Genomic DNA, 53713 nt, shown 5'->3' on the forward strand with positions numbered 1-53713 from the left:
AGTGCTGGCCCGCCTCGTTGTCGACCGGGCCGAGGAACGTCTTCATGAGGCCCGAGAAGAGCTGCGGCTCGGTCCACTTGCCGGTCGTGCCGCAATCGGGGCACGTGATGTCGGCCATCGACTCGGGCTTCCGGCCCTTCTTCGCCTCGAACGCCTCCTCGAGGTGATCCTGGCGGTGGCGCTTGTGGCACTGCAGGCACTCGACGAGAGGGTCGGTGAAGGTCGCGACGTGACCGGATGCGTTCCAGACGGCGGAGGGGAGGATGATCGACGAGTCGAGGCCGACCATGTCGTCGCGGCCCTGCACGAACGTCTTCCACCACTGGCGCTTGATGTTCTCCTTGAGCGCGACGCCGAGGGGACCGTAGTCCCACGCCGAGCGCGAGCCTCCGTAGATCTCGCCCGCCTGGAACACGAAGCCACGGCGCTTCGCGAGGCTGATGACGGCGTCGAGACGGTTCTGGACCACGGATGCTCCTCGGGGATGCGGCTGCGCGCGCCCGCTGGATCGCGGCGCGACACGTGAACCTCGATTCTACCGAGCGCGGCGGGTGCCGCCGCCCGCGCCCGGGGTCGGCTGTGCAGGGTGTCGCCATGCCTCGCTGGGATAGTGTCTTCTCTCGGGGCGCGGGCGCCCCGTCGTGTGCGAGGAGGTCGGATGCAGAGCGAGGAAGGTCGCGAGCTCTACGGCGCCTGGGCGGAGCGATGGCCGTCCGACGCGGCAGAGCTGCTCGACGGCTACTCCGGCTCCTGGTGGATCGGCGGCAGCTGGGCCATCGGCGCCGCGACCGGCATCGATCGACCGCGCACCGACATCGACATCGTCATCCCCCGCAGCGAGCTGAGCCTCCTGCGCGGCTGGCTCGGTGGCCGCTGGCAGCTGTGGTCGGCCTTCCAGGGCGCGCTCAAGCCGCTGCGCCCGCACGACTCCGACGTGCTGCCGATCGGCACCACGAGCATCTGGCTGCGCCGCAGCGCCTACGGCCAGTGGGAGTACGAGATCCTGCTCGATCCGAGCGACAGCGAGTCGTGGCGCTTCCGCCGCGACACCGCCGTCACGATGCCGCTCGAGGAGGCCCTCTTCGAGAAGGACGGCATCCGCTACGCGAAGCCGCAGATCGTGCTCGCCTACGCGGCAGCTGAGCGGGCCGACGTCTCGTGGCTCGAGGATGCGCTGCCCGCGCTCGACGAGGACGCGCGCGCATGGGTCGTCGAGCGCCTCGCCGACGACCACCCGTGGCGCGAGCGACTCAGCGCGTCGACGGACGTCGTGCCGTCGCCTATCCCCTGACCGCGTCGAGCTCGGTCACGCGAGCGATCGCGTCGAAGTCCGCATCGGCGTGCAGCACCGGTTCGCCCGCGCGCATCGCCATCGCGGCGATGAGGCAATCCACGAGCTTGCGGATCGTTACGCCCTGTCGCCGCCCCGTCCGGTAGATGCGGGCCGCGTCGTCCCAATCGCTCGGGACGGTGCGCACGAGCTGGCACCGGGCGAGCAGTCCGCGCAGCTCGGCGACGTGCTGCTCGGCGCGCGATGTGCGCGCTCGATCCGGTCACGCGGAGGAACTCGATCCCCGCCGACGTGTCGACGAGCACGGTCACGCCCTCGAGGCGCGGAGCTCGTCCAGATCCGCGTCCCATCCGGAGCCCTCCAGGGCGAGAGCGCGCGCGACGTCGAGCGGCTCGGATGCCAGAGCGCGGAGCGCGTAGTTCACAGCCTCACGCTTCGTGGTGAAGGCGAAGCGACGCATGACCGCTTGTACTGCCGACTCATCGAGATCGATGTTGGTACGTGCCATGCACCGTGGATACCGTATCCAGGGCCGTTCGTCGAGCAGGGTGGAGGGCCGCTTCAAGAGGCGCGCGCCGATCTCGGTACGCGGCCTTCCGCCGCTACTCGATCATCGGGGCGGGGCTCGTCGAGCGTCGGTCCGCCCGGGGCGTCTTGTCGTCATCCGACGAGGTCGTGAGTTCGCCGATGGGGCCTTAGTGATTGGAACCAGGCACGCTTGAGCGGGATCGCTTCGGCGTCCTGCGGCGCGCCATCACGCAGCAGGTCGGTGACGGCGGTGGGCAAACCGAGAATCGAGATGAGCTCGCTTAAGGTCTCATCGGAGCATGTCTCTTCCGCCAGCGCCCGAAGTGCCGCCGCATCGTCGCTGCTCCGACCTAGCTCTGCGAGCACGCCGTCAATCGGATCGACAAGGTCGGGCAGCATGCCGCCCAGCTCATCGCGTAGCGCCATCAGTTCCTCGACAGCCGTGACAGCGTCACCGAACCGCACGACCCGCCACCAATAGAGGCCGAGATCGGGCAGGCCCGCTACGAAAGGGTCCTGCCGTGCTTTGACGTAACCGCTCGGCACCGCCACGCCCAAGACGTAGCCGTGCGCGTATGCGGTCACTTCCACGACGGGTCGAACTCGCTTGGCCCACTTCCAGCTTCCGCGCTCGTCGCTACACAGCACGCTCCGACCCTCCACCACGACGTGAGCGGCGCGGCTGGGTGTGCGCGCGAAGACCGATCTCCGCGGGAGCCACCGATCCACGTCCAGCTCCTCCAGCGACTCCGGCAGCACGTAGATCGACCGAGTCTCCGCCGCCGGGCCGCCACGCTCGCGCCCGGGTGCTGCTTCGATGTACCCGCTGTCGGGGCCCGCAGCGATCGGCCCCCACTCCACCTGCGCACCCGTTCGTCGTGCGACTGTGACGGCGAGCTCTTCAGCGGTTGACCCTGTCCCGACCACGCGTCCGTCCAGCACGGCAACGGCGACCGCAGTGCCCTCGATCGGCTTCCAAGACGCCAGTCCGGTGGCACCGAGATCGCTGAACACAGCCGCGGCAACTGCGGGCGTGATCGGCGAGCTATCCCATCCCTCATCGAGCGCGAACCACTCGACTGTGCTGGCGCCGGCCGTCATGAACCGGACGTTAGCAGCGTCGCCGCTTTCTGATGCCGCCGGGAGACCGGCGCTAGCGTAGCTACATGGGCGCCCGGCCGCGATTGAGGCGTTGGCTGGCGGCCGGCTCCGAGGTATGCGAGGCGTGCGGCCACCCATGGTCCGAGCACGGCGCGACCAATGACTATGCCTTCGATCACTGTGGCGAGTGCCAATACGAACTCGAGCATGGCTACATATCGGCGGATGCGCCCCTGTGTCGCTTGCAGCCGCCTGCGTCGTCGTAGACGGGCCTAATCACTACGAGACCCGCCTCGCCTGCATCGCGGCGCTCTACGGTGCTTTGCGCGCCGCATTGAGGATCGGCGCCGCAGGCGTCCGTCTAGTGTCGCGCCATGCAGGAGCTTCCGGTGGCAAGGCAGACGCTGGGCGCCCAGTGGGCTGCCTCGCCTCGTACCGGATCGCGGTGGCGAAGCTCTATCCGCCGCTCTACGGCGGCCAGCGCGCCCGCGAGCCGGTACCTGGACTGGACAGTCGATGGCGAAGCGATCGGCGACTGGTTCGCGGACGAGAGGAACCCGTGGTACGGGGTGACGTGGCTCGTGCAGGGCGACAACGACCCAGACATGATCGAGGCGAGTTTGCTGGCGCTACTAGGTGAGCGCGATCCCAGACTGGACGCTGAAGTGCGCTTCGCCGATGGACGCGTCGCGATCCTCTTCTGCCCGCTGTGCGGCGATCTCGCCTGGGGCGCGATCAGCGCAGATTTGCACTTCACGGACGACGCCGTCGAATGGCGGGCGCTGAACTCTCAGGATGGCCTGACTCGCGAGGTTCGGACTGATCCACCGCAGCGCAGCGTCTCCTTCGACCGACATCAGTACGAGGCGGCGAACGGCGAGCTGCTGCGCGACTGGGTCAAGAGGACCTGAAGGCGGACGGCGGTTCGCTCGCCTCTTCGAGCGGCCGTGTCCATCCCGGGTTCCAGTGGGCACGGGGAGCCGTATTCGGACATGTCCGACGGATCTCGATGCGCGGCCTACGGCCGCTACTCGATCAACGGGACGAGGCGGGCTGCTGCTCGATCGACGGGGAGGATGCGGGTTGCGGCCGCTACTCGATCAACGGGGTCGCGACGGGGCGTCGACCGCCGCGCCGAAGCGGCGGTCGCGGCCCGTGTACTGGTCGAGCGCGTGCCACAGGTCCTCGCGCGTGAAGTCGGGCCACAGCCGGTCGAGGAAGACCATCTCGGCGTACGCGCCCTGCAGCGTCAGGAAGTTCGAGATGCGCTGCTCGCCCGAGGAGCGGATGTAGAGGTCGACGTCCGGGATGTCAGGGTTGTACATGCGCCGGCGCACGAGCCTGTCGTCGACGCTCGACGGCTTGAGGCGCCCGGCCGCGACGTCCTCGGCGATCGAGCGCACCGCATCCGCGATCTCGTGCGTGCCCCCGTAGTTCACGCACATCTGGAGCGTCATCGTGCGGTTGCCGGCGGTGCGGCGCTCGGCCTCCTCGAGCTCGCGGATCACGCTCGGCCACAGCCGCGGGCGCCGGCCGGCCCAGCGCACCCGGACGCCCCACGCATCCAGCTGGTCGCGCTGGCGCCGCAGCACGTCCTTGTTGAAGCCCATGAGGAAGCGCACCTCGTCGGGGCTGCGCTTCCAGTTCTCGGTCGAGAAGGCGTAGACCGACAGGTGCTGGATGCCGACCTGCAGCGCCCCCGCGACGACGTCGAGCAGCCGCTCCTCCCCCGCCGCGTGGCCCTGCGTGCGCGTGAGGCCGCGCTGGTTGGCCCAGCGGCCGTTGCCGTCCATGATGATCGCGACGTGCGCGGGCAGGCTGCCCGCCGGGTACTGCGGCGGCTGCTGGCCGGTCCAGTCGATCGGCTTGACCTCGCTCACCGCGCTCCTCGGTCGACGTGCTCGAGCGAGCGCAGCCCGCGCTCGAGGTGCCACTGCACGTAGGCGGCCACCGCGCCCGAGGCGCGCGATCGCACACCAGCGGGCGAGGCCTCGGCGAGCTGCCACTCGCCCGTCAGGAGCGCCCCGAGCAGCTCGAGCGTCGCGGGGTCGATGCGGAGCGCGCCCGGCGGGGCCGCGTGGTCGGCGACCATGCCGCCGAGCTGCGGCACGAACGCGCGGTGCGGGCCCGGCTCGCCGGTGACGGCGCAATCGCCGAACGACGGCGCCCAGCCCGCGATCGAGAGCGCCCGCAGGAGGTAGGAGTCGAGCGTGAGCGAGGGGTCGTGCTCGGCGCGCGCGAGCGAGCGCAGCGCCCCGACGAGGAGCAGGTACTGCTGCCGGGAGCCGTCCTCGTCGGTCAGCCGGTCGGCGGTCTCGACCATCGCCGCCGCCGCGGTGTAGGCGCGGTAGTCGGCCACGATGACCGGCGCGTACGCCCCGAGCGTCACCGCTTGCGTGATGATGTCGAGGCTGCGCCCGACCGCGAGCTGCAGGTCGGCGACCATGAACGGCTCGAGCCTCGCCCCGAACCGCGACGACGTGCGCCGCACGCCCCGCGCGACGGCGCGCACCTTGCCGTGCTCGCGCGTCAGGAGCGTGACGATGCGGTCGGCCTCCCCCAGCTGGTGGGTGCGGAGGACGACGCCTTCGTCGCGGTAGGTGGGCACGGCTCAGCCGACCGGCTGCACCCTGCGCTCGTGGATGCGCAGCCCCCGGTTGACGCCGGAGACGATCGCCTTGAGCGCCGCGGAGGTCGAGCTCGGGTCGAGGCCGACGCCCCAGACCGCGTTGCCCGCGACGTCGAGCTCGATGTAGCACGCGGCGGTCGCGTCGGAGCCGGCGCTCATCGTGTGCTCGACGTAGTCGGTGAGGGTGACGTCGACGCCCTCCGAGCGCAGCAGCTGCAGCATCGCATCGATCGGGCCGTTGCCGCTCGCGGCGACGTCGCGCACGCACTCGCCATCGCGCAGCCGCGCGTGCAGCTGCGCCGAGCCCTCGTGCGACGAGGTCGTCTCGAAGGTGACGAGCTCGAAGCGACCCCACTGCTCCGCGCCCGTCACGGGGTCGCTCGGCAGGTACTCGTCGCCGAAGATCGACCAGATCTCGTCGCTCGAGACCTCGCCACCCTCGCTGTCGGTGCGGGCCTGCACGACGTTCGAGAACTCGATCTGCAGCCGGCGCGGGAGGTCGAGGCCGTGGTCGGTCTTCAGCAGGTAGGCGACGCCGCCCTTGCCCGACTGCGAGTTCACGCGGATGACGGCCTCGTAGGTGCGGCCGACGTCCTTGGGATCGATCGGCAGGTACGGCACCGCCCACGGCATGTCGTCGACGTGCTTGCCGGCGGCGGCGGCGTCCTCCGCCATCCGCTCGAAACCCTTCTTGATCGCATCCTGGTGCGAGCCGGAGAACGCGGTGTAGACGAGATCGCCCGCCCAGGGGCTGCGCTCGTGCACGCGCAGCTGGTTGCAGTGCTCCGCGACGCGGCGGATGCCGTCGAGGTCGGAGAAGTCGATCTCGGGATCGATGCCCTGCGTCAGCAGGTTGAGGCCGAGCGCGACGAGGTCGACGTTGCCGGTGCGCTCGCCGTTGCCGAACAGGCAGCCCTCGATGCGGTCGGCGCCGGCCATGTAGCCGAGCTCGGCGGCGGCGACGCCCGTGCCACGGTCGTTGTGCGGGTGCAGCGAGAGGATGACCGACTCGCGGCGCGCGAGGTGGCGGTGCATCCACTCGATCGAGTCGGCGTACACGTTGGGCGTCGCCATCTCGACCGTCGCGGGCAGGTTGATGATGACCGGCCGCTCGGGGCGCGCGTCGAGCGTCTCGATGATCGCGTTGCAGACCTCGAGCGCGTAGTCGAGCTCGGTGCCCGTGTACGACTCGGGGCTGTACTCGTAGAAGACCTCCGTCTCGCCGAGCATCCCCTCGAGCTCGAGGCACAGCTTCGCGCCGTCGATCGCGATCTGCTTGACGCCCTCGCGGTCGGAGCGGAAGACGACGTCGCGCTGCAGCACGCTGGTCGAGTTGTAGATGTGCACGATCGCCTGCTTCGCGCCGTCGATCGCCTCGAAGGTGCGGCGGATGAGGTGGTCGCGGCACTGCGTGAGCACCTGGATCGTGACGTCGTCGGGGATGAGGTCCTCGTCGATGAGCTTCCGCACGAAGTCGAAGTCGAGCTGGCTCGCCGACGGGAACCCGACCTCGATCTCCTTGTAGCCCATCCGCACGAGCAGCTGGAACATCTGCAGCTTGCGGTCGGGCGTCATCGGGTCGATGAGCGCCTGGTTGCCGTCGCGCAGGTCGACGGCGCACCAGCGGGGCGCGCGCTCGATGCGCTTCGAGGGCCACGTGCGGTCGGGCAGCTCGACCCGGATCTGCTCGTGGTACGGGGTGTAGCGGTGCGCCGGCATCCCGGACGGCTGCTGCATGTTCTTCATCGATCGCTCCTGTCGCTTGCTCCTGAGGTCCGGGCAGGACAGCCTCCGCGACGAGGGAGCCCGGGGTTCAGGCCTCGCCGCGGCGACGAAGGAGCAGCACGCTCTGCATGCGATCAGACTACACCCGGCGCGCGAGCGGCGCCGGGTGCGTCACTCGGCGGCGACGGCGGCGAGCGGTGCGATGCGCGCCGCGCGCCGGCCGGCGGGCACGCTCGTCGCCACGGCGACGGCGAGGCCGACGGCCGCGAGCGCGAGCGGCAGCTGCCACGGCAGCGACGGCGCGGTCGAGACGACGCCCTGCACCGACGAGAGCATCGCGTGCGCGCCGATCCAGCCGTAGAGCGTGCCGATCGCGAAGCCGGTCGAGACCGCGACGATCGTGATCGCGCCCGCCTCGGCCAGCAGCATCGAGCGCGTCTGGCCGCGGCGGAGGCCGAGCGTGCGCAGCAGCCCGATCTCGCGGGTGCGGCGGCGCACCGACAGCAGCATCGAGGCGACGAAGCCGAGCACGCCGAGCAGCGCCGAGAAGCCGACGATGCCGGCGAGCACGCTCGTGACGCCCATGAGCACGTCGCGCAGCTGCTGCTGGAAGAAGGGGTCACGCTCGATCGTGTGGGCGGCCGTCGTGAGCGACGAGCCGGCCGCGATCATCATCGTGACGACCGCCGTCCCCGCGAAGAGCGAGAGCACGAGGGCCGACGTGCGGCCCGGATGCGTCGCGAGCGTGCCCGCCGCGGCTCGCGCGGGCACGCTCCGGCCGAGCGCCCGCGACGCGAGCGCGACGAGCGGCGGGGCGATCGCCGGCGCGAGGGCGACGATCCCCGCCGTGCTCACGACGCCGCCGGCGAAGCCGATGAGCACGGCGAAGGGCGAGACGGGGCCGAGCAGCACCGCCGCGGCGAGCAGCACCGCGCCGGAGACGAGCGTGACGATGTCGCCGGTGCGGCGGCGCTCGACCGTCGTCTCGACATCGACGGCCGAGCTGCGGAGCGCCTCGAGCGGCGAGACGGCGAGCACCGAGCGGGTCGCGAGCATCGCGGCCAGCACGGCGGCGGCCGCGACGATCGCGGCGGGCACCGCGGCCCACGGCTCGACGGCCGGCAGGCCGCGCAGGTCGAGCCCCTCGGGCAGCGCCGCGAAGGCCTCGCTCGCGAGGACGGCGCCACCGACGCCGAGGGCCCACCCGGCGGCCGCGCCGCCGACGCCGACGAGCGCGAATCCGCCGAGCAGGCGTCGGCGCTCGGCGCGGGAGGAGGCGCCCAGCAGCCGGCGCAGCGCGATCTCGGCGCGCCGGTCCTCCACCGCGCCGGTGAGCGCCTGGCGGGTGACGATCGCGCCGACGACGATCGAGACGCCGATGAGCAGCGATTGGGCGAGCGCGAGCAGCAGCCGTCCGGTCTCGCTCCCGCCGATGAGCGCCTCGCCGTAGAGCTGCAGGGCGGCGTGCTCGATGACGGTCGAGAGCGCGGTGCCGAAGCCCGCGGCGAGCGCGGAGACGGCGAAGGTGAGCCAGAGGCCGGACCGCGAGGCCCGGCGGTCGGTGCCGCTCATCGGGCGGCCTCGAGCATGCGCTGGGCGACGGTCGCGGCGTCGGTCGCGGGCAGCTCCTCCTCGATGCGGCCGTCGCGGAGCAGCACGATCCGCTCGGCGCGCGCGGCGACCGCGGGGTCGTGCGTGACCACGACGATCGCCTGGCCGGCCGCGGCGCTCGCGACGAGGATGTCCTGCACCTCGCGCGACGTCGCCGAGTCGAGCGCGCCGGTCGGCTCATCGGCGAGCACGATCGCGGGCCGCTGCGCGAGCGCGCGGGCGATCGCGAAGCGCTGCTGCTGGCCGCCGGAGAGCTCGTGCGGGCGACGCTCGGCGAGCGCGGCGACGTCGAGGTCGTCGAGCAGCGCGGCGATGCGCTCGTGGTCGGGCGCGCGCCCCGCGAGCCGCGCGGGCAGCTTGACGTTCTCGAGCGCGGTGAGGCTCGGCACGAGGTTGAACGACTGGAAGACCACGCCCACCTCGTCGCGGCGCAGCGCCGTCAGCGCGTCGTCGTCGAGCCCGACGACCGAGCGGCCGCCGATGACGACGTCGCCCGAGCTCGGCGCGTCGAGGCCCGCCGCGAGGTGCAGGAGCGTCGACTTGCCCGAGCCCGACGGACCCATGACCGCGGTGATCGAGCCCGGCTCGATCGCGAGGTCGATGCCGTCGAGCGCCGTGACGGCGGCCGCGCCGGATCCATAGCGCTTCGTGACGCCGCGGAGCAGGAGCGCGTGCGAGTGGAGGGATGCGGTGCTGTGCATGCTCCCAGTCAACGGCGCGGGCTCGCGCCCGTCGTCAGCCCCGGGCCGGAACCGGCGTCATCCCCCGGGATGATCCCCGCGGATGATCCGCGCATCCGGCCGTCACGGATGCAGCCGCGCGAGCCGCTTGTCGAGCAGCGCCGCCATGCGCTGCGGGCGCTCGAGCGGCAGCCCGTGGCCCGCGCCCGGGACGATGCGCAGCTCGCTGCCGGGGTGCGCGTCGTGCAGCAGCCGGGCCGAGTCGCGCATGACCCGGCGCTCGGCGCCGCCGACGACCACGAGCGCGCTGCCGCCCTCGCCCCACCCGTCGGGCACCGAGAAGCGCAGGTTCTCCCCCACGCTCGCGACGAGCGTCGCGCGCGTGATCGCGGCGCTGCCCGCGAGGTACTCGGGCAGCAGCTCGTGCGGCACGAGCAGCTCGCGCGCCTGCAGCCGAGCGAACCACGGCATGCGCGCGAGCGGCGCGGTCAGCGCGAGCAGCCCGAGCGTCGCGCCCGCGAGCGGCAGCGGCGCCGCTTGCGCGCTCACCACGACCGCGTCGGCGACGAGCTCCGGCCGGCGGGCGGCGAGCAGCACCGCGAGCTGCGCGCCGAGCGAGAAGCCCGCGACCACCGCGCCGCCCGGCGCGCGCTCCTCGAGCAGCGCCTCGAGCGCGGCGAGCGTCTCGGCGTGCGAGCGGTAGGGGTCGGATGCGCTGCGCCCGTGCCCGGGGAGGTCCGGCACGAGGGCGCGCACGGGGTGCCGCAGCGCGCCGAGCGTCGGCCGCCACATCCAGCCGCCCACGCCGCCGCCGTGCAGGAGCAGGAGCGGAGGGGCGCCGTCGGGCCCGGTCTCGTCGACGTGCATGCGGCCCGGCGCTTCAGCGCGACTCGCCCGCGAGCCCGTGCTCGTAGGCGAAGACGACGAGCTGCACGCGATCGCGCAGGCCGAGCTTGCCGAGGATGCGCGAGATGTGGGTCTTGACGGTCGCCTCCGAGACGAACTCGCTGCGGGCGATCTCGGTGTTCGACAGGCCCTTCGCGGCGAGCGCGAAGATCTGCCGCTCCCGCTCGGTGAGCTCGGCGAACGCGGCGGGCGCCGATTGCCGCTGGCGGCCGAAGGCCTTGAACAGCTCGCGCGTCGCGCTCGCCGCGACGACCTCGTTGCCCGCGTGCACGGTGCGGATCGCGGCGAGCACGAGCTCGGGCTCGGCGTCCTTGAGCACGAAGCCGGATGCCCCGGCGCGGATGGCTCGCGCGGCGGCCTCGTCGAGGTCGAAGGTCGTGAGCACGACGACCCGCACGTCGGGGCGCGCCCGCACGATGCGGTCGGTCGCCGAGATGCCGTCGAGCACGGGCATCCGCACGTCCATGAGCACGACGTCGGGCTGCTGCTCCTCGGCGAGCCGCACCGCTTGCGCGCCGTCGGCCGCCTCGCCGACGCACTGCAGGTCGGGCTGCGACTCGATGAGCATGCGGATGCCGCTGCGGAACAGGGCCTGGTCGTCGACGATGAGGACGCGGATCATGCGATCCCCGCCGGGAACGCGGCGCGCACGCGGAACCACTCGTGCTCGATGCCCGTCCAGACATCGCCGCCCGCGAGCCGCGCCCGCTCGTGCATCCCGCGGACGCCGTGGCCGGCAGGTCCGGGCGCGGCGGCGAGTCGGTTGTGCACGTCGATCACGATGCCAGGTCCGACCGTCATGAGCCGCACGTGCACCGGCTGGTCGCGATCGCCGTGCCGGAGCGCGTTCGTGAGCGCCTCCTGCAGCATGCGGTAGGCGGCGATGTCGGCCGTGCGCGGCAGCGGGGGCCGCCCGCCCACCCGCTCGAGCCGCACGTCGAGGCCGCTGCCGCGCATCCGCTCGACGAGGGCGTCGACGTCGTCGAGCGAGGCGACGGGGTCGGGCGCCTCGCTGTGGCGCAGCTGCGCGAGCAGCAGCCGCACGTCACCGAGCGCTTGCTTCGCGGTGCCCGCGATCGTCTCGAGCGTCGCGTCCTTGACGGCAGGATCGGGCGTGTAGCGCGCGCCGTTCGCCTGCGCGATGACGACGGCGAGCGAGTGGGCGACGACGTCGTGCATGTCGCGGGCGAGGGCGGCGCGCTCCTCCTGCTCGGTCGCGCGGCGGCTCGAGACCTGCGCGACCTCGACGGCGGCCTCCGAGCGGGCGACGGAGGAGACGCCCCAGCCGATGAGGATCGTCATCGAGAAGAGCAGCATCGGCGGCACCCAGATGAACACCGCGAACCGCAGCACCTCGTCGATGGGCACGAGCTGGCCGGGCGAGTAGCCCGCGAGGCCGCCGGTCGTCGTGATCCAGTAGGCCGCGAGCAGGGAGGCGACGAGCGAGAGCCCGGCGGCCGCGAGCCGGCCGGGCCAGCGGCAGAAGCGGCCGGCGGAGTAGAGCGGCACGAGCACCGCGAACCAGATCGGGAAGAGCGGCGCCGCGAGGGCGACGTGCACGGCGGCGAGCGCGACGAGCCCGGCGAGGGCGAGCACGGGCCAGCGGCGGCGCACGAGGATCGACGCGCCGATCGCCGCCGTCTCGATCGCGCACAGCAGCCAGTGCCAGCCCCAGTCGAAGAACAGCGCGCCGATGAGCAGCGTCGGCACGGCGAGCATGCCGAGCGTGACGGCCGCGATCACGCCGTCGACGCGGAGCGCGTCGCGGTCGAGCGCGGCGCGCGCGGGCGCCGGCTCGGCGGGCTGCGCGTCGGTCGCGATGGGGTCGGCGGTCACGCCTGCCAGCGTATGGCGGCGGGCGGATGCGTCGGCGTGCGCGGGCGCGGAATCATCCGGGAGGGGGACAACGGCGCCGCTCCTCCCCCGCTCGTCGAGTAGCGGCCGCAGGCCGCGTATCGAGACGGAGCAGCCGGGTCTCGATACGCCGCTGCGCGGGCTGCTCGACCAGCGGAAGGCGGGCCCTCGAGACGCGCGCGGCCGAGCCGCGCGCTCCTCGGGCTTGAGTCCTCCGCGCTCAACGCGGCGTTGCCGCATTGAGCGCTGCGGACTCAAAACCCGAAGCGGCCCAGCTGCTTCGGGTCGCCCTGCCACTCCTTCGCGACCTTCACGCGCAGGTCGAGGTGCACCTGGGTGCCGACGATGCGCTCGATCTCGCGCCGCGCATCCGCCCCCACCTGCCGCAGCCGCGAGCCGCCCTTGCCGATGATGATGCCCTTCTGGCTGTCGCGCTCGACCCAGAGGTTCGCGTAGACGTCGGTGAGCTCGCGGTCCTCGCGGCGCACGATGTCGTCGAGCGTCACCATGATCGAGTGCGGCAGCTCGTCGCGCACGCCCTCGAGCGCGGCCTCGCGGATGAGCTCGGCGATGCGCACCGAGAGCGGCTCCTCCGTCGTCGTCTCGGCCTCGTAGAGCGGCGGCCCCTCGGGCAGCAGCTCGACGAGCGCGTCGACGAGCACGTCGAGCTGGTGGCCCGCGACCGACGACAGCGGCACGATCGCGTCCCACTCCCGCAGCTCGCTCACCGCGAGCAGCTGCTGCGCGACGCGCTCCTTCGAGGCGGCGTCGGTCTTCGTCACGACGGCGACCTTCTTCGCGCGCGGGAAGCCCTCGAGCTGCTGGTCGATGTAGCGGTCGCCGGGCCCGAGCGGCTCGTCGGCCGGCACACACAGGCAGATGACGTCGACGTCGCCGAGCGTCGTCTGCACGACGGCGTTGAGCCGCTTGCCGAGCAGCGTACGCGGCTTGTGCATGCCCGGGGTGTCGACGATGACGAGCTGCGCGTCGTCGCGGTGCACGACGCCGCGGATCGCGTGGCGCGTCGTCTGCGGCTTCGACGACGTGATCGCGATCTTCTCGCCCACGAGCGCGTTCATGAGCGTCGACTTGCCCGCGTTGGGCCTCCCGACGAAGGTGACGAATCCGCTCCGGTGCTCGCTCATGCCTCGGCCTCCGCCGTCGTCTCGGCCTCGACGATGCGCGAGACCTCCATCTCGCCCGCGAGCCGGCCGCGGCCGTCGAGCGAGCGCACCTCGATGCGCAGCCCCGCGACGTGCACGACGTCGCCGACCTCGGCGATGCGCCCGAGCTCCTTCTGCACGAGCCCGCCGACGGTGTCGACCTCCTCGTCGTCGAGCGAGAGGTCGAAGAGGTCGCCGAGCTCGTCGATCTGCAGCCGCGCCGAGACGCGCCACGAGCCGTCGCCGACCTCGACGACCTCGCTGCGGCCCCGGTCGTGCTCGTCGTGGATCTCGCCCACGAGCTCCTCGACGAGGTCCTCGAGCGTCACGAGCCCGGCGATGCCCCCGTACTCGTCGACGACCATCGCGACGTGCACGCGATCGGCCTGCATGAGCGCGAGCGTGTCGTCGGCCTTCTTCGACTCCGGCACGAGCAGCGCGGGGCGCGCGAGCTCCTCGGCGGTCTCGGATGCGTCGGGCCGCCACGTGCGGGAGCGCACGACGTCGCGCAAGTACAGGATGCCGAGGATCTCGTCGGTCGACTCCCCCACGACCGGCATGCGCGAGAGGCCGTTGTCGAGGAACTGCCGAAGCGCATCCTGCGCCGTGACGTCGCGCTCGACGACGATCATGTCGGGGCGCGGCACCATCACCTCGCGCACGAGCGTCTCGTTGAACTCGAAGATCGAGTGGATGAGCTCGCGGTCCTCGTCCTCGAGCACGTCGCTCTCAGCGGCGGCGTCGACCATCGACAGCAGCTGCGCCTCGGTCGTGAACGCGGTCTCGCGCTGCCGGCCGGGCGTCACCTTCTCGCCCACGGTCGCGACGAGCATCGCGATGGGTCCCATGAGCACGCGCCAGAAGCGCAGGAAGCCGGCGGATGCGCGCAGGAGCGCGACGGCGTGCTGACGGCCGACGGCGCGCGGGCTCGTGCCGACGAGCACGAAGGAGACGACGATCATGACGCCCCCGGCGACGAGCAGCGTGATCCACCACTCGGTGACGAGCGAGTCGACCGCGAGGGCGACGAGCACCGCGGCGATCGTCTCGCACATGATGCGGCCGAACTGGAGCGTCATGACGTGGCCGCGCAGGTCGTCGGCGATCGCGAGCATCTTCCTGCCGCGGCGGGCGGCGACCGCCGCCTCCTGCAGCTCGGCGCGCGAGACGACGCCGAGCGCCGCATCGCACGCGGCGAGCCAGGCGCCGAAGACGATCAGCAGCCCTGCGACGACGAAGAGGACGACCTCGAACATCAGCGGACGCGGCCGGGCGTGCCGCTGTCGGCCGCCTCGAACGCCGCGAGCAGCGTGTCCTGCAGCTCGAACATCTCGTCGCGCTCCGCCGGCTCGGCGTGGTCGAAGCCGAGCAGGTGGAGGAGTCCGTGCGTCGTGAGGAGCCGCAGCTCGGTCATGAGCGAGTGGTTCGCCTCGAGCGCCTGCTGCTGCGCCACCTCGGGGCACAGCACGATGTCGCCGAGCAGGCCGGCGGGCGCCGGCCGGTCGTGGCTGCCGGGCCGCAGCTCGTCCATCGGGAAGGAGAGCACGTCGGTCGGGCCGGGCTCGTCCATCCACTGGACGTGCAGCTGCTCCATCGCCGCGACGTCGACGAGCGCGATCGAGACGTCGGCGTCGGGGTGCACGAAGAGCTTCTCGAGGTGGTGCGCGACGAGCCGCACGAGCTGCGCCTCGTCGACCGACGCATCCGTCTCGTTCAGGAGGTCGATCGACATCAGTGCCGCCCCCGCCGCGAGTGGTGCGACTGCTGGCCCTGGCGGGCCTGCCGCGCCATGACCCGCTGGTCGTGCGCCGTGTAGGCGTCGACGATCTCGCCCACGAGCGTGTGGCGCACGACGTCGGCGCTCGTGAGCATCGCGAAGCGGATGTCGTCGATCTTGCCGAGCACCTGCTGCGCGACCTGCAGCCCCGAGGTGCCGGCGGGCAGGTCGACCTGGGTCGCGTCGCCCGTGACGACCATCTTCGAGCCGAAGCCGAGTCGCGTGAGGAACATCTTCATCTGCTCGGGGGTCGTGTTCTGCGCCTCGTCGAGCACGATGAACGAGTCGTTGAGCGTGCGGCCGCGCATGTAGGCGAGCGGGGCGACCTCGACGACCCCGGTCGCGAGCAGCTTCGGCACGAGCTCGGGATCCATCATCTCGTTGAGCGCGTCGTAGAGCGGCCGCAGGTAGGGGTCGATCTTGTCGGTGAGCGTGCCGGGGAGGAAGCCGAGCCGCTCGCCCGCCTCGACCGCGGGGCGCGTGAGGATGATGCGGTTGACCTCCTTGCGGTGCAGCGCCTGCACGGCCTTGGCCATCGCGAGGTAGGTCTTGCCGGTGCCGGCGGGGCCGATGCCGAAGACGATCGTGTGGGCGTCGATCGACTCGACGTAGGCGCGCTGGCCCTCGGTCTTCGCACGGATCGACTTGCCCTTGCTCGTCAGGATCACCTCGCCGATCGCGTCGGCGAGGCTGCGCGACGTGTCCTGCCGCAGGATGCGGCTGCCCTCGGCGACCTCGGTCTGGCTGAGGGCCGTGCCCTGGCGCACGAGGTCGACGAGCTCCTGCACGAGGCGGCCCGCGACCTCGACGTCGTGCTCGGGGCCCCCGAGCGTGACGAGGTTGCCGCGCACCGCGACCCGCACGTCGGGGTGCTCGCGCTCGAGGCGCGTGAGGAGCCGGTCCTGCGGCCCGAGCAGCCGCACCATCTCGATGCCGTCGATCTCGATCGAACGGGTTGCGTCAGGCAAGCGATCCCTCTCTGAGTGCGCCGGCGAGCACGTGCGCGTGCACGTGGAAGACGGTCTGACCGGCGAGCTCACCGGTGTTGAAGACGAGCCGGAAGTCGCCCTCGGCCCGCTCCCGGGCGATCGCCTGCGCGGCCTGCACCATCTCGGCCATGAGGTGGGGGTCGCCGGCGGCGAGCTCGACGACATCGCGGTACTGCGACGTCTTGGGCGTCACGACGACGTGCATGGGCGCTTGCGGCGCGATGTCGGTGAACGCGATGATGCGGTCGGTCTCGAGCACGATCTCCGCCGGGATCTCCCGCGCGACGATCCGCTCGAACACGGTGGGCTCAGCCATGGCAGTCAGCCTACCCGCGCCCCGCTCACCATCGCCCGAAGCGCAGCGAGAGGGCCGCGAGCCCGGCGAGACCGGCCGTCGAGGTGCGCAGCACGTGGTCCCCCATCCGCGCCCGCACCGCGCCGGCCGCGTCGAGCGCCTCGAGCTCGCCCGTGTCGATGCCGCCCTCCGGCCCGACGACGAGCAGCGCATCGCCCTCGAGCGGCACCTCGGCGATCGAGTCGGGTGCGGTCGGGTCGAGCACGACGAGCTGCCACTGCCCGGCGAGGCCCGCGAGCCCCGCGGTGTCGACGACGCCCGTCACCTCCGGCAGCCGCGCGCGGATGGCCTGCTTGCCCGCCTCCCGCACGATCCGACGCCAGCGCTCGAGCGCCTTGTCGCCGCGGTCGCCCTTCCACTGCACGACGCTGCGCCGCGCCTGCCACGGCACGATGACGTCGACGCCGAGCTCGGTGGATGCCTGCACGGCGAGCTCGGCGCGATCGCCCTTCGCGAGCGCCTGAGCGAGCGCGATGCGCGGGCTCGGCTGCGGCACCGCCTCGACGCGCTGGAGCACCACGTCGACGCCGTCGCGCTCGACGCGGTCGACGATCCCCTCGGCGAGCGTCCCGGCGCCGTCGCTCACGAGCACGCGCTCGCCGCGGCGCATGCGCGAGACGACGGCGGCGTGGTGCGCCTCCTCGCCCTCGAGCGTCACGATCGCGCCCGGCTCGGCGCCCGCGAGCGCGTCGTGCCAGTAGCAGTGCGCCATCAGAGGCGCAGGCGGTCGCGCATCTTCGCGAACAGCCCCTGCTTGAAGTGCGCGAGCTGCGGTGCGGGCGCCTTCGTGCGGTCGCGGAGCTCGCGCAGCAGCTCCTCCGTGCGACGGTCGACGCGCTGCGGCGTGACCACCTGCACGCCGAGCCTGAGGTCGCCGCGACCGGCGCCGCGGAGGCGCGTGACGCCGCGCTCCCCGACCGTGATGACGTCGCCCGACTGGGTGCCGGGGCGCACCTCGACCTCGACGGGCCCGTCGATGCCCTCGATGGTGCTGCGCGCGCCGAGCACCGCGTCGGGGAACGACACCTCGAGGGTGCCGAGCAGGTCGTCGCCGTCGCGGGAGAAGACGTCGTGGTGGCGCACGTTGATCTCGAGGTAGAGCGTGCCCGCGGGCCCGCCTGCCTCGCCGACCTCGCCCTGGCCGGGCAGCTGGATGCGCAGTCCGGTGTCGACGCCCGCGGGGATGTCGACGGGGATCGTGCGCTCGGCGCGCACGCGGCCGTGGCCCGCGCACGTCGGGCACGGCTCGGGGATGATGCTGCCGTAGCCCTGGCACGCCGCGCACGGCTGCGACGTGACGACGTTGCCGAGCAGCGACCGCACCTGCCGCTGCACGTGGCCGGAGCCGCCGCACATCGTGCAGCGCTGCAGGCTCGAGCCCGGCGCGGTGCACGCGCCGTCGCACGTCTCGCACAGCACGGCCGTCTGCACGCGGAGCTCGCGGTGCACCCCGAAGACGACGTCGGCGAGGTCGAGGTCGACGCGCAGCAGGCTGTCCTGCCCCGGCTGGCGCCGCGAGCGCGGACCGGCCGAGCGGCCGCCGCCGAAGAACTGCTCGAAGATGTCGCCGAAGCCGAAGCCCCCGGCACCGCCGAGCGACGGCCCGCGGTCGTACTCCGCGCGCGACTGCGGGTCGCCGAGCACGTCGTAGGCGTGCGTGACGTCTTTGAAGCGCTCGGCCGCGTCCTCGCTCGGGTTGACGTCGGGGTGCAGCTCGCGCGCGAGCCGACGGTACGCCTTCTTGATCTCGTCCTGCGTGGCGTCGCGCTCGACGCCGAGGGTCTCGTAGTGGTCGCTCACTCAGTCCTCGCTCAGCAGCCGCGTGAGGTAGCGCGCCACTGCGCGCACCGCGGCCATGTTCCCTGCGTAGTCCATCCGGGTCGGGCCCAGGACGCCCACGTGCCCCTCGCTGCCGTCGGCCGTGTAGGTCGACGCGACGACGGCCGCCTCGCCGAGCGGCCCCGACAGCTCGCGCCCGATGCGGGTCGCGACCTCTCCCTCGGAGCCCATCTCGTCGAAGAGGCGCAGGAGCGTCACCTGCTCCTCGATCGCGTCGAGCACGGGCGTCACGGTGCCCTGGAAGTCTCGCTCCTCGCGCACGAGGTTCGCGGCGCCCGCCATCACGATGCGGTCACCGCCGGCGCCCTGCAGCATCTCGGTGAGCGCCTGCGCGACCGCGCCGGTCGCGGCGGCGATGGAGGCGGGGGCGGATGCGGCTGTCGACGAGAGGCGCTGGACGGCCTCCGCGGGAGCGAGCTCGGCGATCGTCTCGGTGAACGCTCGACCGAGCACCGATGCCTGGTCGGGCTCGATGCGCTGGCCGACGTCGAGCAGGCGCTGCTCGACGCGCCCGGAGTCGAGGATGAGCACGGCGAGCACCTTCGACTCGGTGACCGCGACGAGCTCGACGCGGCGCACGGCGCCGGGCCGCCGCAGCGGCACCTGCACGAGCGCGACCTGGTTCGTGAGGCTCGAGAGCAGGCGCGCGGTGCGGGCGAGCACGTCGTCGCGGTCGACCGACTCGTCGAGGAAGCGCGCGATCGCCTGGCGCTGCGCGGGGGTGAGCGGCTGCATGCGCTGCAGCCGGTCGACGAAGACGCGGTAGCCCTTGTCGGTCGGCACCCGCCCCGAGGACGTGTGCGGCGCGACGATGAGCTCCTCCTCCTCGAGGAGCGCCATGTCGTTGCGGATCGTCGCGGCGGAGACCCCGAAGGCGTGCCGCTCGACGATCGACTTCGACCCCACCGGCTCCCGCAGGGCGACGTAGTCCTCGACGATCGCCCGGAGGACCTCGAGACCGCGATCCGAGACCATCCCGCGCTCCTTCCCCCTGCTGGCACTCTCCGATGCTGACTGCCAATCCTACCGCGCTCCGGCGCGTCGCGCCCGATCGCTCACCCGTTCCCCAGGCGCCCGGGCGCACAATGGCCGTGCGGAACGTCCGCAGAGCTCGCGGACCATTCACGAAAGGCACTCCCCATGTCCGACCCCAACGTGCCCCGCCGAGACGACCAGCACGACCCGGCCGACCCCTCCGTCGAGGGCTTCTCGGTCACCGACGAGCAGCACGCAGCCCCCAGCGCGCCCGCCGCTCCCGCTCTCGGCCAGCCGGCCGAGCCGTTCTCCGCCCCCGCGGCCGGCAGCGCGCCGGGCGCCCCTGGCCAGCCGGCGTTCAGCGCGGGCGGCGACGCCGGCCGCGACTGGAGCCGACCGCACCCCGGCCAGCACGGCAGCGCCCCCTTCGACCAGCCCGCCAGCGGGCAGCCCGGGTACGGCCAGGGCGGCTACGGCCAGCCCGGCGGTCCGCAGCACGGCGCCCCCCAGTACGGGTCGCCGCAGCACGGCGCCCCCCAGTACGGGTCCCCGCAGTACGGATCGCCCCAGTACGGCGCCCCCGGTCAGCCGCAGTACGCGGCGGGCGCGCCCATGTCGCCCGTCGACGAGAAGAACGCCGGCATGTGGGGCCACCTCTCGGGCCTCTCGACGATCGTCACCGGCGGCTTCGGCGGCTGGATCGGCCCGCTCATCGTCTACCTCATCTACAAGGACCGCAGCGCCTTCGCCAGGCAGGAGTCGAAGGAGGCGCTGAACTTCGGCATCTTCATGACCATCCTGGTCGTGGGCATCTGGGTGCTCGCGGTCCTCCTGGGCATCCTCACGTTCGGCATCGGCTCGATCCTCGGCGCCTTCTACTGGGTGCCGCCGCTGCTGCAGGTGATCTTCTCGATCATCGGAGGCGTGCGCGTCAACGCCGGAGGCTCCTACCGCTACCCGTTCAACTGGCGGCTCGTGAAGTAGGCCTCACGGCAGCAGGCGCCGCACGACGGCGTCGGCGAGCAGCCGCCCTCGCAGCGTCGGGACCACCCGGCCCGCGAGGGCGGCTCTGCCGTCGACGAGGCCCTCGGCCACGAGGCCCGCGACCGCGCGGCGCCCCTCGGCGTCGAGCACGTCGATCGCGAGCCCCTCGGCGATCCGCGACTCGAGCAGCACGCGCTCGACCCGGCGCGTCTCGGCGTCGAGCACCTCGCGCGCGAGCGCGGGCGAGCTGCCCGCGGCGAGGCGATCGCGGTAGGCGGCCGGGTGCTTGACGTTCCACCAGCGCACGCCGCCCACGTGGCTGTGCGCGCCGGGCCCGAAGCCCCACCAGTCGTGCCCGCGCCAGTAGGCGAGGTTGTGCCGGGCGACCCTGTCGCCCCGCGCCCAGTTGGAGATCTCGTACCAGGAGTAGCCCGCCTGGCCGAGGGACGCATCCGCCGCCTCGTACATCGCGGCCTGCAGGTCGTCGTCGGGCGCCTCGAGCTCGCCCCGGCGGATGCGCCGCGCGAGGGCGGTGCCCTCCTCGACGATGAGCGCGTAGGCCGAGACGTGGTCGGGCGCCATCGCGACGGCCGCGTCGAGCGAGCGCTGCCAATCGGCGAGCGACTCCCCCGGCGCGCCGTAGATGAGGTCGAGGCTCACCTCGAGCCCCGCCTCTCGCGCCCACTCGACGACGAGCGGCACGCGCTCGGGGTCGTGCGTGCGGTCGAGCGCCGCGAGCACGTGCGGCACCGCCGACTGCATGCCGATCGAGACGCGCGTCACGCCGCCCGCCCTCAGTTGCGCGAGACCGGCACGGTCGATGGAGTCGGGGTTCGCCTCGACCGAGACCTCCGCGCCGTCGGCGAGCCCGAACGCATCCGCCACGCCCTGGAGCATCGCGACGAGGTCGCCCGAGGGCAGGAGCGTGGGCGTGCCGCCGCCGAAGAAGACGGTCTGCATTGGCCGGAGCGGACCGAGCTCGCCGAGCACCTCGCGCGCGAGGCGGATCTCGGCGGCGACGTCGCCCGGGTAGCCCGCGCGCGTCGCGCCGCGCAGCTCGTCGGCCGTGTAGGTGTTGAAGTCGCAGTAGCCGCACCGCACCGAGCAGAACGGCACGTGGATGTAGGCGCCGAACGGCGCATCGGCCGCGGTGCCCTCGGGCAGCCGGCCGTCGGCGGGCGCCGCCTCGCCGTCGGGCAGGCGTCCCACGTCAGCGCACGTCGATCGAGCGCAGCACGTCCATGTAGCGGTCGTGGTACTTCGAGCGCAGCGCCTTCGAGATGGGCGCGCCGAGCTTCGCGTACCACGCCGCGTTGCGGACGATCGCGCGGAAGTGGAGGAAGACCGTCTCGTCCTCGGCGATCTCGATCGTGAAGCGCTCCTCGCCGGCCTCGGGGTGCCCCTCGAGCGAGCCGAGGATCACGCCGTGGCTGTCGGGCTCCTCCTCGACCGCGATGACGCGCATCGGGCCGTGGAACTGCATGCCGAGGAAGCGGATGCGCTGGTCGATCGAGTCGCCCGGCTGGAGGAACGGCTCGCCGTCGGGGCCGAAGTCCTGCTGCGGCTCGACGCTCGCGGCGCGCGTGGCCTCGCCGTCCTGGAAGCCGACCGGGCGGTAGACCGTGCCCTCCTCGGTGCCCACGACGTCGACCTCGATGCCTGCGAGCCGCTGCACCTTCCAGGTGCGCAGCGCCGCGACGGCGGCGTCGAAGCGCGGCCGGCCGTGGCCGATGCGCGCGCGCCGCTGCACGACCTCGAAGCCCTTCGGGGGGAAGCGCGTGAAGTCGAAGTGCGCCGTCGCGCCCACGGCGCCGTAGTTGGTCGAGCGCTCGCGGATGGGCTTCACTTCGCGTCCTTCTTCGACTCGCCGCTCGAGAGGGCGGCGATGAACGCCTCTTGAGGCACCTCGACGCGGCCGACCATCTTCATGCGCTTCTTGCCCTCCTTCTGCTTCTCGAGCAGCTTGCGCTTGCGGGAGATGTCGCCGCCGTAGCACTTCGCGAGCACGTCCTTGCGGATCGCGCGGATCGTCTCGCGCGCGATGATGCGCGCTCCGACGGCGGCCTGGATCGGCACCTCGAACTGCTGCCTCGGGATGAGGTCCTTGAGCTTGCCGGCCATGAGCACGCCGTAGGCGTAGGCCTTGTCGCGGTGCACGATCGCGCTGAACGCATCCACCTGCTCGCCCTGGAGCAGGATGTCGACCTTGACGAGGTCGCCCTCCTCCTCGCCGTCGAGCTCGTAGTCGAGCGAGGCGTAGCCCTGCGTCTTCGACTTCAGCTGGTCGAAGAAGTCGAAGACGATCTCGCCGAGCGGCAGGCGGTAGCGCAGCTCGACGCGGTCCTCCGAGAGGTACTCCATGCCGCCGAGCGTGCCGCGGCGCGACTGGCACAGCTCCATGATCGCGCCGACGTAGTCCTTCGGCGCGAGGATCGTCGCGCGCACCATCGGCTCGACGATCGAGTGGATCTTGCCCTCGGGGAACTCGCTCGGGTTCGTCACGGTGTGCACGACGCGGTCCTCGGTCTGCACCTCGTAGACGACGCTCGGGGCTGTCGCGATGAGGTCGAGGTTGAACTCGCGCTCGAGCCGCTCGGTGATGATCTCGAGGTGCAGGAGGCCCAGGAAGCCGCAGCGGAAGCCGAAGCCGAGCGCGACGGAGGTCTCCGGCTCGTAGACGAGCGCCGCATCCGACAGCTTGAGCTTGTCGAGCGCCTCGCGCAGCACCGGGTAGTCGCTGCCGTCGATCGGGTAGAGACCCGAGAAGACCATCGGCTTCGGGTCGGCGTAGCCCTTGAGGGGCTCGGTCGCCGGGGCGCGGAAGGTCGTGACGGTGTCGCCGACCTTCGACTGGCGCACGTCCTTCACGCCCGTGATGAGGTAGCCGACCTCGCCCGCGGCGAGCCCCTTCGCGGGCACGGGCTCGGGGCTCGAGACGCCGATCTCGAGCAGCTCGTGGCGCGCGCCCGTCGACATCATCTGGATCTGCTCGCGAGGCTGGAGCCGGCCGTCGACCATGCGCACGTAGGTGACGACGCCGCGGTAGCTGTCGTACACGGAGTCGAAGATCATCGCGCGAGCCGGCCCGTCGACGTCGCCCTGCGGCGCGGGGATCGTGCGCACGACGCGGTCGAGCAGCGCGTCGACGCCCACGCCCGTCTTGCCGCTCACGCGCAGCACGTCGTCGGGGTCGCCGCCGATGAGGCCGGCGATCTCGGCCGCGAACTTGTCGGGGTCGGCGGCCGGCAGGTCGATCTTGTTGAGCACCGGGATGATCTCGAGGTCGTTGTCCATCGCGAGGTAGAGGTTCGCGAGCGTCTGCGCCTCGATGCCCTGCGCGGCGTCGACGAGCAGGATCGCGCCCTCGCACGCGGCGAGCGAGCGGCTCACCTCGTAGGTGAAGTCGACGTGGCCGGGGGTGTCGATCATGTTGAGCGCGAACGTCTCGCCGTCGACCTCCCACGGCATCCGGACGGCCTGGGACTTGATCGTGATGCCGCGCTCGCGCTCGATGTCCATGCGGTCGAGGTACTGCGCGCGCATCGAGCGGTCGTCGACGACGCCCGTGAGCTGCAGCATGCGGTCGGCGAGGGTCGACTTGCCGTGGTCGATGTGCGCGATGATGCAGAAGTTGCGGATGCTCGCGGGATCGGTCGAGGCAGGCTCGAGTGCCTTGGTCGCTCTGGGGCTCACGGGTCCTTCTCGATGGGGGTCTCGATGGGGTGGTGCGGAATGGCCCATTCTCCCACAGCGGATGCGTCGGGCCGCGTTGCGACCGCGGGCCGCGCGCTGGTAGAGTCGTTCGTTGGCTTCCCCTTCTTCCGTGCGCCCGTCGCGCGAGGGCGGGTCGCGGCGGGGCTCTTGGGAGCGCAAGCCGCCGCCAACCATCTTCCGATCAGAACAGGACCCCACGTGGCGAACATCAAGTCGCAGATCAAGCGCATCCTCACCAACCAGAAGGCGACCGACCGCAACCGCGCCGTCAAGAGCGAGGTCAAGACCGCTGTGCGCGAGGCGCGCAAGGCGATCGCCGCGGGCGACAAGGCCGTGGCGCAGGAGAAGGTCGCCATCGCGGCGCGCAAGCTCGACAAGGCCGCCTCGAAGGGCGTCATCCACAAGAACCAGGCCGCGAACCGCAAGTCGTCGATCGCGAAGCAGGTCGCCGCGCTCTGATCGAGCCGCACACCTCGAAGGCGGGGGCCCCGACGGGCCCCCGCCTTCGTCGTCCCGCCCGAGTGTCGCCTCCCGCGCCCGAGTGGTCAACTCCGCGCTTGAGTTGTCAACTCCGCGCCTGAGTGGTCAACTGCGCGCCTGAGTGGTCAACTCCGCGGCTGAGTGGTCAACTCCGCGCCTCAGTGGTCGACTCCGCGCCTCCGTGGCGGCCGCGGTGATCGAGTGGCGGCCGCCGTGATCGAGTGGCGGTCTCCGGGATCGAGTGGCGGCCAACGGGAGGGGCCCGCTTCACCCGCGGGAGCCGCCGCTCAGCCGCGGAGGCGCCACTCACCCACGGAACGCGCCACTCACCTGCCGGACGCGCCACTCACCTGCCGGAGCCGCCACTCACCTGCGGGCGACGCCGCCACTCGACGCGGCGATCAGTCGAGGAAGGCGACCGCCCGCACCGGGGCGCCGTCGCCGGCGAGGCGCAGCGGGAAGAAGCCGACCCGCACCCGCGTCGGCAGCGCCTCGAGGCCCCGCACGTTCTCGACGATGAGGCCGTCGGCGCCGAGCACGACCTCGTGGACCGGGAACGACGCATCCGCCGTGCCCGTCGGGTCGGGGCTCAGCGTGTCGACCGCGAGCACCCGCATGCCGCGGCGCTGCAGCTCGAGGGCCGCATCCGCCGCCATCCCGGGGTGGCGCAGCGCCCGGTCGGTGCCGAAGTGCGCGGCCCAGCCGGTGTCGACGAGCACGATGGGCGGCACGCGCTCCGGCAGCGCTCCCGCTGCCTCGAGCCGGCTCCAGTCGTACACCTCGCCGTCTGCGAGCCCCGGCACGCGCACGACGAGCGCCTCCCCCACGAGCTCGTCGAGCGCGACGTCGGCCATCGAGCGGCCGCCCTCGATCGAGTGCGAGGGGGCGTCGACGTGCGTGCCCGTGTGGGAGCCCATCCGGATGCGCGCGACGTCGACGCCGTCGGCGGTGACCGTGAGCGCGGGCTCGATCCGCACCGCGGGGTCGCCGGGGTAGACCTGCATCCCGTCGACGACGGGATGGCTCAGGTCGACGAGCGTGCCGCGAGCATCCCCCGAGGTGTCAGCGCGCATCCGCCGTCTCGGCCAGGTGCGGCACCGGCTCGGGCGCGCCCTTCGCGCGGCCCGGGAGCGAGAGCACGAGGTAGAGCACGAAGGTGACGACGAAGCTCGGCACGGTCGCGCCGAACGGCAGCGGCCACACGTACGCCCAGGCGTAGGCGAGCGCCGCGCCCACGACCCACGAGCCGACGGCGATCCAGTTGACGCCGCCCGTGTACCAGTAGCGGCCCCCGCGCGCCTCGAGGATGTCGGCGGTGTAGGCGCGGCGCTTGAGGAGGTAGTAGTCGACGATCATGATCGCGAAGACCGGCGCGAAGAGCGCGCTGATCGTGACGAGGAACGTCGTGAACTGGTCGAGCAGGCCGAAGAAGGTCGCGCCGATGATCGAGATGGCGCCGAGGATGAGCGCGCTCGCGAGGAACGGCACCCGCTTGCCCGGCAGCGCGTTCACGACCGTCGTGACCATGCCGTAGACGACCATCGTGTTGGTCGCCATGACCGAGAGGAAGATCGCGACGGCGAAGAGCGCGCCGAAGGGCTCGATGATCGTCGTCGGGTCGAAGGCGACAGCCTCGCCGCCGCTCAGCACGACGTAGCCGATCGCGGTCGCGCCGACGGTCATCGCGGTGACGGTCGAGAGCGTGTAGCCGACGCCCGAGCCGATCGCGCCGCCCTTCGTCGTGCGGGCGAAGCGGTTGAAGTCGGCCGACAGGACGGTCCAGGAGATCGCGGTCGCGAGCACGACGTCGAACATCAGGCCGGGCGTGTAGAACGGCTCGGCGCTGCCCGGGATCGCCGCGAACTCGGCGGGCGTGAAGGTCGTGAACGCGGTGATGAAGACGTAGGCGGAGATCGCGAGGATGACGGCTGCGAACCACGGCTCGACGCGCGCGACGCCGGCGTGGCCGAAGATCGCGAGGATGACGACGATCGTCTGGCACAGCACGGCGAAGATCACCGGGCTCGAGAAGCCGGTGAGCGTCTCGACGATGTAGTTGAGCGAGATGCCGGCGAGCATCGCCTGCACCCAGCTCCAGCCCATGAGGATGACGAGGTTCGCGGCGGCGGGCAGCAGGCTGCCGCGGGTGCCGAAGGGGCCGCGCGTGAGCGCCATCGTCGGGAGGCCCGTGCGGGTGCCGATCGCGCCGATGAGCACGAGCACGCACGCGCCGAGCACCGTGCCGCCGACGATGAGGCCGAGCACGAGGCCGTAGGGCACGTCGGGCACGAAGAGCGTGCCCGTCAGCAGCGTCGTCACGACGAGGTTCGCCGCGAGCCAGATCATGAGCATGCGGCCGGACGAGTAGGTGCCGCGGACGGGACCGGCGTCGTCGGCGCTCGCCTCCAGTCGGCGTTCGAGGCGGGAGTAGAGCGACATCGGTCTCCTTCGACGGGTGGGGCTTGGGACGGGACTGGGAAGTGTCAGGCGAGCGGTGAGAGGTGCTCGTGCACGGCGACCAGGCGGTCGCCGTCCACGGCGAAGACGATCGACTCGCGCTCGCGGTACGACTCGCGGCCCTCCCCTGTCTCGACCGTCGTGTCGACGGTGTGGCTGAAGACGGCGCCGCCGGGCAGCGGCTGCACGAGCGGCTCGCTCGAGGCGCACGAGACGACGCGCCAGCCGCTCTCGACCCACGTGCTCCACAGCCGCTCGTACTCCGCGCGGCTGTCGAGCCGGCTCGGCTCGGTGTGGAAGACGAAGGATGCGTCGGGGCTGAAGAGCGCGAAGTAGCGCCCGCCGTCGGTGGCCGCGAAGGCGTCGACGATCGCGGCCGCGGCGGCCTCGACCTCGGCGGCGTCAGGCGTCCGCACTGCCGTCACCGGAGGCATCCGCCGTCGGCGCCATCGCGCTCAGCAGCTCGTAGACGACGTGGCTCGCGGCGATCGCGGTGAGCTGGGCGTGGTCGTAGGCCGGGGCCACCTCGACGACGTCGGCGCCGACGATCTGCAGGTCGGAGAGCGCGCGCAGCATGCGCAGCAGCTCGCGGCTCGTGAGACCGCCGGCCTCGGGCGTGCCCGTGCCGGGCGCGTGCGAGGGGTCGAGCACGTCGATGTCGATCGAGATGTAGAGCGGCGCGGAGCCGATGCGTGCGCGCATGCGCTCGATCGCGGCGGCGACGCCGTGCTCCTCGACGAACTCGCTCGTGACGACCGCGAAGCCGAGCCGCTCGTCGTCGACGAGGTCCTGCTTGTCGTAGAGCGGCCCGCGTGTGCCGACGTGCATGCTCGCGGTGAGGTCGATGAGCCCCTCCTCCGACGCGCGGCGGAACGGCGTGCCGTGGGTGATGGGGGCGCCGAAGTACGTGTCCCACGTGTCGAGGTGGGCGTCGAAGTGCAGCACCGCGACCGGGCCGTGCTTCTTGGCGATGTCGCGCAGGAGCGGCAGCGCGATCGTGTGGTCGCCGCCGATCACGACGATGCGGTCGGCGCTCTCGTGCAGCGCGCGCGAGCCCGCCTCGATGTCGGCGACCGCCTCCTCGAGGTCGAACGGGTTCGCGACGATGTCGCCCGCGTCGGCCACCTGCTGCGCGCCGAAGGGGAAGACGTCCTGCGCCGGGTTGTAGGGCCGCAGCAGCCGCGAGGCCTCGCGCACGTGCGAGGGACCGAAGCGAGCACCGGGGCGGTAGCTCACGCCGCTGTCGAACGGCACGCCAGCGACGGCGATGTCGGCGCGCCCGACCTCGTCGAGCCGCGGCAGCCGTGCGAACGTCGCGATGCCGGCGAAGCGCGGGACCGCGCTCGCGTCGACGGGTCCACGCGGCGTGGAGGGACGATTCTCCGAGGGTTGCATATGAGACAACTTTCGATACGCTTCGTGCAACTAGTGTCGTCACCGTACGCCTGACCAGAAGCGTTCGTCAAGGCGAGAGAGCAGAAGCGAGGACCGGTATGCGCCCCATCCACCCTGACGCGGACGAGAGCGCGATCGCGATCGGTGCGAAGCTGCGCTCCGCGCGCACCGCGCAAGGCATGTCGCTCAGCCAGGTCGCGGCGACGTCGGGCCTCTCGAAGGGCTTCCTCAGCCGCCTCGAGCGCGACGAGACGTCGCCGAGCGTCGCGACGCTCGTGCAGCTGTGCCAGGTGCTCTCGCTCCCGGTCGGCGCGCTCTTCGAGGAGCCGGACGTGCAGCTCGTGCAGTGGGCGGACGCACCGCGCATCAACCTCGGCGGCGTCGGGGCGGACGAGCGCATGCTCTCGCCGCGCGGGCAGGAGCAGCTGCAGGTGCTCCGCTCCGAGCTCGAGCCCGGCGCGCACGGCGGGTCGGATCTCTACACGATCAGCTGCGAGGTCGAGGTGCTGCACGTCGTGGCCGGCGCGGTCGAGGTGCGCTTCGCCGACCGCACCGTGCTCGTCGGTGCCGGGGATGCACTGACGATGCCAGGCCGCGAGCCGCACACGTGGCGCGTGGCGGGCGACGAGCGGGCGGTCGCGATCTGGGTGCTCGCGCCGGCGCCCTGGAGCGGCTCCGCGTAGCCGCCTCAGGCGCGCGCGGCGAGCTGCCGCACGAGCCGCTCGACCGCGTAGTGCGGGTCGCGCTCGGCGCCCTTCACGGCGTGGTCGGCGTGGGCGATCGCCTCGATCGCCTCGCACAGCGTCGCGTCGGTGTAGCCGCGCAGGTCCTTGCGGGCGTTCCTCACCTGCCAGTCCTGCATGCCGAGCTGCCGCGCCGCCTGCGAGTCGCCGCCGGCCGCGCCGGAGACCTTCGCGAGCTGCCGGAACCGCATCGCGAACGCCGCGACGATCGGCACCGGATCGGCACCGGTCGCGATCGCGTGCCGCAGCGTCACGAGCGCGGTGGCGACGTCGCCCGCGATCACGGCGTCGACGACGGCGAACGCGGTCGTCTCGACGCGGCCCGAGTAGTAGGTGCGCACCACCTGCTCGGTCACCTCGCCCTGCGTGTCGAGCGCGACTTGGCGCACCGCGTTCGCGAGCTCCGCGATATCGGAGTGGAACGCATCCACGAGTGCGGCGATCGCGCCTGGCGTCGCCTCCCGCTCGAGCAGCCGCAGCTCGCCGCGCACGAACGGCACGAGCTCGTCGCGCTTGAGCGGCTGGCAGACCACCTCGATCGCGCCGGGCGTCTTGCGGATCGCGTCGAGCATCTTCTTGCCGCGCACCGTCGAGCCGTCGTGGCGGATGACGAGGGTCGTGCCGTCGACGGGCGCCGCGAGGTAGCGGAGGACGTCGGCGATGAGGGCGTCGGTCGCCTTCACGCCGTTCTCGACGCGCACGAGCCGAGGCTCGTCGAACAGCGAAGGGCTCGCGATGAGCTCGAGCGCGCCGTCGACGTACTGGCCGGCGTCGACGTCGTGGATCTCGAGCTCCGGATCCTCCATGAGCAGCAGCGCGCGCAGCCGCTGCATCGCGCGGTCGGCGAGGAACGACTCCTTGCCGAACACGAGCACGACCGGCGCGGGAGAGATCTGCTCCCAGCCGATCTTGGGGATGCTCGCTGCCACCCACCCAGCCTACGGCGGGCCGCCGACGCGCTCCGACCAGACGTGCACGACGGCCGCGTCCAGCGCGAGCGCGATCGTGCCGAGCTCGGATGGAGTTCCTGAGGGGCGGTCAAGTGATCGACTTCGGTCACCTCTACTCGTCGCGTCCACGATCATCGCGCTGAGCTCACGCTGTTGGATCATGCTCTCGGGGAGCGCGAGCTCCGCTCGAATGTCGGCGCCGTCCCTTACTGTCATGCCATGACTTCGCAGATCGATCTCGCCGGCATTTTCATTGACGGCTTCGCAAGCGTTCCGGCTCAGTTCGCCGCAATGTACGCCGCTGCCCCTGAGTCCTGGAACGCCGCCGGTCTCGGGTTGCTCGCGCTCGCCGGCGTTGCCTTCGTCGCTCGCCGCGCGCGCGGACGCTCGCTCCGATCGCATTAGCTTCGGGCAAGCACGGCCGGACAGCCCCAGGAGTCGATTCGGTCGGTCGGCGCTCACTTAGACCGGGCGCTCACGCCGACGCGGATCGAGTGCTGCTTTCGCGGAGTCGGCGAATCATCTATGCCGGCAGCGCCCCGCGGAGACGGGCGCGCTTCTCACGGGATATCTGATGGCTGAGCTTGTGCTCGAGTCGCCGCGTCGGAGTTGACGTAGATCTTGAGGATGCTCGCTGACACGCCCCAGGCCTACGGCGGGCCGCCGACGCGCTCCGACCACACGCGCACGCCGCTGTCGTCGACCGCGAGCGCGACCGTGCCGCGCTCGTCGGTGCGGAGGGGCTGGCCGCCGGCCTCCCGCACGAGCCGCAGGGACGCATCCGTCGGGTGCCCGTAGTCGTTCTCCCCCACGCCGACGAGTCCGACGGCGGCGCCGATGCGGCGGTAGAGCGCGGGCAGCTGGTCGGCGGAGCCGTGGTGCGCGACGACGACGACGGATGCGCGGGGCACGCCCGCGCGGAGAAGTCGCGACTGCGACTGCGCACCGAGGTCGCCGAGCACGACGAGCTCGAGCCCGCCGCCCGGGGAGTCGATCGCGACCGCGACGCTCGCGTCGTTGCCTGGCTCCTCGTCGCCGATCGGCCAGAGCGCCTCGACGTGCAGCTCGCCGAGCGCCCACGCGTCGCCGCGCCGGGCCTCGTGCGTCGCGGCGCCGGCCGCGGCGACCTCGGCGACGAGCGACTCGGAGCGCTCGTCGACCGGGCCGTGGACGAGCAGCCCGACCCGGCCGAGCAGCGCGCTCGCGCCGCCCGCGTGGTCGACGTCGAAGTGGGTGAGCACCAGCAGGTCGACCTGCCGCACGCCGAGTGTGGTCAGGCAGCCGTCGATGCGCGACGGCTCGGCGCCGGCGTCGACGAGCACGGTCGCCGCGCCGTGGCGCATGAGCGTCGCGCTCCCCTGCCCCACGTCGCACTGCGCGATGCTCCAGTCGGCGAGCGCGCCGAGCCGCACGCTCGGCCACGCCGCGGACCCGGCGACTACGAGCCCGATGGCGGCGGCGATCGCGACACCGCGCGCGATCCGGCCGCGGGCCTGGCCGATGAGCACCGCAGAGAGCATGGCGGATGCGGCGAGCGCGCCCCAGGGCGCGACCGGCCAGGGCACCTGGGCGGCGGGCAACTGCTGCGCGACCATCGCGACCTGGGCGATCCAGGCGGCCGGGAGCCAGGCGAGCCACGCGAGGCCGATCGCGACCGCGGGGGCGAGCGGCGACGCGAGGCACGCCGCGAGTCCGACGACGGTGACGACCGGTGCGGCCGGGCCGGCGAGCAGGTTCGCGAGCACCGAGACGGCGCTCACGCTCGCGTCGAGGCCGACGAGCACCGGCAGGCACCACAGCTGCGCGGCAACCGGCACCGCGATGAGCGCGGCGATCGGCATCGGCAGCACCCGGGCGAGCGCCTCGGCTATCGGGCGCCCGTGCACGATGAGGCCGCACGTCGCGAGGGCGGAGAGCGCGAAGCCCGGGCTCGTCGCGAGGTGCGGCTGCACCGCGAGCACGAGCAGCACGGCGAGCGAGAGCAGCGCGACCGCGCCCGCTCGCCGGCCGGTGACGACGCCGACGAGCGCGATCGCCGCCATGGCCCCGGCCCGCACGACTGATGGCTCGGGCGTGACCAGCACGACGAAGCCTGCGAGCGCAGCGGCGGCGACCGCGACGCGGACGGGTCGGCGAGCGCCGACCGCGGCGGCGAGCTGGAATGCCGCGCCGACGACGATGACGCAGTTCGCGCCCGAGACGGCCGTCAGGTGGCTGAGGCCGGAATCGAGCATCGCCGCCCGCAGCGTCGCGCTCACCCGTCGCTCGTCGCCGATCGTGAGGCCCGGCAGCAGCTCGCCGCCCATGCCCGGCAGCTGCGCGGACGCCGCGAGCAGTCCGTCGCGGAGCGTCCCGGCCCACGACGCCCAGTCGGCCGGCGCACCGACGTCGAGCGCGCCGCACGCGAGCAGCCAGCGCGAGCCGTCGAGCCACGCATCGCAGCGGCCGATCGCCGTCGCGCCGATCGCGAGCGGCGCATCCGGCGCGCGCAGCAGCATCGCGCTCCGCGCCGTGCGCGCACCGTCGCACCCGGTGACGACGACCTCGGTCGGCGGCGCCTCCCCGAGCAGCAGCAGCGCGAGCTCGTCGCAGCGATCGATCGCGCTCGAGGTTGCCGCGTCGGCGCCCGCGAGGAGCGGGCACGCGAGCGCCGCGCCGAGCGCGACGGTGCGCAGCAGCGCCGCCGTCCGCTCGCCTCGCCGCGCGACGAGGTGGGCGAGCAGCAGCCCACCGGCGGCGATCGCCGCGCACGCGATCGCCCCGAGTCCGAGCGCGACCGGGTGCGGACTCAGCACAGCGAGCGCGGCCCACGCGATCGCGACCGGCAGGGCGAGGCGCACATCGCGCATCAGAGCGTCACGAGCGGCGTGAGCGTCGCGAGCAGCGCCGGTCCGATGCCGGGCACGTCGTCGAGCTGCGCGAGGTCGGTGAACGGCCCGTGCTCATCGCGGTGGGCGATGATCGCGAGCGCGAGCGACGGACCGACGCGCGGCAGCGACTCGAGCGCCGCCTGGTCCGCCTGGTTGAGCGACACGAGCCCGCCTGCCGCGACGCCGCTGCCCGGCGCGCCGGGAGGCGGGGCCGCGGCGGCCTCCTCGACGGTCGGCACGATGAGCTGCTCCCCGTCGACGACCGGCCGCGCGAGGTTCAGCGCACCGGGCGCCGCCTCGGCGCTCGTACCGCCGGCCCGCGCGAGCGCGTCGAGCACGCGCGAGCCGCTCTGCAGCCGGTAGACGCCGGGCCTGGCGACCGCGCCCTGCACGTCGACGACGAGGTCCGATGCGGCCGTCGCGACGGGCTCCGCGACGATCGTCGCGGGAGCGGCGTCCTGCACCATGCGCTGCGCGACGCCGCCGGCGACGGCACCTAGCACGAGCAGCACCGCGGCCCCCGCGCCCAGCCGCCAGCGCGCATCCGTCCCGGCCATCCGGGAACGGTAGGGCGGATGCGTCGGCGCTGGTGCCGGGGCAGGGAGCGTCTGTGGATCAGCGCGGCTTCGACACGGTCAGCGCGCTGCGCGCGCGGACCGGCTCAGCCAGCGGCCGGGTCGGGTCAGCCGACGACGAAGTTCACGAGCTTCGGCGCCCGCACGACGACGTGCCGCACGACCCCGTCGCCGATCGAGCGCGCGACGCCCGGGAGCTCCCGGGCGCGGCGCTCGAGCTCGGCGTCGGCGATGTCGACGGGCACCTCGACGCGGTCGCGCACCTTGCCGTTCACCTGCACGATCGCCGTCGTCGACTGCTCGACGAGCAGCGAGCGGTCGGGCTTGCGCCATCCCGCGTTCGCGATCGAGGGCCCGTGGCCGAGATTCGCCCACATGTCCTCCGCCGTGTACGGCGCGAAGAGCGAGAGGCCGAGGGCGATCGTCTCGACCGCCTCGCGCACCGCGGGGTCGGCGGCGCCGGGGCCCGAGTCGACGGCCTTGCGGGTGGCGTTCGTCAACTCCATGAGGCGAGCGACGACGACGTTGAACTTGAGCGACTCGACGAGACCCGGCGCATCCGCCAGGAACCGGTGCGTCTCGCGCCGCAGCCCCCGGTCGCCGCCCTTCGGATCGGCGCCGCGCTTCGCGAGCGGCTCCTTCGAGAGCCGCCACGCGCGCGCGAGGAACTTCTGCGCGCCGGCCGGGCTCACGTCGCGCCAGTCGATGTCGTCCTCGGGCGGGCCCGCGAAGCTCATCGCGAGCCGCACCGCGTCGACGCCGTGCTTCTCGAGCTCGTCCGACAGCTCGACGAGGTTGCCCTTCGACTTCGACATCTTGCCGCCGTCGAGGATCACCATGCCCTGGTTGAGCAGCGACTCGAAGGGCTCGGTGAAGGGCACGTGGCCCATGTCGAAGAGCACCTTCGTGATGAAGCGCGCGTAGAGCAGGTGCAGGATCGCGTGCTCGACGCCGCCGACGTAGCGGTCGACGGGCGCCCAGCGCTCGACCTGCGCCTTGTCGAACGGCTGGGTGTCGTCGTTCGGGCTCAGGAACCGCAGGTAGTACCAGGAGGAGTCGACGAACGTGTCCATCGTGTCGGCGTCGCGGCGCGCGGGGCTGCCGTCGATCGGCGAGGGCACGTTGACCCAGTCCTCGGCCGCGCCGAGCGGGCTCGAGCCCTTGGGCGCGAGGTCGAGGCCGTGCGAGTCGGGCAGCGTGACCGGCAGCTGCTCATAGGGCACCGGCACCTCCTGCCCGTCGGCGGTGTGGATGATCGGGATGGGCGTGCCCCAGTAGCGCTGGCGGCTCACGAGCCAGTCGCGCAGCCGGAACGACTTCGCCGCGCGGCCGACGCCCTTGCGCTCGAGCAGCTGGATCATGCGGCCGATCGCGTGCTGCTTCGAGAGCCCGTCGAGCTCGCCGGAGTTGATCATGCGGCCCTCGCCCGGCAGCGCGACGCCGGTCGAGGCCGGGTCGAGCGGGGGGAGGTCCTCGGGCAGCACCGCGTTGCCGTGCTCGTCGAGCGGGATCGTCGGCATGACGCCCGTGACGGGTGCGAGCGTGTCGACGACCACCTTGATCGGCAGGTCGAAGGCGCGCGCGAAGTCGAGGTCGCGCTGGTCGTGCGCCGGCACCGCCATGACGGCGCCGTGGCCGTAGTCGGCCAGCACGTAGTCGGCGGCCCACACCGGCATGCGCTCCCCCGTCAGCGGGTGGATCGCGAAGCGGCCGAGGTCGACGCCCGTCTTCGGGCGCTCGGTGCTCTGCCGGTCGATCTCCGTCATCCGCCCGACCGTGTCGAGGTAGTCCTGGAACCGCATCCGCACCTCGGGGCTCGCGCCGGCGGCGAGCTCGGCGGCGAGGTCGGAGTCGGGTGCGACGACCATGAACGTCGCGCCGTAGAGCGTGTCGGGACGGGTCGTGAACACGGGCACGCGCGAGTGGTGGCCCTCGATCTCGAACTCGACCTCGGCGCCCTCGGAGCGGCCGATCCAGTTGCGCTGCATGCGCAGCACCTTCTCGGGCCAGCGGCCCTCGAGCTGGTTGAGGTCGTCGAGCAGCCGGTCGGCGTAGTCGGTGATCTTGAAGTACCACTGGGTGAGCTTCTTCTTGACCACGGGGGTGTCGCAGCGCTCGCACAGCCCGCCGATGACCTGCTCGTTGGCGAGGACGGTCTGGTCCTTCGGGCACCAGTTGACGTTCGAGGGCTTCCGGTAGGCGAGTCCGGCCTTGTACATCTCGAGGAACAGCCACTGGTTCCACTTGTAGTACGAGGGGTCGGAGGTGTGGAGGATGCGGTCCCAGTCGAAGGCGGTCGCGTAGAGCCGCATCGAGCGCTTGTGCTGCTCGATGTTGGCCTCGGTCCACTCCTTCGGGTCGGCGCCGCGCTTGATCGCGGCGTTCTCGGCCGGCAGGCCGAACGAGTCCCAGCCGATCGGGTGCAGCACGTTGAAGCCCTGCTGCCGCCAGTAGCGCGCAAGCACGTCGCCGTAGGCGTACGACTCGGCGTGCCCCATGTGGAGGTCGCCCGACGGATAGGGGAACATGTCGAGCACGTACTTGCGCGGCCGGGTGTCGGTCTCGTCATCGGTCGCGAAGGGGCGCAGCTCGTCCCACACCGGCAGCCATCGCTGCTGGATGCGGGCGAAGTCGTAGGTCTCGTCGGTCACATGGGCTCCTGGATGTCGTCGGCCGGAGTCGGCACGACGGCTTCCCAGTCTACGGGCGCTCGTGCGGAGGCGACGCGTGGCACAATCGGGGCAGCCGGAGGGAGGCCCAACGGTGCCGGAGTTCGAGAATCCGCCCGCGACGGTCGATGTGCCAGGCGTGCGCGTGACGCGCATCGTCGCCGTCGACGCTGAGCGCGGCACGGTGTGGCGCTGCCTGACCGAGCCCGAGCTGCTCGCGCGCTGGCTCGGGGACATCGCCGCGTTCCCCGACGGCGTCGTCGCCGGCGCGACCGGCCGCTTCGCCTGGACGGGCGAGGTCGTGCTCGCCGCGCGCATCCGCGAGCTCGAGCCCGGCGCGCGCTTCGTCTTCGACTGGGCCGAGGGCATCCTCTCCGACAAGGCGTCGACGGTCGAGATGACCCTGCGCGACGTCGACGGCCAGACCCAGGTGCACCTCGTCGAGTCGGGGTTCCCGCTCGAGGGGGACGAGGCGTCGAAGCGCGAGTCGCTGCGCGCGCTCGCGGCGGGGTGGACGGTCGAGCTCGACGAGCTCGTCGACCTCGCCGAGCACCTCGAGGCGGCGAGCGACTGACGCAACTGGAGGGTTGCACTTCACGCGTCGCAGCCCTACCTTGACCTGCAACCGATCGATTGCAGGAGGAACCATGTCGCACACCGAGCCTGCCGAGCACCGGCACGACGCCGAAGCGGCGATCGACGAGCCGCGCGCTCGCGTGACGCGCACGATCGCCGTGCGCGCCCCGATCGAGGTCGTCTGGGAGTGCCTCACCGATCCCGCCTCGCTCGCCGACTGGTTCGGCGACAGCGCGACGTTCCCGGACGGCACCGGCGAGGGCGCCACGGGCTCCTTCGGCTGGAGCGACGCCGGCGAGTTCCCCGCGCGCATCGAGCGCGCCGAGGCCCCGCACGTCTGGGCGTTCCGCTGGGGCCGGCGCGGCGAGCCGCTCAGCGACGAGAGCAGCACGCTCGCGACCTTCACGCTCGAGCGGGTCGACGGCGGCACGCGCGTCACCGTGCTCGAGACCGGCTTCGAGCGGCTCGGCGACGAGGTGGCCGTGCGCGCCGCGCTCGCCGACAACCGCGAGGGCTGGACCTCCGAGCTCGACGAGCTCATCGCCCTCATCGCCCGGCGCTGGACGCCCTCCGCGGTCGACCCGCTCGCCGGCACCATCACCCGCTCGCTCGACGTCCCCGCGCCCGTCTCGCTCGTGTGGCGGCACCTCACCGACCCGGCCTCGATCGAGGCGTGGTGGGGGCATCCCGCCGTCTTCCCGGGCGGTCTCCGCGAGGGCGTCACCGGCACGTTCGAGCACGAGGGCGAGCGGTGGCCCGTCGCGATCCGCGTGCTGCGGCCCGAGCGCACGCTCGCGTTCCGCTGGGGCGAGATCGGCGAGGCAGAGCCGGGCCCGACGGCGTGCGACGTGCGCTTCGACCTCGAGCCGCTCGGCGACGGCACGCGCGTCACGGTCGTCGAGTCCGGGTGGATGCGCGTGCCCGGCGACGTGCGCGACGACCGGATGCGCGGCAACGCGACCGGGTGGGAGATGGTGCTCGACGGCTTGCGCCGGCACGTGCTCGAGGCCTCGCGGTGAGCGGAGCCATCGCCGCTCCCACGCAGCAGCTCGCGGCGCTCGCCGACGACACGCGCTGGGCGATCCTCGAGCTGCTCGGCAGCCGCGCGCGCTCCGCGAGCGAGCTCGCCGCCGAGCTGCCCGTCTCGCGGCAGGCGATCGCGAAGCACCTCGCGGTGCTCGAGGCGGCGGGCCTCGTCGAGTCGACCCGCGAAGGGCGCTCGGTGCGGCACCGCGCGATCGGCGCGAACCTCAGCGCGCTCGCCGACCGGCTCGACGCGATCGGGCGGCAGTGGGAGTCGCGCCTCGAGCGCGTCGCCCGCATGGCCGAGGAGCGCGCGGGCGCCGAGCGCGAGCGCGGCTGAGCCCGACCGCCGCGAGCCTCAGGCCGGCACGAGCGACGCGAGCATCGCCGCGGCCTTCACGTGCAGCTCCTCGACCTCGAACGCCGGCTCCGAGAGCGCGGTCACTCCCCCGCCGACGCCGATGTGAGCGCCCGCCGCATCGGCGACGACGGATCGGATGACCATCGCGAGCTGGCACGTCTCCCCCGCGACGATCCCGAAGCATCCGCTGTACACGCCGCGCGCAGCGCCCTCGAGCTCCTGCAGCAGCTCGACCGTGCGGCGCTTCGGCGCGCCCGTCATCGAGCCCGCCGGGAAGAGCGCGCGCACGGCGTCGAGCGGGCCGACGCCCGGCAGCAGCCGCGAGCGCACGGTCGAGACGAGCTGGTGCACGGTCGGGTAGGTCTCGACCGCGAGCAGGGCCGAGACGTCGACCGATCCGGGCTCGGAGACCCGCTGCAGGTCGTTGCGGCACAGGTCGACGATCATGACGTTCTCGGCGCGCTCCTTCTCGCTCTCGAAGAGCTCGCGCGCGAGCGCCGCGTCGTCGTCGGCGCCGCGGCGGCGCGTGCCCTTGATGGGGCGGGTGGTCGCGACGCCGTCCTCGATGCGCAGGAAGGTCTCGGGGCTCGCGCTCGAGACCGTGACGCCCGCGATGCGCAGGAAGCCCCCGTGGTGCACGGGGCTCGCGGCGCGGAGCCGCGCGTGCGTCGCGACCATGTCGAGCGGCGGCGCCTCGATCGCGGTCGTGAGGCACAGCACGTAGGAGTCGCCGTCGCGGATGTGGTCGCGGCAGCGCTCGACCTTCGCGGCGTACGCGGCGTCGTCGTCGCGCCAGCGGAGGCTCGAGGCATCGATGCGCGCGCCCGTGGGGACGCGCGGCGCGGGCGGTGCGGGCAGCGACCACGGCTCGCCGTCGCGCGACTGCAGCTGCGCATCACCGCCAGAGACGACGATCCAGCGGTCGAGCAGGAGCCACGCCGCCTCCGGGAAGCGGCCGGCGGCGGGCTCGAGACCGAGCATCCGCACGCCCGCCTCGAAGCCGAGCCAGCCGACCCACGCGCCGGGGCTCGCCGCGCGCGCCGCCTCGAGCGCCGCGAGCGCGTCGCCCTCGACGGGGCGCCCGTCGAGCGTCGCGCGGCCGTCCTCCACGAGCAGCACGCGCGCCCCGGTGCCGATCACGTGATCGCCGCTCGACGAGGAGTCGAGCCACACGACGTCGCCGTCACCGGCCTCGAGCGCGGCGAACGCCGACTCGGGCGAGACGTCGATCGGGAGCGACCAGCGAGCGCCGAGGTGGGGCAGCAAGTGCCCAGAGGTCGCTGGCATAGGGTGCATCCTATGAGCGCCGAGCAGCCTGTCCGCGCCTGGACGACGGCGGGCTTCGCGCCCGTCGACGAGCCGATCGGCCAGGCCCTCGCGGCCGATTCGTGGCTCGTCGTCGACGGGCGCGTGCTCGCGTGGCAGCGGCACCAGCTGCGGTTCGCGGATGCGGTGGCACAGGCGGGCGGCGACCGTCTCGACGCGATGGCGGCCGTCCGGGGCGCCGTCGGGCTCGCGCCGGCCGAGGGCCGCTGGTCGCCGCGCGTCGACCTCACGCCGGCCGGCATCCGGCTGCGCATCCGGCCGGCGCCGGCGCCGAGCGATCGCGTCGACGTCGTCACCGCGTCGCGCGACCCGCGCCGCGAGCCGCTGCGGAAGGGGCCCGACCTCGAGGCGCTGCAGGCGCTCGTGGAGGAGGAGTCCGCGCGCGCGGGCCGCGACGTCGAGCCGATCCTGTGCACGGACGGGCTCGTCGCGGAGGGCGCGCGCTCTGCGCTGCTGTGGTGGCGGGACGACGTCCTGCACGTGCCGGCCGACCGCATCCCCCACATGGCCTCCGTGACCGCCGCCGTCATCGAGGAGGTCGCCTCCCTCGACGGCGTCGAGGTGCGGCGCGTCGCCGCACGGCCGGACGAGCTCGAGGGCGCCGAGGTGTGGCTCGCGAACGCGCTGCGCGGCATCCGCGGCGTCGCGGCGTGGCACGACGGACCCGAGGTCGCGGCGCCCGCGCGCGTCGACGCGTGGCGCGCGCGGCTCGAGCAGCTGCGCACCCCGGTGACGGCGGGCCGCTCGTGATCGATGACGTCATCGACGTCGTGCTCGAGGTCGTCGGCTCGATCGAACCGTGGCTGCGCACGCTGCTCGCGTTCATCGCGATGGCGCTCGAGACGAGCGTGCTGCTCGGGCTCTTCGTGCCGGGCGACACGGTCGTCATCATCGCGGCGCTCGCCGTCGAGGAGTGGCCGTGGTGGCTCGCCCTCATCGCCGCGACGGTGCTCGGCTCGATCGCCGGAGAGTCGATCGGCTTCGCGATCGGGCGCTGGCTCGGGCCCGCGATCGACCGCTGGCTCGCGAGGCGATGGCCAGCGGCGTCGAAGCGCTGGCGCCGCACCGAGCGCTACCTCGCGCGGCGCGGCGGCATCGCGATCTTCCTCTCGCGCTTCCTGCCCGTCGCCCACTCGCTCGTGCCGCTCATCGTCGGCGCCTCGCCGATGCCCTACCGCCGCTTCCTCGCCTGGACCGTGCCCGCGTGCGTGCTGTGGGCGACCGCCTACGCGAGCGCCGGCTGGGCCGCCGGCGGCAGCTACCGCGAGCTCGCCGACGAGCTGCACGGCGCCGGCTACGTGCTCGTGGGCGTCATCGTGGCGTTCATCCTCGCCGTGTGGGGCGTCAAGCAGCTCATCTCGCGCCTCGAGGCGCGGCACATGCGCGACGAGGACGACGTCGACGGGGCGGCCGCGGATGCGGCCGACGGAGGCGCCGCCGACCGGCGCGCGGGCGAGGAGCGCTGAGCGCTACGCGCCCTCGGCGAGCTGCGGCAGCGCCGCGACGATCCGCTCGCGCATGACCTCGACGCCGAGCTGCAGGTAGCGCGGGTCGCCGTCGGGGTCGTGCAGGAACGCGTAGGTGACGAGCGCGTCGAGCGCGCCGATCGCGAGCTCGAGCTCGTGCCGCTGCTCGTCGCTGAGCTCGATCTCCCAGCGCTCGCGCAAGTGGGCGGCCATGTCGTCGACGAAGGTCGGCGCGACCGGCGGCCGCTCCGTCGGGCCGAGGTCGAGCCCCTCCCCGCCGCGGAGCGACCGGAACGACGGCACCGTGCGGAACGTCTCGACCATCGCGTCGACGACCGCCTCGATCGTCGCCATGAGCGACGGGTGCTCGGCGAGCAGCACGCGCTCGATCGCCAGCCGGATGCGCTCGAGGTTGCGCTCGGCGAGGGCCACGAGCACCGCGACGCGGTCGGGGAAGTAGCGGTAGACCGTGCCGATCGAGGCTCCGGCGCGCTCTGCCACGAGCGCGGTCGTGAGGTGCTCGATGCCGTGCTCGACGACGACCGCCGCCGCGGCGTCGAGGAGCGCCTCGATGCGCAGCGCCGCGCGCGCCTGCACCGGCTCGTGGCGCACCGTGACGGAGGAGCCGCTGGCCTGACGATCGTTCATGCGCCCATGATGTCGCACCGGCGGCCCGAGCGGTGAGAGCATTTCCGCATGTGCGGACGCTACGTCATGGCCACGCCCGCGAGTGATCTCGTGGCGCTGTTCGAGATCGACGAGCAGGGAGAGATCCCCGCGGCGAACTGGAACATCCCGCCGACGACGACCGTGCCCATCGTCGTCGAGCCGGCTCCGCGCGACGACTCGCCGCCCATCCGTCGGCTCGAGCCCGCTCGCTGGGGACTCGTGCCGTCGTGGGCCGACGACATGTCGGTCGGCGCCCGGGCGTTCAACGCGCGCGCCGAGACCGCCGCGTCGAAGCCGATGTTCCGCGACGCCGTCCGCGAGCGCCGCGCGCTCGTGCCCGCCGACGGCTGGTTCGAGTGGCAGAAGCGCGGCGAGTCGAAGACGCCGTTCTACATCCACGACGACCGTCCGCTGAGCTTCGCGGGCCTCTACGCCTGGTGGAGGCAGCCCGACGGCTCGTGGCTCCTCTCGACCACGATCCTCACGACGGCGGCGTCGGGCACGCTCGCCGACATCCACGAGCGCATGCCGGTCGTCGTCTCCCCTGAGATGCGGGATGCGTGGCTCGACCCCGACGAGGACGGCGAGGCCGCGCTCGAGGCCGTCGTCGCCGAGGCGGGCGCGGTCGCCGAGTCGCTCGCGATGCACGAGGTGGATCGGCGCGTCGGGAGCGTGCGCGAGGAGGGTGCCTCGCTCATCGAGCCGGTGGCGAGTCGGTAGGGTCGATCCCGACCGACGTCCCGGGAGGAGCCGCCCATGGAGGAGCTGGTGCCGCTCGCCCGCATCCCCGAGCCGATCAAGCACGTCGCGGCGCGCGTCGAGGACTGGGTGCACGAGCACCGCGAGGCGGGGGCGCTGCGCGCCGGCCGGATGCCCGCGATCGTCACCTACCCCGGCTACGGCGGCGAGGGCTGGGTGCGCGTGCTCGCGCGCGTGCTGCTCGTCGAGCCCGGCGGTGAGCGTGGCGCCCTCTACGAGAACGTGCGCGGCTGGCGCTCGTTCACGTCGCTCGCCCTCAACGACATCGACGTGATGATCGAGGCGGGCGGGGAGCGCCACGTCGTCACGGCCGATCGCGGCGGCCTCGTCGACGCCCGGGTGCCGATGCAGCTCGAACCCGGCTGGCGCGAGGTGACCGTCTCGGTCGCGGGCAGCGCGCCCGTCACCGCCCCCGTGTTCGTCGTCGATCCCGCGACGCGCTTCGGCGTCGTGAGCGACATCGACGACACCGTGATGGTGACGTCGCTCCCGCGGCCGCTCCTCGCCGCCTGGAACGCCTTCGTGCTCGACGAGCACGCGCGCTCCCCGGTGCCCGGCATGGCGGTGCTCTACGAGCGGATCGCGCAGCGGCATCCCGAGAGCCCCTTCATCTACCTCTCCACGGGCGCCTGGAACGCGGCGCCCGCGCTCACGCGCTTCCTCTCGCGCAACCTCTACCCCGCCGGCAGCATGCTGCTGACCGATTGGGGACCGACGCCCGACCGCTTCTTCCGCTCGGGCAAGGAGCACAAGCGCGCGCAGCTGCGCCGCCTCGCGCGCGAGCTGCCGCACGTGCGGTGGCTGCTCGTCGGCGACGACGGCCAGCACGACGAGGAGCTCTACGGCGAGTTCGCGAGCGCGCACCCCGAGCACGTGCGCGCGGTCGCGATCCGCGAGCTCTCGGCGCAGGAGGCCGTGCTCGCCGGTGGCCGCAAGCACGCCGACACGCGCTCGATGCACCCGTGGGTGTGGTCGTCGAACGGCGGCGGGCTCGCGAAGGAGCTCGGCGCCATCCCCGAGCTCGACATCCTGTGACCGCGGCACCGCCCGACCGCATCCGCGCGATCGCGATCGCGATCATCCGCGATGCCGCCGGCCGCCTGCTCGTGACGAGCACGGTCGATCCCATCACCGGCCGCACGCTCGCGCGGCCGCCGGGCGGCGGCATCGAGCCGGGTGAGCTCGCCGCCGAGACGATCGTGCGCGAGCTCGAGGAGGAGCTCGGCCTCGTGGCGCGGGCTCCGCGGCTGCTCGGGGTGCTCGAGAGCGTCTTCGAGTTCGCCGGTCGCACGCTGCACGAGCACGTCTTCGTGCTCGAGGTCGAGGCGGCAGCGGATGCGTCGCTCCCCTCGGTCACGGACGCGGGCCACCCGGTGTGGTGGCTCCCCGTCGAGCGCTTCCGCGACCCCGAGCTCGACCTCGTCCCCGCCGGCCTCCTCGAGCTCGTCGAGCAGGCGCAGGGCTGAACCCCTGCCCATGGCCGGCGGCACGGTACGGTGACGCCATGGCCCAGCCGGAGCAGACAGGTCGCGAGCAGCCGCTCGAGCGGCGCCCGCAGCGCGCGACGTGGCGACGGGTCGCCCGCAAGGGAGCGCTCGGGGCGTCGGCGGTGATCGGCGCCGCGCTCGTCGCGATGCTCGTCGCGGCCGCGATCGGTCAGCGCTGGCTGCTCGCCATGCCGTCGCTCGGCATGCTCGCGCTCGGCCTCGGCGGGCTCATCGCGATCGCCGCGGCCGCCTTCGCGCTCCGGCGGATCGAGCGCTCCGGGATCGATGTCGATCAGGGGCTCGAGCGCCGGCCGCCGCTCGCGGCGCGGTTCGTCGCATCGACCGCGATGCTCGCGCTCGGGGCGTCGGGCATCGGCTTCGGCGGACTCATGGTCGCGCTCACCGCGAGCCCGCGATCGATCCTCCCGCTGGCCATCGGCGTCGCGTTCTCCCTGGCGGCGCTCGTCCTGCTGTCGCGCGCGTCGCGCTCGCTGCGATCGGCGCCGACCGCCGCGCTCGGCTAGCGCGCGAGCACCTCGCCGGCGCGCCCCGAGGCGCGCATCCAGCCACCGGCCGCGGTCACTCGCACGGGAGCGTGGCCGAGGAAGCGCATCGCGACGAGCGCGGCCGCCTGGCCCGCGGTGAGGCCGCTCGGGTCCACCGGCCGCGCCCACACCGCTCGCTCCGCGCGTCGACGCACCGCCTCGCCGGGCGACGTCGGCAGCGCCGCCTCGACATCGGCGGCGGCCTGTGCGGCGAGCGCGCGGATCGTCTCGGGCGAGACATCGCCCGCGTGCGCCCACCCCGACCGAGGCGGTGAGACGGCGGCCCACGCGGGCCGGGTCACCGCATCCGGGATCTCCACATCCGCGCCGTCGCGAAGCGCATCGCGGAGCGCCGGCAGCGGCACCACGCCGTCGAAGCGCGCCGGCTCACGCATGCGCGACGCTCGCGCGACCAGGATCGTGGGCCCCGAGTCGAGGAGTCCGGCAGCCGCCGCCATGGGCGTCGTGAGGAGCGCGACGTCGCCGTCGGCGACGAGTCGCACCGTGCCGTCGCCGAACACGGCGGCGCGATCGAGCAGCAGGACGAGGTCGGCGCGCGCCCGTTCGTCGAGGGCGAGGATGGCGTGCATGCGCTCCCTAGACTAGGCGGCAGACCCCGAGAGGAACCGAATGAGCGAGCGCATCCGCATCCTGCTGGAGACCCTGGACCTCGTCGACACCGGTGCCCGCACGGACGAGGACATCTTCACCGGCACGAGCCACCCGATGCCGCTCGGCCGGGTCTTCGGCGGACAGGTGATGGCGCAAGCCGTGGTCGCGGCGCAGCGGACGATCGCCGAGGACCGGTTCATCCACTCGGTGCACGGCTACTTCGTGCGGCCGGGCGACGTCGAGCTGCCGATCACCTTCGCGGTCGATCGCATCCACGACGGCCGATCGTTCTCGACGCGGCGCGTGCAGGCCTACCAGCACGGGCTGCCGATCATGTCGATGATCTCGTCGTTCCAGGACGTCGACCCCGGCCCGAGCTCGCAGCACCCGATGCCCGAGGGACTGCCGTCGCCCGAGGACCTGCCCTCCTCGGATGATCTGCTCGCGCCGTTCGCCGAGAACCCCTCGGCGCGGGCCGTGATCGCGCGGCCCTTCGACATCCGCCACGTCGAGGGGCCCGTCTATCTGCCGGACCCCTCGCGCCCGCGGCACGGCAAGCAGCACGTCTGGATCAAGGCGAAGGACCGCCTCCCCGACGACGACGCGCTCCACCGCGCCGCGCTCGCCTACCTCTCCGACTACGCGATCCTCGAGCCGATCGTCCGCATGCACGGCGCCGCCTGGTCGACGCCGGGCCTCAAGGCCGCGAGCCTCGACCACGCCGTGTGGTGGCACCGGCGCGCCCGCGTGGACGAGTGGCTGCTGCTCGAGCTCGAGACGAGCTCGTCCGGCGGCGGCCGCGGACTCGGCCACGGCCACGTCTACAAGGCCGACGGCACGCACGTCGCGACGATCGCGCAAGAGGGCATGGTGCGCGTGCCGGCCGAGGAGCAGCAGCGCTGATGCCCGTGCGGCCGATCGCGCCCGCCGAGGCGATGCGCACGCTCCGCGGGGCACTGCCGCTGCGCACCGAGCGGGTCGTGCTGCGCACGCTCTCCCCCGACGACCTCGAGGCTGTGCGCGGCTACCGCAACGCCCCAGGGCAGCGCCGGTGGACCTACAACCGCGACCAGACCGAGGCGGAGCTCATGGCGTGGACGGCGGGCGGCGCGCCCGTGTTCCTCCGCGACGGCGACGCCGCGCAGCTCGGCATCGAGCTCGCCGGCGAGCTCGTCGGCGACCTCATGCTCCGCATCACGAGCCTCGGCAGCCGGCAGGCGGAGCTCGGCTGGATGATCGTGGCCGAGCAGCAGGGCAAGGGCATCGCGACGGAGGCTGCGCGCGCGGCGCTCGAGCTCGCGTTCGCGATGGGCGCGCATCGCGTCATCGCGCACCTCGATGAGCAGAACGTCGGCTCGCGGAAGGTCGCGGAGCGGCTCGGGATGCAGCTCGAGGCGCGCTTCGTCGATGACGAGGTCAATCCGGCGACGGGCGAGCTCGGCACGTCGCTCGTCTTCGCCGTTCGGCGACCGGCGTAGGAGTCGTAGCTGCGCAGACCCCGGCCCGAGACGGGCCGGGGCGCTGGCGTCGCGGCGGAGGCCCGAAAGGGCCTCCGCCCTCAGCTCCAGCGCGCCAGCGCGCTCAGTCGTGCTGCGGGAAGCCGAGGTTCAGTCCGCCGTGGCTCGGGTCGAGCCAGCGGCTCGTGACGACCTTCTCACGGGTGTAGAACTCGAACGCGTGCTTGCCGTAGGCCTTGCCCTGGCCGAAGATCGAGCGCTTCCAGCCGCCGAACGAGTGGTACCCGACCGGCACGGGGATCGGCACGTTGATGCCGACCATGCCGACCTGCACCTCGTTCTGGAACCGTCGCGCGGCGCCGCCATCGTTGGTGAAGATCGCGGTGCCGTTGCCGTACGGGTTCGAGTTGATGAGCTCGAGCCCCTCCTCGTAGCTCGCAACGCGCACGATCGAGAGCACCGGACCGAAGAGCTCCTCCTTGTAGGCGGCGGAGTCGGTCGGCACGTTGTCGATGAGCGTCGGCTTCAGCCAGAAGCCGTTCGGGTCGCCGTCCACCTCCGGGTCGCGGCCGTCGACGACGAGCGAGGCGCCGTCATCGGCGGCGGTCTGGATGTAGCCGGCGACCTTGTCGCGGTGCTGGCCGGTGATGAGCGGCCCCATGTCGTTGTCGCGCGTACCGTCGCCCGTGCGGATCCCCGCCATCTTCTCCTTGATCTTGGCGGCGAGCTCGTCCGCGATCGAATCGATCGCGACGACGACCGAGATCGCCATGCACCGCTCGCCCGCCGAGCCGAAGCCCGCGTTGACGGCCGCGTCGGCGGTGACGTCGAGGTCGGCGTCGGGCAGCACGAGCATGTGGTTCTTCGCGCCCCCGAGCGCCTGCACGCGCTTGCCGTGCTTCGAGCCCGTCTCGTACACGTACTCGGCGATCGGCGTCGAGCCGACGAACGAGATGGCCTGGACCTCGGGATGCGTCAGCAGCGTGTCGACAGCCTCCTTGCCACCGTGCACGACGTTGAGCACGCCGTCGGGCAGGCCCGCCTCCTGGAACAGCTCGGCGATGAAGACCGACGCCGAGGGGTCCTTCTCGCTCGGCTTGATGACGACCGCGTTGCCCGCGGCGAGCGCGACCGGCGCGAACCACAGCGGGATCATGGCCGGGAAGTTGAACGGGCTGATGATGCCGACGACGCCGAGCGGCTGGCGCAGGGAGTAGACGTCGACGCCGGTCGAGGCGTTCTCGGAGTACTCGCCCTTCGTCAGCAGCGGGAACGCGGTCGCGAGCTCGACGACCTCGATGCCGCGCGCGATCTCGCCGAGCGCGTCGGAGTGCACCTTGCCGTGCTCGCGCGTGACGATCGCGGCGAGCTCGTCCTTGCGCGAGACGATGAGCTCGCGGAAGCGGAACATGATCGCCTGGCGCTTCGCGATCGAGAGGTCGCGCCACGCGGGGAACGCCGCGCTCGCCGCCGCGATCGCCTCGCCGACCTCGTCGGCGTCCGCGAGCGGCACCTGGGAGACGGGCGTGCCGAGCGCCGGATTGAAGACGGGCGCGGTCTCGCCGGCGCCCTGACGGCGCTGCCCGTCGATGAAGTGCGGGATGCGATCCGGGCCGCTCGGGTCGTCCTTCACCTCGTCGGTGATCTGCACCTCGGGCTCGACGGCGGTGTCGGTCATGGGGCTCCTCCTCGGGCGGCGACGTTGCCCCGCCAGCCTACCGGCGGCGCGTCAGCGGCGGCGGAACGCGATCGGCTCCTCGAGGTACGGCGCCCAGGCCCCGCGCTCCGCGTCCGTGAGCCGACGCGGTCGGCCCGTGGACGCATCCAGCATGACCACCGTCGTCGTCGCCCGCGCGTACAGCTCGGCGCGGTCGGGCGAGCGCACCTCGTAGCAGACGAGCATGCTCGCGCCGCCCATCTGCCCGATCCACGTGTCGACGATGAGCGGCTCGCGGTGGTGCGGGATCTGGCCGAGGTACTCGGCCTCCTGACGGGCGATGACCGTGATGCTCGTCGCCCCGTGGCCGGCGTCGATGATCGCGGTCGCCGGCGAGCCCTCCGGCCCGCCGGCCCAGAAGGCGGCGACGCGCGCCTCCTCGAGGAGCGTCAGGAGCGATGCGTTGTTGACGTGCCCGTAGGCGTCGAGGTCCGACCAGCGGACCGTCACCGGCACCGCGAGGCGCATCAGTCCCTCGTGAGCTTCCGGTACGCCGAGCGGTGGGGCTTGGCCGCGTCCGGCCCGAGGCGCTCGATCTTGTTCTGCTCGTACGCCTCGAAGTTGCCCTCGAACCAGTGCCAGTTCGCCGGCTCCTCGTCGGTGCCCTCGTACGCGAGGATGTGCGTCGCGATGCGGTCGAGGAACCACCGGTCGTGCGTGATGACGACGGCGCAGCCGGGGAACTCGAGCAGCGCGTTCTCGAGGCTGCCGAGCGTCTCGATGTCGAGGTCGTTCGTCGGCTCGTCGAGCAGCAGCAGGTTGCCGCCCTGCTTGAGGGTGAGCGCGAGGTTGAGGCGGTTGCGCTCGCCGCCGGAGAGCACGCCGGCCTTCTTCTGCTGGTCGGGCCCCTTGAAGCCGAACTGCGAGACGTAGGCTCGGGACGGGATCTCGACGTTGCCGACCTGGATGTAGTCGAGGCCCTCGGAGACGACCTCCCACAGGTTCTTGTTCGGGTCGATGTTCGCCCGGCCCTGGTCGACGTAGCTGAGCTTGACCGTCTCGCCGATCTTGAGCGAGCCGCCGTCGAGCGGCTCGAGCCCGACGATCGTCTTGAACAGCGTCGTCTTGCCGACGCCGTTCGGGCCGATGACGCCGACGATGCCGTTGCGGGGCAGGGTGAACGAGAGCCCGTCGATGAGCTTGCGGTCGTCGAAGCCCTTCTCGAGGTCGTTGGCCTCGAGCACGATCGAGCCGAGGCGGGGGCCCGGCGGGATCTGGATCTCCTCGAAGTCGAGCTTCCTGGTGCGCTCGGCCTCGGCGGCCATCTCCTCGTAGCGGGCGAGGCGCGCCTTCGACTTCGCCTGGCGGCCCTTCGCGTTGGAGCGCACCCAGTCGAGCTCCTCGGAGAGGCGCTTGGCGAGCTTCGCGTCCTTCTTGCCCTGCACCTGCAGGCGCTCGGCCTTCTTCTCGAGGTAGGTCGAGTAGTTGCCCTCGTAGGGGTAGAGGCGGCCCCGGTCGACCTCGCAGATCCAGCCCGCGACGTGGTCGAGGAAGTAGCGGTCGTGCGTGACCGCCATGACGGCGCCGGGGTACTTCGCGAGGTGCTGCTCGAGCCACAGCACGCTCTCCGCGTCCAGGTGGTTCGTGGGCTCGTCGAGGAGCAGCAGGTCGGGCTTCTCGAGCAGGAGCTTGCACAGCGCGACGCGGCGGCGCTCGCCGCCGGAGAGGTTGGTGACGGGCCAGTCGCCCGGCGGGCAGCGCAGCGCGTCCATCGCCTGCTCGAGCTGCGAGTCGAGGTCCCACGCGTCGGCGGCGTCGATCTCCTCCTGGAGCGTGCCCATCTCGGCCATGAGCGCGTCGAAGTCGGCGTCGGGGTTCGCCATCTCGGCGGAGATCTCGTTGAACCGCGCGATCTTCGCCGTCAGGTGGCCGAAGGCCTCCTGCACGTTCTCGAGCACCGTCTTCGACTCGTCGAGCTCGGGCTCCTGCATGAGGATGCCGACGGAGTAGCCCGGCGTGAGCTTCGCGTCGCCGTTGGACGGCGTGTCGAGGCCGGCGATGATCTTCAGGATCGTCGACTTCCCCGCACCGTTGGGTCCGACGACGCCGATCTTCGCGCCCGGCAGGATCGCGGTCGTCACGTCGTCGAGGATCACCTTGTCGCCCACCGTCTTGCGGGCGCGCACCATGGAGAAGATGTACTCGGCCATGCCCTCAGTCTACGGTGACGATCTCGCCCACCAGGCACCGGCCGCCGCCGAGGGCGTCAGCGCGCAGCGCCGTCGCCTCCCCCTCGCCGACCTGGCCGAGCAGGCACGACTCGCCCCGCCGCACGGCGACTTCGAGGAAGGTCACGGGCTCGCCGAGCGAGTCGAGCTCCCGGGTGCGCTCGATCGCCGAGCGCTCGAAGCCGGCCGCCTCGAGCGCCGCGACGAGCGCGGCAGGATCGGCGGGCGAGTGCCCCTCGAGCGCCGCGCGGAACGCCTCGAGCTCCGGATCGGTCGCTGCATCGACCTGCCCGCCGCCCTGCGCGTCGGACGGCGACGGCGCCGGTACGGGCGAGGGCTCCTCGGCCGCGCAGCCGACGAGTGCGAGGACGCCGACGAGCGCGACTGCCGCGAGCTGGCGCACGCGCCCTCCTCCGATGCGTGACGGGACGACGCGCTCAGTCTAGGAGGGCGAGGTCACTCGAACCGCGCGAACCGCTCAGAGCACGGCGCGCTTGCCGCGGCGCACGCGGCCGGCGAGCGAGACGACGAGCCTCGCGAGCACCGCGCTGATCGCGTCGATCGCGAGCAGGGATGCGGTCGCGATCGCGAAGACCAGCACGAGGAAGACGACCATCAGCCATGCCACCGGTGGACCTCCTCGCCTGCGCCTCGTCGTCAGGCTATCCGCACGCGTCGTCGCGCGCCGCGGTGCGGGTTCAGAACGGCGCCTCGGGGTCGAGCACCGGCATCCCCCACTGCTCGCCGCCACCGGTGGCGAGCACCGGCTCGGGCGGCTCCGCCGCCGACGGCTGAGCATCGAGCGAGGCGCCTGCGTGATCGCCCCGCTGCTCGGCGTCGTCGCGCGGCCTCCGCTCGCGCGACGTCGGGCTGACGCGCATCGAGTGGCCGATGTGGTCGGCGCGGATCTTCACGCTCGTGCCGCGCCGCTCGCCCGACTCCCACTGATCGACCTTGAGCCGGCCGAGCACGACGACGACGTCGCCCTTGCGGACGGACGTGATGACGTTCCGGGCGAAGGCGCCCCACGCCTCGACCGTGAACCAGTTGGTGTGGGCGTCGACCCAGTCGTCGCCATCCTTGCGACGCGACTTGCAGCCGATGCGGAACTCGGCGACCTGGTCGCCGGCGACGGACTTCAGGATGGGGTCGGTGCCGATGGAGCCGACCACGGAGATTGCTTCGCTCATGCCGGCGAGGATGCACCGGAGCGCGCCAGTCGCGGGCGCCTCGAGGAGCCGCCTGTGGAGAACGGCGTCAGCCGCGCAGGTACTCCGCGAAGCCCGCGCGGATCTTGTTCACCTTCGGCGCTGCGACGGCGAGGCAGTAGCCCTGCGTCGGGTTCTTCGCGAAGAAGTCCTGGTGGTGCTCCTCGGCGTCGTAGAACTCGCCGAGCGGCTCGAGGGTCGTGACGATCTCGCCCGGCCACCACTCGCCCGCCCGAGCGATGGCGGCCTCGAAGCGCTCGCGCTCGGCGTCGTCGCGGTAGAACATGGCGGAGCGGTACTGCGTGCCGATGTCATTGCCCTGGCGGTTGAGCTGCCGCGGGTCGTGCATCGTGAAGAACATGTCGAGCACGACCTCGGTCGGCAGCCGCTCCTCGTCGTAGACGACCTTCACGGCCTCCGCGTGACCCGTGGTCCCGGTGCACACGAGCTCGTAGCTCGGGTGCGGCACCGAGCCACCCGTGTAGCCCGACACGACGTCGTCGACACCGTCGACGACGCGGTAGGCGGCGTCGAGGCACCAGAAGCAACCACCGGCCAGCACGATCTCCTGCATGCCGCCAGCGTAGCGGCGCGCGCTGTGCGATCCCGATGTGGGCGGCCGCCCGTAGCGTCGCAGGCAGGAAGGAAGGAAGGAGCACGCCATGGCCATCATGTCGACCGCCCAGCGGCGCACCGCCCCGCACGCACCGCACGTCGCGACCAAGCGCGTGCGCGACGACCTCTGGAGGGTCGTCAGCGCATCCGGACTCGCCCTCGGCTACATCGCGCGCGCCGACGGCGCGCACGGGCCGGCATTCGAAGCTCGCCGGCTGGTGCCCGGCGGCACCGCGATGCTGCCGATCGGCCAGTGCTGGTCGCTCGACGACGCGCTCGCGTGCTTCACCGGCCCCTGACGCGCGTCGTCACTCGCCCGAGAGCAGCGGCTTCCCCTCCTTGCGGTTCTGCAGCATCCGGTGCACCACGAACCACACGAGCACGACGATCACCAGGCCGATCACGACCCACTGCAGCCAGTCCATGTAGGGCTCGATGACGTGGTAGTTCCGGCCGAGGAAGACGCCGACGAGGATGAAGATGGTGTTCCAGATCGCCGAGCCGACGAGCGTCAGGCCGAGGAAGAGCAGCACCGGCATGCGCTCGATGCCAGCGGGGATCGAGATGAGGCTGCGGAAGATCGGCAGGAAGCGACCGAAGAGCACCGTCTTCCAGCCGTGCTTCGCGAACCACGCGGTCGTCTTGTCGATGTCGCTCGAGCGGACGAGCGGCATCTTGCGCGCAATGGCCGCGAGCCGGTCGTGGCCGAGCCAGCGGCCGAGCAGGTAGAGCACGAGGGCGCCGACCACGGAGCCGATCGTCGTCCAGATGATGGCCTCGGCCACGGTGAAGGCACCCTGCGCCGCGCTGAAGCCCGCGAGCGGCAGGATGACCTCGCTCGGGATGGGCGGGAAGAGGTTCTCGGCGGCGATCGCGACGGCGGCGCCGGGAGCGCCGATGGCGTCCATGAGCCCGACGGCCCAGCCGGCGACGCCGCTCAGCTCGTCGGAGGGCTGGGTGGACTGCAGGATCGTCGGGAGCACCCCGACAGCCTACGGTCGTCGATCGGGTCGACCCATCAGGGAAGGGGCCGGATGCGCCCCCGGCGGGAGTCGAACCCGCGACAAAAGGATTAGAAGGCCTCTGCTCTATCCGCTGAGCTACGGGGGCCCGATCAATCTACCGGGAGCTCGAGCGGGACCCGATCTAGTGGCGGCGCCGGTGGCAGAGTAGGTCGGTGAGCATCCTCGCCCGAGACCGGAGCACCGCAGCGCGGCTACGGGACGGCGATCGCGTGGTGACCGAGCGGATCGGCTCGCTGCACCGGGGCACGCCGATGCTCGAGTGGGGCTCCATCACGAAGACCGTGACAGCCGCGATCGCCGCGCGGCTCGCCGAGGCCGGCGAGCTCGACCTCGATGCGCCCGTCGCCACGCTCCTGCCGGCGACGCTGCTCCCCGACGCCGTGACCGTCCGCACACTGATCGAGCACACGTCCGGGCTCCCCCGCGTGCCCGTCGGCAT

The 53713-nt window shown here is 72.6% G+C and carries 60 protein-coding genes, 1 tRNA gene and 1 pseudogene (2 of these 62 cut by a window edge); 19 read left to right on the forward strand and 43 right to left on the reverse strand.

Annotated features, from left to right (window positions below):
* Positions 1–469 carry the 5' end (the start) of a glycine--tRNA ligase gene (locus H508_RS0104985; protein ID WP_026373261.1) on the reverse strand. It extends 911 nt beyond the left edge of the window, so the window shows 469 of its 1380 coding nt (coding positions 1–469); its start codon is at positions 467–469; the stop codon falls past the left edge of the window.
* Between the two features lie 189 nt (positions 470–658).
* On the opposite strand from H508_RS0104985, the gene H508_RS0104990 reads away from it, so the two are divergent.
* Positions 659–1291, forward strand: a complete 633-nt coding sequence (locus tag H508_RS0104990; protein WP_026373262.1) for a hypothetical protein — start codon at positions 659–661, stop codon at positions 1289–1291.
* On the opposite strand, the pseudogene H508_RS17805 reads toward H508_RS0104990, so the two are convergent.
* The 3 genes and pseudogenes from H508_RS17805 to H508_RS0105005 form a co-directional block, all read right to left on the reverse strand.
* Positions 1281–1517, reverse strand: a pseudogene (locus H508_RS17805) (PIN domain-containing protein); the annotation flags it as partial. The gene H508_RS0104990 and the pseudogene H508_RS17805 sit on opposite strands and share 11 nt — an antisense overlap.
* Before the next feature lie 81 nt (positions 1518–1598).
* Positions 1599–1799 carry a type II toxin-antitoxin system VapB family antitoxin gene (locus tag H508_RS0105000; protein WP_026373263.1) on the reverse strand — a complete coding sequence of 67 codons (201 nt, stop codon included), beginning with the start codon at positions 1797–1799 and terminating at the stop codon, positions 1599–1601.
* Between the two features lie 152 nt (positions 1800–1951).
* A complete protein-coding gene (locus H508_RS0105005; RefSeq protein ID WP_026373264.1) occupies positions 1952–2920 on the reverse strand; it encodes a hypothetical protein in 969 nt (322 codons plus the stop codon).
* A 374-nt stretch (positions 2921–3294) separates the two neighbouring features.
* On the opposite strand from H508_RS0105005, the gene H508_RS0105010 reads away from it, so the two are divergent.
* A complete protein-coding gene (locus H508_RS0105010) occupies positions 3295–3831 on the forward strand; it encodes a hypothetical protein (protein ID WP_026373265.1) in 537 nt (178 codons plus the stop codon).
* 189 nt (positions 3832–4020) lie between these two features.
* Here H508_RS0105010 and H508_RS0105015 read toward each other — a convergent pair whose 3' ends face one another.
* From H508_RS0105015 to hrcA, 16 genes are all read right to left on the reverse strand, one after another.
* Entirely contained in the window at positions 4021–4800 is a 780-nt protein-coding gene (locus H508_RS0105015) for an isoprenyl transferase (RefSeq protein WP_026373266.1), read from the reverse strand.
* A complete protein-coding gene (gene recO, locus H508_RS0105020) occupies positions 4797–5528 on the reverse strand; it encodes a DNA repair protein RecO (protein ID WP_026373267.1) in 732 nt (243 codons plus the stop codon). Before recO ends, H508_RS0105015 begins: the two co-directional genes overlap by 4 nt.
* 3 nt (positions 5529–5531) lie before the next feature.
* The gene (leuA, locus tag H508_RS0105025; RefSeq protein ID WP_026373268.1) at positions 5532–7295 is read right to left on the reverse strand and encodes a 2-isopropylmalate synthase; all 1764 of its coding nucleotides are present in this window, start codon (positions 7293–7295) and stop codon (positions 5532–5534) included.
* 150 nt (positions 7296–7445) lie between these two features.
* Positions 7446–8846: an ABC transporter permease gene (locus tag H508_RS0105030; RefSeq protein WP_026373269.1), complete on the reverse strand. Its 1401-nt coding sequence runs from the start codon at positions 8844–8846 to the stop codon at positions 7446–7448.
* Positions 8843–9586, reverse strand: coding sequence for an ABC transporter ATP-binding protein (locus tag H508_RS0105035; protein ID WP_026373270.1), 744 nt, complete (start codon positions 9584–9586; stop codon positions 8843–8845). Before H508_RS0105035 ends, H508_RS0105030 begins: the two co-directional genes overlap by 4 nt.
* A gap of 102 nt (positions 9587–9688) precedes the next feature.
* On the reverse strand, positions 9689–10432 hold the full coding sequence (locus H508_RS0105040) for an alpha/beta fold hydrolase (RefSeq protein ID WP_026373271.1): 744 nt from the start codon (positions 10430–10432) through the stop codon (positions 9689–9691).
* 13 nt (positions 10433–10445) lie between these two features.
* Entirely contained in the window at positions 10446–11093 is a 648-nt protein-coding gene (locus H508_RS0105045) for a response regulator (protein WP_026373272.1), read from the reverse strand.
* On the reverse strand, positions 11090–12307 hold the full coding sequence (locus H508_RS16615) for a sensor histidine kinase (RefSeq protein ID WP_051222770.1): 1218 nt from the start codon (positions 12305–12307) through the stop codon (positions 11090–11092). Before H508_RS16615 ends, H508_RS0105045 begins: the two co-directional genes overlap by 4 nt.
* 272 nt (positions 12308–12579) lie before the next feature.
* Positions 12580–13470, reverse strand: a complete 891-nt coding sequence (gene era / locus H508_RS0105055) for a GTPase Era (RefSeq protein WP_021011327.1) — start codon at positions 13468–13470, stop codon at positions 12580–12582.
* Positions 13467–14744, reverse strand: a complete 1278-nt coding sequence (locus H508_RS14625) for a hemolysin family protein (protein ID WP_035254147.1) — start codon at positions 14742–14744, stop codon at positions 13467–13469. The genes era and H508_RS14625 overlap by 4 nt, the downstream gene beginning before the upstream one ends.
* Complete coding sequence (gene ybeY / locus H508_RS0105065; protein ID WP_026373273.1) at positions 14744–15220, reverse strand: rRNA maturation RNase YbeY; 477 nt, start codon at positions 15218–15220, stop codon at positions 14744–14746. The genes H508_RS14625 and ybeY overlap by 1 nt, the downstream gene beginning before the upstream one ends.
* Positions 15220–16191 carry a PhoH family protein gene (locus H508_RS14630; protein WP_084155133.1) on the reverse strand — a complete coding sequence of 324 codons (972 nt, stop codon included), beginning with the start codon at positions 16189–16191 and terminating at the stop codon, positions 15220–15222. Before H508_RS14630 ends, ybeY begins: the two co-directional genes overlap by 1 nt.
* A 34-nt stretch (positions 16192–16225) precedes the next feature.
* Entirely contained in the window at positions 16226–16570 is a 345-nt protein-coding gene (locus H508_RS17810) for a histidine triad nucleotide-binding protein (RefSeq protein ID WP_026373274.1), read from the reverse strand.
* A 25-nt stretch (positions 16571–16595) separates the two neighbouring features.
* A complete protein-coding gene (locus H508_RS0105080) occupies positions 16596–17321 on the reverse strand; it encodes a 16S rRNA (uracil(1498)-N(3))-methyltransferase (RefSeq protein ID WP_026373275.1) in 726 nt (241 codons plus the stop codon).
* Positions 17321–18409, reverse strand: a complete 1089-nt coding sequence (locus H508_RS0105085; RefSeq protein ID WP_026373276.1) for a DnaJ C-terminal domain-containing protein — start codon at positions 18407–18409, stop codon at positions 17321–17323. Before H508_RS0105085 ends, H508_RS0105080 begins: the two co-directional genes overlap by 1 nt.
* Positions 18410–19423 (reverse strand): heat-inducible transcriptional repressor HrcA, encoded by a 1014-nt coding sequence (gene hrcA, locus H508_RS0105090; protein ID WP_026373277.1) that lies wholly within the window; start codon positions 19421–19423, stop codon positions 18410–18412. It lies immediately after the preceding gene.
* Positions 19424–19588: 165 nt separating this feature from the next.
* Here hrcA and H508_RS16620 point away from each other — a divergent pair, with 165 nt between their 5' ends.
* Entirely contained in the window at positions 19589–20407 is an 819-nt protein-coding gene (locus H508_RS16620) for a DUF4870 domain-containing protein (protein WP_051222774.1), read from the forward strand.
* 3 nt (positions 20408–20410) lie between these two features.
* On the opposite strand, the gene hemW is transcribed toward H508_RS16620, so the two are convergent.
* Genes hemW through lepA form a run of 3 tightly spaced genes read right to left on the reverse strand, consistent with a single transcriptional unit; the run spans position 20411 to position 24100 of the window.
* On the reverse strand, positions 20411–21616 hold the full coding sequence (gene hemW / locus H508_RS0105100) for a radical SAM family heme chaperone HemW (protein WP_026373278.1): 1206 nt from the start codon (positions 21614–21616) through the stop codon (positions 20411–20413).
* Position 21617: 1 nt separating this feature from the next.
* Positions 21618–22253: a DUF1990 domain-containing protein gene (locus H508_RS0105105; RefSeq protein WP_026373279.1), complete on the reverse strand. Its 636-nt coding sequence runs from the start codon at positions 22251–22253 to the stop codon at positions 21618–21620.
* On the reverse strand, positions 22250–24100 hold the full coding sequence (gene lepA / locus H508_RS0105110) for a translation elongation factor 4 (protein WP_026373280.1): 1851 nt from the start codon (positions 24098–24100) through the stop codon (positions 22250–22252). Before lepA ends, H508_RS0105105 begins: the two co-directional genes overlap by 4 nt.
* Before the next feature lie 219 nt (positions 24101–24319).
* Between lepA and rpsT the strand changes: the two genes are divergently transcribed.
* Complete coding sequence (rpsT, locus tag H508_RS0105115) at positions 24320–24580, forward strand: 30S ribosomal protein S20 (RefSeq protein WP_026373281.1); 261 nt, start codon at positions 24320–24322, stop codon at positions 24578–24580.
* Positions 24581–25002: 422 nt separating this feature from the next.
* Here the strand turns inward: rpsT and H508_RS0105120 are convergent, their stop codons facing one another.
* From H508_RS0105120 to speB, 4 genes are read right to left on the reverse strand one after another with little or no spacing between them, the layout of a single operon-like run.
* Entirely contained in the window at positions 25003–25674 is a 672-nt protein-coding gene (locus H508_RS0105120) for a cyclase family protein (RefSeq protein WP_051222777.1), read from the reverse strand.
* On the reverse strand, positions 25664–27040 hold the full coding sequence (locus tag H508_RS0105125) for a purine-cytosine permease family protein (RefSeq protein ID WP_026373283.1): 1377 nt from the start codon (positions 27038–27040) through the stop codon (positions 25664–25666). Before H508_RS0105125 ends, H508_RS0105120 begins: the two co-directional genes overlap by 11 nt.
* 44 nt (positions 27041–27084) lie before the next feature.
* The gene (locus H508_RS0105130; RefSeq protein WP_342663256.1) at positions 27085–27483 is read right to left on the reverse strand and encodes a nuclear transport factor 2 family protein; all 399 of its coding nucleotides are present in this window, start codon (positions 27481–27483) and stop codon (positions 27085–27087) included.
* The gene (gene speB / locus H508_RS0105135; RefSeq protein ID WP_026373285.1) at positions 27461–28453 is read right to left on the reverse strand and encodes an agmatinase; all 993 of its coding nucleotides are present in this window, start codon (positions 28451–28453) and stop codon (positions 27461–27463) included. Before speB ends, H508_RS0105130 begins: the two co-directional genes overlap by 23 nt.
* A gap of 98 nt (positions 28454–28551) precedes the next feature.
* Between speB and H508_RS0105140 the strand changes: the two genes are divergently transcribed.
* On the forward strand, positions 28552–29136 hold the full coding sequence (locus H508_RS0105140) for a helix-turn-helix domain-containing protein (RefSeq protein ID WP_026373286.1): 585 nt from the start codon (positions 28552–28554) through the stop codon (positions 29134–29136).
* Between the two features lie 5 nt (positions 29137–29141).
* Here the strand turns inward: H508_RS0105140 and holA are convergent, their stop codons facing one another.
* Positions 29142–30125 (reverse strand): DNA polymerase III subunit delta, encoded by a 984-nt coding sequence (gene holA / locus H508_RS0105145; protein WP_026373287.1) that lies wholly within the window; start codon positions 30123–30125, stop codon positions 29142–29144.
* A gap of 240 nt (positions 30126–30365) precedes the next feature.
* On the opposite strand from holA, the gene H508_RS0105155 reads away from it, so the two are divergent.
* Complete coding sequence (locus tag H508_RS0105155) at positions 30366–30551, forward strand: hypothetical protein (RefSeq protein WP_026373289.1); 186 nt, start codon at positions 30366–30368, stop codon at positions 30549–30551.
* Between the two features lie 245 nt (positions 30552–30796).
* Here the strand turns inward: H508_RS0105155 and H508_RS14640 are convergent, their stop codons facing one another.
* From H508_RS14640 to leuS, 3 genes are all read right to left on the reverse strand, one after another.
* A complete protein-coding gene (locus H508_RS14640) occupies positions 30797–32995 on the reverse strand; it encodes a ComEC/Rec2 family competence protein (protein WP_035254151.1) in 2199 nt (732 codons plus the stop codon).
* The gene (locus tag H508_RS0105165) at positions 32995–33573 is read right to left on the reverse strand and encodes a ComEA family DNA-binding protein (RefSeq protein ID WP_026373290.1); all 579 of its coding nucleotides are present in this window, start codon (positions 33571–33573) and stop codon (positions 32995–32997) included. Before H508_RS0105165 ends, H508_RS14640 begins: the two co-directional genes overlap by 1 nt.
* A gap of 125 nt (positions 33574–33698) precedes the next feature.
* Positions 33699–36242, reverse strand: coding sequence for a leucine--tRNA ligase (gene leuS / locus H508_RS0105170; RefSeq protein WP_026373291.1), 2544 nt, complete (start codon positions 36240–36242; stop codon positions 33699–33701).
* 112 nt (positions 36243–36354) lie between these two features.
* Here leuS and H508_RS14645 point away from each other — a divergent pair, with 112 nt between their 5' ends.
* From H508_RS14645 to H508_RS0105185, 3 genes are all read left to right on the forward strand, one after another.
* Positions 36355–36834 carry an SRPBCC family protein gene (locus H508_RS14645; protein WP_245569459.1) on the forward strand — a complete coding sequence of 160 codons (480 nt, stop codon included), beginning with the start codon at positions 36355–36357 and terminating at the stop codon, positions 36832–36834.
* A 73-nt stretch (positions 36835–36907) separates the two neighbouring features.
* Complete coding sequence (locus H508_RS17525) at positions 36908–37855, forward strand: SRPBCC domain-containing protein (protein WP_051222783.1); 948 nt, start codon at positions 36908–36910, stop codon at positions 37853–37855.
* On the forward strand, positions 37852–38199 hold the full coding sequence (locus H508_RS0105185) for an ArsR/SmtB family transcription factor (protein ID WP_026373292.1): 348 nt from the start codon (positions 37852–37854) through the stop codon (positions 38197–38199). Before H508_RS17525 ends, H508_RS0105185 begins: the two co-directional genes overlap by 4 nt.
* An 18-nt stretch (positions 38200–38217) precedes the next feature.
* Here the strand turns inward: H508_RS0105185 and H508_RS0105190 are convergent, their stop codons facing one another.
* Positions 38218–39507, reverse strand: a complete 1290-nt coding sequence (locus tag H508_RS0105190) for an anthranilate synthase component I family protein (protein WP_051222785.1) — start codon at positions 39505–39507, stop codon at positions 38218–38220.
* Between the two features lie 12 nt (positions 39508–39519).
* On the opposite strand from H508_RS0105190, the gene H508_RS0105195 reads away from it, so the two are divergent.
* Positions 39520–40296 (forward strand): aminotransferase class IV, encoded by a 777-nt coding sequence (locus H508_RS0105195; protein ID WP_026373294.1) that lies wholly within the window; start codon positions 39520–39522, stop codon positions 40294–40296.
* A complete protein-coding gene (locus H508_RS14655) occupies positions 40293–41012 on the forward strand; it encodes a DedA family protein (RefSeq protein WP_342663257.1) in 720 nt (239 codons plus the stop codon). The genes H508_RS0105195 and H508_RS14655 overlap by 4 nt, the downstream gene beginning before the upstream one ends.
* Positions 41013–41015: 3 nt before the next feature.
* Here H508_RS14655 and H508_RS14660 read toward each other — a convergent pair whose 3' ends face one another.
* Positions 41016–41660, reverse strand: coding sequence for a TetR/AcrR family transcriptional regulator (locus H508_RS14660; RefSeq protein WP_051222787.1), 645 nt, complete (start codon positions 41658–41660; stop codon positions 41016–41018).
* Between the two features lie 48 nt (positions 41661–41708).
* Here H508_RS14660 and H508_RS0105210 point away from each other — a divergent pair, with 48 nt between their 5' ends.
* The 4 genes from H508_RS0105210 to H508_RS0105225 are packed head-to-tail and all read left to right on the forward strand — an operon-like array spanning position 41709 to position 44451.
* A complete protein-coding gene (locus H508_RS0105210) occupies positions 41709–42401 on the forward strand; it encodes an SOS response-associated peptidase (protein ID WP_026373295.1) in 693 nt (230 codons plus the stop codon).
* Between the two features lie 36 nt (positions 42402–42437).
* Entirely contained in the window at positions 42438–43475 is a 1038-nt protein-coding gene (locus H508_RS0105215; protein WP_026373296.1) for an App1 family protein phosphatidate phosphatase, read from the forward strand.
* Positions 43472–43906 (forward strand): NUDIX domain-containing protein, encoded by a 435-nt coding sequence (locus H508_RS0105220; protein WP_026373297.1) that lies wholly within the window; start codon positions 43472–43474, stop codon positions 43904–43906. Before H508_RS0105215 ends, H508_RS0105220 begins: the two co-directional genes overlap by 4 nt.
* A gap of 38 nt (positions 43907–43944) precedes the next feature.
* Positions 43945–44451: a hypothetical protein gene (locus tag H508_RS0105225; RefSeq protein ID WP_026373298.1), complete on the forward strand. Its 507-nt coding sequence runs from the start codon at positions 43945–43947 to the stop codon at positions 44449–44451.
* Here H508_RS0105225 and H508_RS0105230 read toward each other — a convergent pair.
* A complete protein-coding gene (locus tag H508_RS0105230; RefSeq protein WP_051222789.1) occupies positions 44448–45062 on the reverse strand; it encodes a DUF8185 domain-containing protein in 615 nt (204 codons plus the stop codon). The genes H508_RS0105225 and H508_RS0105230 overlap by 4 nt on opposite strands.
* A gap of 40 nt (positions 45063–45102) precedes the next feature.
* Between H508_RS0105230 and H508_RS0105235 the strand changes: the two genes are divergently transcribed.
* Positions 45103–45987: an acyl-CoA thioesterase gene (locus H508_RS0105235; RefSeq protein WP_026373300.1), complete on the forward strand. Its 885-nt coding sequence runs from the start codon at positions 45103–45105 to the stop codon at positions 45985–45987.
* Positions 45987–46562, forward strand: coding sequence for a GNAT family N-acetyltransferase (locus tag H508_RS14665; protein WP_051222791.1), 576 nt, complete (start codon positions 45987–45989; stop codon positions 46560–46562). The genes H508_RS0105235 and H508_RS14665 overlap by 1 nt, the downstream gene beginning before the upstream one ends.
* A 103-nt stretch (positions 46563–46665) precedes the next feature.
* Here H508_RS14665 and H508_RS0105245 read toward each other — a convergent pair whose 3' ends face one another.
* From H508_RS0105245 to msrA, 7 genes are all read right to left on the reverse strand, one after another.
* Complete coding sequence (locus H508_RS0105245; RefSeq protein WP_084155137.1) at positions 46666–48219, reverse strand: CoA-acylating methylmalonate-semialdehyde dehydrogenase; 1554 nt, start codon at positions 48217–48219, stop codon at positions 46666–46668.
* A 51-nt stretch (positions 48220–48270) separates the two neighbouring features.
* Positions 48271–48726 carry an acyl-CoA thioesterase gene (locus H508_RS0105250; RefSeq protein WP_035254153.1) on the reverse strand — a complete coding sequence of 152 codons (456 nt, stop codon included), beginning with the start codon at positions 48724–48726 and terminating at the stop codon, positions 48271–48273.
* Entirely contained in the window at positions 48726–50408 is a 1683-nt protein-coding gene (gene ettA, locus H508_RS0105255) for an energy-dependent translational throttle protein EttA (RefSeq protein ID WP_026373303.1), read from the reverse strand. The genes H508_RS0105250 and ettA overlap by 1 nt, the downstream gene beginning before the upstream one ends.
* A gap of 4 nt (positions 50409–50412) precedes the next feature.
* Entirely contained in the window at positions 50413–50829 is a 417-nt protein-coding gene (locus H508_RS16630; RefSeq protein ID WP_051222793.1) for a DUF6993 domain-containing protein, read from the reverse strand.
* A gap of 75 nt (positions 50830–50904) precedes the next feature.
* On the reverse strand, positions 50905–51054 hold the full coding sequence (locus H508_RS17360) for a hypothetical protein (protein WP_156906000.1): 150 nt from the start codon (positions 51052–51054) through the stop codon (positions 50905–50907).
* Positions 51055–51124: 70 nt separating this feature from the next.
* A complete protein-coding gene (locus H508_RS16635; protein WP_084155138.1) occupies positions 51125–51616 on the reverse strand; it encodes a single-stranded DNA-binding protein in 492 nt (163 codons plus the stop codon).
* Positions 51617–51683: 67 nt separating this feature from the next.
* Complete coding sequence (gene msrA, locus H508_RS0105275) at positions 51684–52208, reverse strand: peptide-methionine (S)-S-oxide reductase MsrA (protein WP_026373304.1); 525 nt, start codon at positions 52206–52208, stop codon at positions 51684–51686.
* Positions 52209–52296: 88 nt separating this feature from the next.
* On the opposite strand from msrA, the gene H508_RS14680 reads away from it, so the two are divergent.
* Positions 52297–52548, forward strand: coding sequence for a hypothetical protein (locus tag H508_RS14680; protein WP_035254155.1), 252 nt, complete (start codon positions 52297–52299; stop codon positions 52546–52548).
* A gap of 9 nt (positions 52549–52557) precedes the next feature.
* Here the strand turns inward: H508_RS14680 and H508_RS14685 are convergent, their stop codons facing one another.
* Entirely contained in the window at positions 52558–53232 is a 675-nt protein-coding gene (locus H508_RS14685; RefSeq protein WP_245569460.1) for a DedA family protein, read from the reverse strand.
* Between the two features lie 54 nt (positions 53233–53286).
* Positions 53287–53359 (reverse strand) — tRNA-Arg (locus H508_RS0105290).
* Between the two features lie 67 nt (positions 53360–53426).
* Between H508_RS0105290 and H508_RS14690 the strand changes: the two genes are divergently transcribed.
* Positions 53427–53713: the 5' portion of a serine hydrolase domain-containing protein gene (locus H508_RS14690; RefSeq protein WP_084155139.1), read on the forward strand. The gene runs 583 nt beyond the window's last position; only the first 287 of its 870 coding nucleotides appear in the window; the start codon lies at positions 53427–53429; the stop codon falls past the right edge of the window.

Origin of the sequence: Agrococcus lahaulensis DSM 17612 (genome assembly GCF_000425105.1) — a bacterium.
Classification (GTDB): domain Bacteria; phylum Actinomycetota; class Actinomycetes; order Actinomycetales; family Microbacteriaceae; genus Agrococcus; species Agrococcus lahaulensis.

What these genes read in the sequence shown, in the direction of transcription:
- H508_RS0105005 (WP_026373264.1), bottom strand. Translation starts at nt 2,920, where the DNA reads ATGACGGCCGGCGCCAGCACAGTCGAGTGGTTCGCGCTCGATGAGGGA.
- H508_RS14680 (WP_035254155.1), top strand. Translation starts at nt 52,297, where the DNA reads ATGGCCATCATGTCGACCGCCCAGCGGCGCACCGCCCCGCACGCACCG.
- H508_RS0105210 (WP_026373295.1), top strand. Translation starts at nt 41,709, where the DNA reads ATGTGCGGACGCTACGTCATGGCCACGCCCGCGAGTGATCTCGTGGCG.
- ettA (WP_026373303.1), bottom strand. Translation starts at nt 50,408, where the DNA reads ATGGCCGAGTACATCTTCTCCATGGTGCGCGCCCGCAAGACGGTGGGC.
- H508_RS0105155 (WP_026373289.1), top strand. Translation starts at nt 30,366, where the DNA reads ATGACTTCGCAGATCGATCTCGCCGGCATTTTCATTGACGGCTTCGCA.
- H508_RS16635 (WP_084155138.1), bottom strand. Translation starts at nt 51,616, where the DNA reads ATGAGCGAAGCAATCTCCGTGGTCGGCTCCATCGGCACCGACCCCATC.
- H508_RS0105120 (WP_051222777.1), bottom strand. Translation starts at nt 25,674, where the DNA reads ATGCGCGCTGACACCTCGGGGGATGCTCGCGGCACGCTCGTCGACCTG.
- H508_RS0105000 (WP_026373263.1), bottom strand. Translation starts at nt 1,799, where the DNA reads ATGGCACGTACCAACATCGATCTCGATGAGTCGGCAGTACAAGCGGTC.
- H508_RS0105250 (WP_035254153.1), bottom strand. Translation starts at nt 48,726, where the DNA reads ATGCGCCTCGCGGTGCCGGTGACGGTCCGCTGGTCGGACCTCGACGCC.
- H508_RS0105245 (WP_084155137.1), bottom strand. Translation starts at nt 48,219, where the DNA reads ATGACCGACACCGCCGTCGAGCCCGAGGTGCAGATCACCGACGAGGTG.
- H508_RS0105230 (WP_051222789.1), bottom strand. Translation starts at nt 45,062, where the DNA reads ATGCACGCCATCCTCGCCCTCGACGAACGGGCGCGCGCCGACCTCGTC.
- H508_RS0105225 (WP_026373298.1), top strand. Translation starts at nt 43,945, where the DNA reads ATGGCCCAGCCGGAGCAGACAGGTCGCGAGCAGCCGCTCGAGCGGCGC.
- speB (WP_026373285.1), bottom strand. Translation starts at nt 28,453, where the DNA reads ATGCAACCCTCGGAGAATCGTCCCTCCACGCCGCGTGGACCCGTCGAC.
- H508_RS0105030 (WP_026373269.1), bottom strand. Translation starts at nt 8,846, where the DNA reads ATGAGCGGCACCGACCGCCGGGCCTCGCGGTCCGGCCTCTGGCTCACC.
- H508_RS0104990 (WP_026373262.1), top strand. Translation starts at nt 659, where the DNA reads ATGCAGAGCGAGGAAGGTCGCGAGCTCTACGGCGCCTGGGCGGAGCGA.
- ybeY (WP_026373273.1), bottom strand. Translation starts at nt 15,220, where the DNA reads ATGTCGATCGACCTCCTGAACGAGACGGATGCGTCGGTCGACGAGGCG.
- H508_RS0105010 (WP_026373265.1), top strand. Translation starts at nt 3,295, where the DNA reads ATGCAGGAGCTTCCGGTGGCAAGGCAGACGCTGGGCGCCCAGTGGGCT.
- H508_RS14630 (WP_084155133.1), bottom strand. Translation starts at nt 16,191, where the DNA reads ATGGTGCGGCTGCTCGGGCCGCAGGACCGGCTCCTCACGCGCCTCGAG.
- H508_RS0105195 (WP_026373294.1), top strand. Translation starts at nt 39,520, where the DNA reads ATGAGCGCCGAGCAGCCTGTCCGCGCCTGGACGACGGCGGGCTTCGCG.
- H508_RS14665 (WP_051222791.1), top strand. Translation starts at nt 45,987, where the DNA reads ATGCCCGTGCGGCCGATCGCGCCCGCCGAGGCGATGCGCACGCTCCGC.
- H508_RS17810 (WP_026373274.1), bottom strand. Translation starts at nt 16,570, where the DNA reads ATGGCTGAGCCCACCGTGTTCGAGCGGATCGTCGCGCGGGAGATCCCG.
- H508_RS0105165 (WP_026373290.1), bottom strand. Translation starts at nt 33,573, where the DNA reads ATGGCCGGGACGGATGCGCGCTGGCGGCTGGGCGCGGGGGCCGCGGTG.
- H508_RS0105035 (WP_026373270.1), bottom strand. Translation starts at nt 9,586, where the DNA reads ATGCACAGCACCGCATCCCTCCACTCGCACGCGCTCCTGCTCCGCGGC.
- H508_RS0105045 (WP_026373272.1), bottom strand. Translation starts at nt 11,093, where the DNA reads ATGATCCGCGTCCTCATCGTCGACGACCAGGCCCTGTTCCGCAGCGGC.
- era (WP_021011327.1), bottom strand. Translation starts at nt 13,470, where the DNA reads ATGAGCGAGCACCGGAGCGGATTCGTCACCTTCGTCGGGAGGCCCAAC.
- H508_RS17525 (WP_051222783.1), top strand. Translation starts at nt 36,908, where the DNA reads ATGTCGCACACCGAGCCTGCCGAGCACCGGCACGACGCCGAAGCGGCG.
- H508_RS0105215 (WP_026373296.1), top strand. Translation starts at nt 42,438, where the DNA reads ATGGAGGAGCTGGTGCCGCTCGCCCGCATCCCCGAGCCGATCAAGCAC.
- msrA (WP_026373304.1), bottom strand. Translation starts at nt 52,208, where the DNA reads ATGCAGGAGATCGTGCTGGCCGGTGGTTGCTTCTGGTGCCTCGACGCC.
- hrcA (WP_026373277.1), bottom strand. Translation starts at nt 19,423, where the DNA reads ATGGTCTCGGATCGCGGTCTCGAGGTCCTCCGGGCGATCGTCGAGGAC.
- H508_RS0105235 (WP_026373300.1), top strand. Translation starts at nt 45,103, where the DNA reads ATGAGCGAGCGCATCCGCATCCTGCTGGAGACCCTGGACCTCGTCGAC.
- H508_RS14640 (WP_035254151.1), bottom strand. Translation starts at nt 32,995, where the DNA reads ATGCGCGATGTGCGCCTCGCCCTGCCGGTCGCGATCGCGTGGGCCGCG.
- H508_RS0105080 (WP_026373275.1), bottom strand. Translation starts at nt 17,321, where the DNA reads ATGGCGCACTGCTACTGGCACGACGCGCTCGCGGGCGCCGAGCCGGGC.
- H508_RS0105190 (WP_051222785.1), bottom strand. Translation starts at nt 39,507, where the DNA reads ATGCCAGCGACCTCTGGGCACTTGCTGCCCCACCTCGGCGCTCGCTGG.
- H508_RS0105040 (WP_026373271.1), bottom strand. Translation starts at nt 10,432, where the DNA reads ATGCACGTCGACGAGACCGGGCCCGACGGCGCCCCTCCGCTCCTGCTC.
- H508_RS0105125 (WP_026373283.1), bottom strand. Translation starts at nt 27,040, where the DNA reads ATGTCGCTCTACTCCCGCCTCGAACGCCGACTGGAGGCGAGCGCCGAC.
- H508_RS14660 (WP_051222787.1), bottom strand. Translation starts at nt 41,660, where the DNA reads ATGAACGATCGTCAGGCCAGCGGCTCCTCCGTCACGGTGCGCCACGAG.
- leuA (WP_026373268.1), bottom strand. Translation starts at nt 7,295, where the DNA reads ATGAAGAACATGCAGCAGCCGTCCGGGATGCCGGCGCACCGCTACACC.
- H508_RS16620 (WP_051222774.1), top strand. Translation starts at nt 19,589, where the DNA reads ATGTCCGACCCCAACGTGCCCCGCCGAGACGACCAGCACGACCCGGCC.
- H508_RS0105140 (WP_026373286.1), top strand. Translation starts at nt 28,552, where the DNA reads ATGCGCCCCATCCACCCTGACGCGGACGAGAGCGCGATCGCGATCGGT.
- H508_RS14625 (WP_035254147.1), bottom strand. Translation starts at nt 14,744, where the DNA reads ATGTTCGAGGTCGTCCTCTTCGTCGTCGCAGGGCTGCTGATCGTCTTC.